This is a genomic window from Paenibacillus gorillae, from assembly GCF_000513275.1.
Lineage (GTDB): Bacteria > Bacillota > Bacilli > Paenibacillales > Paenibacillaceae > Pristimantibacillus > Pristimantibacillus gorillae.
The window spans coordinates 1-57,338 of the sequence record NZ_CBVJ010000093.1 but is presented as its reverse complement, the minus strand read 5'-3'; the positions used below and the strand labels follow the sequence as shown (position 1 = coordinate 57,338).

General features: G+C 48.6%; 57 protein-coding genes, 2 pseudogenes and 1 other annotated feature (1 of these 60 running past the window's edge). Of the genes and pseudogenes, 43 read left to right on the top strand and 16 right to left on the bottom strand.

All coding sequences use genetic code 11. From position 1 onward, the window contains the following. The 8 genes in view from TY10_RS28930 to TY10_RS16000 are tightly spaced (at most 60 nt apart) and all read left to right on the top strand, a layout consistent with a single transcriptional unit that may run on beyond the window. Positions 1–52, top strand: partial view of a hypothetical protein gene (locus TY10_RS28930; RefSeq protein ID WP_052350574.1) — the final stretch only. It extends 416 nt beyond the left edge of the window; 52 of the gene's 468 nt are visible here — the last part of the coding sequence; its start codon lies beyond the left edge, outside the window; it ends in the stop codon at positions 50–52. A 29-nt stretch (positions 53–81) separates the two neighbouring features. After that, complete coding sequence (locus TY10_RS31625; protein ID WP_052350573.1) at positions 82–1,986, top strand: glucosaminidase domain-containing protein; 1,905 nt, start codon at positions 82–84, stop codon at positions 1,984–1,986. Positions 1,987–1,997: 11 nt separating this feature from the next. After that, on the top strand, positions 1,998–6,620 hold the full coding sequence (locus tag TY10_RS16025) for an LPD38 domain-containing protein (RefSeq protein WP_052350572.1): 4,623 nt from the start codon (positions 1,998–2,000) through the stop codon (positions 6,618–6,620). Between the two features lie 60 nt (positions 6,621–6,680). Next, positions 6,681–6,911 (top strand): hemolysin XhlA family protein, encoded by a 231-nt coding sequence (locus TY10_RS16020; protein ID WP_042165512.1) that lies wholly within the window; start codon positions 6,681–6,683, stop codon positions 6,909–6,911. A gap of 12 nt (positions 6,912–6,923) precedes the next feature. After that, positions 6,924–7,145 (top strand): hypothetical protein, encoded by a 222-nt coding sequence (locus TY10_RS16015; RefSeq protein ID WP_042165508.1) that lies wholly within the window; start codon positions 6,924–6,926, stop codon positions 7,143–7,145. Continuing rightward, positions 7,135–7,842: an N-acetylmuramoyl-L-alanine amidase gene (locus TY10_RS16010; protein WP_081735312.1), complete on the top strand. Its 708-nt coding sequence runs from the start codon at positions 7,135–7,137 to the stop codon at positions 7,840–7,842. Before TY10_RS16015 ends, TY10_RS16010 begins: the two co-directional genes overlap by 11 nt. Before the next feature lie 53 nt (positions 7,843–7,895). After that, the gene (locus TY10_RS16005; RefSeq protein ID WP_042165506.1) at positions 7,896–8,258 is read left to right on the top strand and encodes a YhjD family protein; all 363 of its coding nucleotides are present in this window, start codon (positions 7,896–7,898) and stop codon (positions 8,256–8,258) included. Then, complete coding sequence (locus TY10_RS16000) at positions 8,258–8,476, top strand: helix-turn-helix domain-containing protein (protein WP_042165504.1); 219 nt, start codon at positions 8,258–8,260, stop codon at positions 8,474–8,476. The genes TY10_RS16005 and TY10_RS16000 overlap by 1 nt, the downstream gene beginning before the upstream one ends. Positions 8,477–9,065: 589 nt before the next feature. On the opposite strand, the gene TY10_RS15995 is transcribed toward TY10_RS16000, so the two are convergent. Continuing rightward, the gene (locus TY10_RS15995) at positions 9,066–9,512 is read right to left on the bottom strand and encodes a DUF1980 domain-containing protein (RefSeq protein ID WP_042165501.1); all 447 of its coding nucleotides are present in this window, start codon (positions 9,510–9,512) and stop codon (positions 9,066–9,068) included. After that, positions 9,509–10,537, bottom strand: a complete 1,029-nt coding sequence (locus tag TY10_RS15990) for a permease (RefSeq protein ID WP_042165497.1) — start codon at positions 10,535–10,537, stop codon at positions 9,509–9,511. The genes TY10_RS15995 and TY10_RS15990 overlap by 4 nt, the downstream gene beginning before the upstream one ends. Positions 10,538–10,680: 143 nt before the next feature. Then, positions 10,681–10,943, top strand: a binding site (T-box leader). A gap of 69 nt (positions 10,944–11,012) precedes the next feature. On the opposite strand from TY10_RS15990, the gene trpS reads away from it, so the two are divergent. After that, positions 11,013–11,999, top strand: a complete 987-nt coding sequence (trpS, locus tag TY10_RS15985; RefSeq protein ID WP_042165494.1) for a tryptophan--tRNA ligase — start codon at positions 11,013–11,015, stop codon at positions 11,997–11,999. Between the two features lie 55 nt (positions 12,000–12,054). Here trpS and TY10_RS30785 read toward each other — a convergent pair whose 3' ends face one another. After that, positions 12,055–12,225 carry a DUF5325 family protein gene (locus TY10_RS30785; protein WP_162160621.1) on the bottom strand — a complete coding sequence of 57 codons (171 nt, stop codon included), beginning with the start codon at positions 12,223–12,225 and terminating at the stop codon, positions 12,055–12,057. Positions 12,226–12,357: 132 nt separating this feature from the next. Between TY10_RS30785 and TY10_RS15980 the strand changes: the two genes are divergently transcribed. Continuing rightward, positions 12,358–12,585, top strand: coding sequence for an alpha/beta-type small acid-soluble spore protein (locus tag TY10_RS15980; RefSeq protein WP_042165491.1), 228 nt, complete (start codon positions 12,358–12,360; stop codon positions 12,583–12,585). A 152-nt stretch (positions 12,586–12,737) separates the two neighbouring features. On the opposite strand, the gene TY10_RS15975 is transcribed toward TY10_RS15980, so the two are convergent. After that, entirely contained in the window at positions 12,738–13,724 is a 987-nt protein-coding gene (locus TY10_RS15975; RefSeq protein WP_042165489.1) for a metal-dependent hydrolase, read from the bottom strand. Positions 13,725–13,852: 128 nt separating this feature from the next. Between TY10_RS15975 and TY10_RS15970 the strand changes: the two genes are divergently transcribed. After that, positions 13,853–14,149 (top strand): hypothetical protein, encoded by a 297-nt coding sequence (locus tag TY10_RS15970; protein ID WP_042165486.1) that lies wholly within the window; start codon positions 13,853–13,855, stop codon positions 14,147–14,149. Here TY10_RS15970 and gerQ read toward each other — a convergent pair. Beyond that, positions 14,146–14,622, bottom strand: a complete 477-nt coding sequence (gerQ, locus tag TY10_RS15965; protein WP_052350592.1) for a spore coat protein GerQ — start codon at positions 14,620–14,622, stop codon at positions 14,146–14,148. The genes TY10_RS15970 and gerQ overlap by 4 nt on opposite strands. Before the next feature lie 425 nt (positions 14,623–15,047). After that, positions 15,048–15,236 (bottom strand): annotated as a pseudogene (locus TY10_RS31620) (cell wall hydrolase); the annotation flags it as partial. Positions 15,237–15,513: 277 nt separating this feature from the next. Here TY10_RS31620 and cyoE point away from each other — a divergent pair. From cyoE to TY10_RS15945, 3 genes are read left to right on the top strand one after another with little or no spacing between them, the layout of a single operon-like run. Then, positions 15,514–16,368, top strand: a complete 855-nt coding sequence (gene cyoE / locus TY10_RS15955) for a heme o synthase (RefSeq protein WP_042165481.1) — start codon at positions 15,514–15,516, stop codon at positions 16,366–16,368. 30 nt (positions 16,369–16,398) lie between these two features. Continuing rightward, positions 16,399–17,016 carry an SCO family protein gene (locus tag TY10_RS15950; protein WP_042165479.1) on the top strand — a complete coding sequence of 206 codons (618 nt, stop codon included), beginning with the start codon at positions 16,399–16,401 and terminating at the stop codon, positions 17,014–17,016. A gap of 3 nt (positions 17,017–17,019) precedes the next feature. Next, on the top strand, positions 17,020–17,958 hold the full coding sequence (locus TY10_RS15945; protein ID WP_042165477.1) for an AEC family transporter: 939 nt from the start codon (positions 17,020–17,022) through the stop codon (positions 17,956–17,958). Here the strand turns inward: TY10_RS15945 and TY10_RS15940 are convergent. Both TY10_RS15940 and TY10_RS15935 read right to left on the bottom strand, forming a co-directional pair. Further along, the gene (locus tag TY10_RS15940; RefSeq protein ID WP_042165474.1) at positions 17,949–18,317 is read right to left on the bottom strand and encodes a toprim domain-containing protein; all 369 of its coding nucleotides are present in this window, start codon (positions 18,315–18,317) and stop codon (positions 17,949–17,951) included. The genes TY10_RS15945 and TY10_RS15940 overlap by 10 nt on opposite strands. Positions 18,318–18,692: 375 nt before the next feature. Continuing rightward, positions 18,693–19,856: an MFS transporter gene (locus TY10_RS15935; RefSeq protein ID WP_042165472.1), complete on the bottom strand. Its 1,164-nt coding sequence runs from the start codon at positions 19,854–19,856 to the stop codon at positions 18,693–18,695. 161 nt (positions 19,857–20,017) lie between these two features. Between TY10_RS15935 and TY10_RS15930 the strand changes: the two genes are divergently transcribed. The 8 genes and pseudogenes from TY10_RS15930 (at position 20,018) to TY10_RS15890 (ending at position 29,357) form a co-directional block, all read left to right on the top strand. After that, complete coding sequence (locus TY10_RS15930; protein ID WP_052350570.1) at positions 20,018–20,473, top strand: hypothetical protein; 456 nt, start codon at positions 20,018–20,020, stop codon at positions 20,471–20,473. A gap of 45 nt (positions 20,474–20,518) precedes the next feature. After that, a complete protein-coding gene (locus TY10_RS15925) occupies positions 20,519–21,679 on the top strand; it encodes a transglutaminase domain-containing protein (protein WP_052350569.1) in 1,161 nt (386 codons plus the stop codon). A gap of 33 nt (positions 21,680–21,712) precedes the next feature. Continuing rightward, a complete protein-coding gene (locus TY10_RS15920) occupies positions 21,713–23,770 on the top strand; it encodes a peptidoglycan D,D-transpeptidase FtsI family protein (RefSeq protein ID WP_081735311.1) in 2,058 nt (685 codons plus the stop codon). A 748-nt stretch (positions 23,771–24,518) separates the two neighbouring features. After that, complete coding sequence (locus TY10_RS15915; RefSeq protein ID WP_042165464.1) at positions 24,519–25,211, top strand: hypothetical protein; 693 nt, start codon at positions 24,519–24,521, stop codon at positions 25,209–25,211. 520 nt (positions 25,212–25,731) lie between these two features. After that, positions 25,732–26,709, top strand: a complete 978-nt coding sequence (locus TY10_RS15905; protein ID WP_063510444.1) for a metal ABC transporter solute-binding protein, Zn/Mn family — start codon at positions 25,732–25,734, stop codon at positions 26,707–26,709. Between the two features lie 17 nt (positions 26,710–26,726). Beyond that, entirely contained in the window at positions 26,727–27,515 is a 789-nt protein-coding gene (locus TY10_RS15900; protein WP_081735310.1) for a metal ABC transporter ATP-binding protein, read from the top strand. A 6-nt stretch (positions 27,516–27,521) separates the two neighbouring features. Then, positions 27,522–28,481 (top strand): metal ABC transporter permease, encoded by a 960-nt coding sequence (locus TY10_RS15895; RefSeq protein ID WP_042165454.1) that lies wholly within the window; start codon positions 27,522–27,524, stop codon positions 28,479–28,481. Continuing rightward, positions 28,478–29,357 (top strand): annotated as a pseudogene (locus tag TY10_RS15890) (metal ABC transporter permease). Before TY10_RS15895 ends, TY10_RS15890 begins: the two are co-directional and overlap by 4 nt. An 83-nt stretch (positions 29,358–29,440) precedes the next feature. On the opposite strand, the gene TY10_RS15885 reads toward TY10_RS15890, so the two are convergent. Both TY10_RS15885 and TY10_RS15880 read right to left on the bottom strand, forming a co-directional pair. Continuing rightward, a complete protein-coding gene (locus tag TY10_RS15885; RefSeq protein WP_042165451.1) occupies positions 29,441–30,040 on the bottom strand; it encodes an acyl-CoA-like ligand-binding transcription factor in 600 nt (199 codons plus the stop codon). 61 nt (positions 30,041–30,101) lie between these two features. Then, positions 30,102–31,613 (bottom strand): MFS transporter, encoded by a 1,512-nt coding sequence (locus TY10_RS15880; RefSeq protein ID WP_042165448.1) that lies wholly within the window; start codon positions 31,611–31,613, stop codon positions 30,102–30,104. Between the two features lie 238 nt (positions 31,614–31,851). Between TY10_RS15880 and TY10_RS15875 the strand changes: the two genes are divergently transcribed. The 10 genes from TY10_RS15875 (at position 31,852) to TY10_RS15830 (ending at position 42,834) form a co-directional block, all read left to right on the top strand. Continuing rightward, positions 31,852–33,300, top strand: coding sequence for an ABC transporter substrate-binding protein (locus TY10_RS15875; RefSeq protein ID WP_042165446.1), 1,449 nt, complete (start codon positions 31,852–31,854; stop codon positions 33,298–33,300). A 97-nt stretch (positions 33,301–33,397) separates the two neighbouring features. Beyond that, complete coding sequence (locus tag TY10_RS15870; protein ID WP_042165443.1) at positions 33,398–34,144, top strand: Cof-type HAD-IIB family hydrolase; 747 nt, start codon at positions 33,398–33,400, stop codon at positions 34,142–34,144. 15 nt (positions 34,145–34,159) lie between these two features. Then, positions 34,160–34,639 (top strand): DUF456 domain-containing protein, encoded by a 480-nt coding sequence (locus TY10_RS15865; protein ID WP_042165439.1) that lies wholly within the window; start codon positions 34,160–34,162, stop codon positions 34,637–34,639. Positions 34,640–34,669: 30 nt separating this feature from the next. Further along, positions 34,670–36,325: a putative polysaccharide biosynthesis protein gene (locus TY10_RS15860; RefSeq protein WP_042165436.1), complete on the top strand. Its 1,656-nt coding sequence runs from the start codon at positions 34,670–34,672 to the stop codon at positions 36,323–36,325. A 121-nt stretch (positions 36,326–36,446) separates the two neighbouring features. Further along, the gene (locus TY10_RS15855; protein ID WP_155985896.1) at positions 36,447–38,033 is read left to right on the top strand and encodes a copper amine oxidase N-terminal domain-containing protein; all 1,587 of its coding nucleotides are present in this window, start codon (positions 36,447–36,449) and stop codon (positions 38,031–38,033) included. Between the two features lie 20 nt (positions 38,034–38,053). Further along, positions 38,054–38,401, top strand: coding sequence for a thioredoxin family protein (locus TY10_RS15850; protein WP_042165430.1), 348 nt, complete (start codon positions 38,054–38,056; stop codon positions 38,399–38,401). 194 nt (positions 38,402–38,595) lie between these two features. Then, entirely contained in the window at positions 38,596–39,528 is a 933-nt protein-coding gene (locus tag TY10_RS15845; protein ID WP_042165429.1) for a COX15/CtaA family protein, read from the top strand. Then, positions 39,525–41,291, top strand: coding sequence for a UbiD family decarboxylase (locus TY10_RS15840; protein WP_042165426.1), 1,767 nt, complete (start codon positions 39,525–39,527; stop codon positions 41,289–41,291). The genes TY10_RS15845 and TY10_RS15840 overlap by 4 nt, the downstream gene beginning before the upstream one ends. 33 nt (positions 41,292–41,324) lie before the next feature. Further along, positions 41,325–42,038 (top strand): Cthe_2314 family HEPN domain-containing protein, encoded by a 714-nt coding sequence (locus tag TY10_RS15835; RefSeq protein WP_042165424.1) that lies wholly within the window; start codon positions 41,325–41,327, stop codon positions 42,036–42,038. 25 nt (positions 42,039–42,063) lie between these two features. Continuing rightward, a complete protein-coding gene (locus tag TY10_RS15830) occupies positions 42,064–42,834 on the top strand; it encodes an SDR family oxidoreductase (RefSeq protein ID WP_042165766.1) in 771 nt (256 codons plus the stop codon). A gap of 59 nt (positions 42,835–42,893) precedes the next feature. On the opposite strand, the gene TY10_RS15825 is transcribed toward TY10_RS15830, so the two are convergent. Then, positions 42,894–43,139 (bottom strand): NifU family protein, encoded by a 246-nt coding sequence (locus TY10_RS15825; protein WP_042165422.1) that lies wholly within the window; start codon positions 43,137–43,139, stop codon positions 42,894–42,896. Between the two features lie 86 nt (positions 43,140–43,225). Between TY10_RS15825 and TY10_RS15820 the strand changes: the two genes are divergently transcribed. Beyond that, a complete protein-coding gene (locus TY10_RS15820; RefSeq protein WP_081735309.1) occupies positions 43,226–43,489 on the top strand; it encodes a DUF1450 domain-containing protein in 264 nt (87 codons plus the stop codon). A gap of 6 nt (positions 43,490–43,495) precedes the next feature. Here TY10_RS15820 and TY10_RS15815 read toward each other — a convergent pair whose 3' ends face one another. Beyond that, positions 43,496–44,566, bottom strand: a complete 1,071-nt coding sequence (locus tag TY10_RS15815) for an NAD(P)/FAD-dependent oxidoreductase (protein ID WP_042165420.1) — start codon at positions 44,564–44,566, stop codon at positions 43,496–43,498. 75 nt (positions 44,567–44,641) lie between these two features. Next, complete coding sequence (mqnE, locus tag TY10_RS15810) at positions 44,642–45,745, bottom strand: aminofutalosine synthase MqnE (protein ID WP_042165418.1); 1,104 nt, start codon at positions 45,743–45,745, stop codon at positions 44,642–44,644. A 403-nt stretch (positions 45,746–46,148) separates the two neighbouring features. On the opposite strand from mqnE, the gene TY10_RS15805 reads away from it, so the two are divergent. Together TY10_RS15805 and argC are read left to right on the top strand one after the other, a co-directional pair. Beyond that, a complete protein-coding gene (locus TY10_RS15805; RefSeq protein WP_042165415.1) occupies positions 46,149–46,508 on the top strand; it encodes a HesB/IscA family protein in 360 nt (119 codons plus the stop codon). A 532-nt stretch (positions 46,509–47,040) separates the two neighbouring features. Continuing rightward, positions 47,041–47,988, top strand: coding sequence for an N-acetyl-gamma-glutamyl-phosphate reductase (gene argC / locus TY10_RS15795; RefSeq protein WP_042165410.1), 948 nt, complete (start codon positions 47,041–47,043; stop codon positions 47,986–47,988). 95 nt (positions 47,989–48,083) lie between these two features. On the opposite strand, the gene TY10_RS15790 is transcribed toward argC, so the two are convergent. Then, a complete protein-coding gene (locus tag TY10_RS15790; RefSeq protein ID WP_042165408.1) occupies positions 48,084–48,461 on the bottom strand; it encodes a winged helix-turn-helix transcriptional regulator in 378 nt (125 codons plus the stop codon). Between the two features lie 191 nt (positions 48,462–48,652). On the opposite strand from TY10_RS15790, the gene hxlA reads away from it, so the two are divergent. The 4 genes from hxlA (at position 48,653) to TY10_RS30480 (ending at position 50,763) form a co-directional block, all read left to right on the top strand. Next, the gene (gene hxlA / locus TY10_RS15785; protein ID WP_042165407.1) at positions 48,653–49,285 is read left to right on the top strand and encodes a 3-hexulose-6-phosphate synthase; all 633 of its coding nucleotides are present in this window, start codon (positions 48,653–48,655) and stop codon (positions 49,283–49,285) included. Between the two features lie 7 nt (positions 49,286–49,292). Further along, positions 49,293–49,850 carry a 6-phospho-3-hexuloisomerase gene (gene hxlB / locus TY10_RS15780; RefSeq protein ID WP_042165405.1) on the top strand — a complete coding sequence of 186 codons (558 nt, stop codon included), beginning with the start codon at positions 49,293–49,295 and terminating at the stop codon, positions 49,848–49,850. Positions 49,851–50,200: 350 nt separating this feature from the next. Beyond that, positions 50,201–50,461 carry an S-layer homology domain-containing protein gene (locus TY10_RS15775; RefSeq protein WP_155985894.1) on the top strand — a complete coding sequence of 87 codons (261 nt, stop codon included), beginning with the start codon at positions 50,201–50,203 and terminating at the stop codon, positions 50,459–50,461. A 128-nt stretch (positions 50,462–50,589) separates the two neighbouring features. After that, entirely contained in the window at positions 50,590–50,763 is a 174-nt protein-coding gene (locus TY10_RS30480) for a hypothetical protein (RefSeq protein ID WP_155985892.1), read from the top strand. A gap of 662 nt (positions 50,764–51,425) precedes the next feature. On the opposite strand, the gene TY10_RS15765 is transcribed toward TY10_RS30480, so the two are convergent. Continuing rightward, the gene (locus TY10_RS15765) at positions 51,426–52,382 is read right to left on the bottom strand and encodes an alpha/beta hydrolase (protein WP_042165397.1); all 957 of its coding nucleotides are present in this window, start codon (positions 52,380–52,382) and stop codon (positions 51,426–51,428) included. 400 nt (positions 52,383–52,782) lie between these two features. Here TY10_RS15765 and TY10_RS15760 point away from each other — a divergent pair, with 400 nt between their 5' ends. Then, positions 52,783–53,619 (top strand): alpha/beta hydrolase, encoded by an 837-nt coding sequence (locus TY10_RS15760; RefSeq protein WP_042165393.1) that lies wholly within the window; start codon positions 52,783–52,785, stop codon positions 53,617–53,619. A gap of 51 nt (positions 53,620–53,670) precedes the next feature. Beyond that, on the top strand, positions 53,671–54,180 hold the full coding sequence (locus tag TY10_RS15755; RefSeq protein WP_042165391.1) for a PCYCGC motif-containing (lipo)protein: 510 nt from the start codon (positions 53,671–53,673) through the stop codon (positions 54,178–54,180). Positions 54,181–54,252: 72 nt separating this feature from the next. On the opposite strand, the gene TY10_RS15750 is transcribed toward TY10_RS15755, so the two are convergent. Beyond that, positions 54,253–55,476 carry a YhgE/Pip domain-containing protein gene (locus tag TY10_RS15750; RefSeq protein ID WP_042165389.1) on the bottom strand — a complete coding sequence of 408 codons (1,224 nt, stop codon included), beginning with the start codon at positions 55,474–55,476 and terminating at the stop codon, positions 54,253–54,255. A 178-nt stretch (positions 55,477–55,654) separates the two neighbouring features. Here TY10_RS15750 and TY10_RS29890 point away from each other — a divergent pair, with 178 nt between their 5' ends. Next, complete coding sequence (locus TY10_RS29890; RefSeq protein ID WP_052350567.1) at positions 55,655–56,002, top strand: TetR/AcrR family transcriptional regulator; 348 nt, start codon at positions 55,655–55,657, stop codon at positions 56,000–56,002. Between the two features lie 19 nt (positions 56,003–56,021). After that, positions 56,022–56,261, top strand: coding sequence for a TetR-like C-terminal domain-containing protein (locus tag TY10_RS29885; RefSeq protein ID WP_052350566.1), 240 nt, complete (start codon positions 56,022–56,024; stop codon positions 56,259–56,261). The last annotated feature ends 1,077 nt before the right edge of the window (positions 56,262–57,338 follow it).

Below are 57,338 nucleotides of genomic sequence, written 5' to 3'. Positions count from 1 at the left end.
TGATCTTGTAGAACTGTACAAGAAAAAAGCAGAATTAGAGTCCGCTAAATAGCGGGCTCTTTTATTTTGGAGGTGAGAACCTTGGCAACAGTAACAGATAAGAATAAAAACGGTTCAGTTGTTCCAGCTCCGCTGGCGAAAACGCCGGTCGGCCAACAAGCAAGTACTCCTGCACCATTGGCAAAGCCACCTGTACCAGCTCCGACAAAAGTTGTTGCGCCCAAGCCATTGCCTACTCCTGCTTCGAAAGGGGTATTGGCCCCGCCTACACCAGCTACGTCAAAGGTTACAGCGACCACGAATGCCCCGGCAGGCGTATCCGCTCCACCAACAGCGAGTGTTCCGCCGCCACCTAAGCCGGCAGCGCCAACGTTTAATACACCGCAATATCAGGACTGGCAGGCTAAGCAGTCGGAACATTTCGCCAATCTGGAGAAGATCATTGGTTCGAAGTTCGAGTATGACCCTGAAAGCGATCCGGCATATCAAGCGCAACGGCAGCTGGCACAACTGCGGGCAGGCGATGCGACCAAGAATGCACTGGAGACAGCCAATGATAAAGGTATTCTCGGAAGTTCGATGAATATCAGCCAGCTTGGGCAGATTCAACAGCGGGCAGAACAGGAAGCGGCAGCATACATTCCTGAATATCGCCAGCAGGCTTATGGTCAATATCAAGATAGCGTGTCCAATGCTTCAAACCTTCTTAACGCAGCTCGCGGACTACGCGGTGACCAGTTTAATGAGGCAGTCACAGAAGGTCAACTGACGGGCAACTACCTACCGTCCGGAGCAAAGGAACTTATGAATAACCTGTATGCTCTAAAGCAGCAGGCAGAGACGCGTGGAATTACTGCTGAGGACCGCGCTGGATTGAGTGGTCAAGCTGACGCGATTCGTTCCCAACTGCAAAACATGGGTGTCGATATCTCCCGCCTTGGTGCTGATACGTCTCTTGCGAATGCGAGAGGTAATGCTCCAATAGGAACTCGGACGCTGGCCGGTCAAGATCAGGACTATAGGCAGCAAGCAGATCAACGCGACTTCAACGAAGGTGTTCGCCAGTCCGATCGTAATTTTAATTACGGTGTGGAAAGAGACAAGATTGGCGATCAAAGGTATGACAAAGAATTTGAGTACACTCAAGGCCGAGACAAAGTAAAAGATCAACAGTGGCAAGATGAATTTGACCGTATTAAAGAACAAAGTGGACTCGATAATGCACTTAGATGGGCCAGTCAATCGCTAAATGAACGTGAATTTAACGACCGTAGTGCGCAAAGTTGGGCGGGGTTAGATTGGGATATGCAACAGGGTGCAGGAGGGAAGGCGCCAGGCTCTACGTTCACCCCTAATCAAGTTTATGGAGCTATTGAACAGCGATTCCCGCAGTTCTTCAAGCCGAGCGAGGATATGAAGGGTAATCCTGTCGCGCCGACTAAGCCGTCAGCAAGTGATCTTGAAGCGATGTATCAAGCTGTTATTGGATATGGGCTATCTGAAGCACAGGAAAATGATGTACTGCGAAGTATCGGCATGACAGACAAGCAAATCGCTGATTTTGATAGCAAATACCTGTCCGCTTCGGGAAAGGGTAATGGTTCCTACAAGCAGTTAGGCGGGGTATTGTCAGGAACCGGAGATTTATTTGCGAAGTACGGTAAACAGTACGGTGTAGACCCTGCCTTGCTAGCGGCAATTGCGATGCACGAGACTGGAAACGGAACGTCCAGTGCGGCTAAGAACAAGAACAATGTTGGTGGTATGATGCGATCTAAAGGCGGACTCCAGGAATTCGGGTCAATTGAAGAAGGTATTGCCGCCATGGCAAGTAATCTGAGACGTCTTTATCTTGACCAGGGTTTAACCACCATTGAGCAGATACAACGCAAATATGCACCAGTTGGGGCTGCAAACGACCCTACTGGACTCAATAAGAACTGGGTTAACGGCGTGAGTAAATACTATCAGCAGTTAACGGGATAGGAGGCAGACACATGTCGAGACGAGACCGATTAAAACAAGGTTTAGAGGCAAGGGAGCGCGTTATGGCTCGGCTGTCCGAAGGTCCTGCAGCACAGTCTGCTCCATCCAGACGAATTGACCGGTTAAAGTCTGAGGAACAGCGCGCACAAGAGACGAGAAGTCTGGCGCCGGAGCTATTCGACCCAATGAAGCAACTCCAAGCGGCCAAGGATACTATCCAACCGCCATCGAGTCGGACGTACACCGGACCGATACCGGATGCGCCTTCATTTCAGCAGCAAGTGGAGTCAGCAAAGCGATTCGAGGGAACCGCTGACCGGCAGCGCGAGGAACGCCAACAACGGGTAAAGGACGCCCCCTTAACGAGACTGGCGCGGCTAAGTCAAGATGTGGCTGCTGCTTTGATGCCTGAAGGTCTTGCTGAACGATTCCCTGCGCCACGTGAAGGGTCAATCGCAGATAAAGCTGTGAAAGGTACGCCAATCATCGAACAGATTGGTCAGGGCATTAAAGCAACAGATATCCCGGGTGTAACTGACTCCAATCCGGTTACCAACTTTATCCGAGGTGCAGGCGATACAGCTTCTCTTGGGTTGTCGACATATGGAGATCGAGTAATGGGATTGCCTGAACGAGCTGAAGGAGCAACAGAAACTGGAGCAGGTCGAGCTGGACAGTTTGCAGGTGGAGTTGCGCTCCCCGCAGGCAAGTTTGTTAAAGGGGCTTCCTTACTCAGTAACGTTGGCCGCGGTGTTCAAGCAGGTGTAGGACTTGGTGGCGGTATTGAAATAGGGGAGCAATTAACGAACCGTAATGACCAGACTCCGCTAGAACGCGGGGTTGACATTGGGTTGTCCGGACTGTTGGGCGGTGGCGGCGTTGCTGCTCTTTCTGGTCTGGGGAAAGTCGGCACAGCACTGGCTAATCGAATGCGAAAGGCAGGTATACCGGAATCTGAGGTGCAGAATCTCTTAGCTTTACCAGCGCCGCGAGAACGCGGGAATCCAAATGGCGCTCAAACTCCAGATATTATTACACCGGAATACACATTTGCACTTCCGGAGCCGCAACCACAGGCAGCTACTGCAGCAAGAGTTTCACAGCAAAGCAACCCATATCGGACACAATTTGAATCTCTCATGGAGCAGGCTAAGCGCCTACAGGACGAGGGCAGGTTGACTCCAGGTCGTGAGGATCTAGAGGTCGAGTCATTGTGGAGGCAAATGGCCGGTCCTAACGGAGTGAGTCTTGACGAGTTGATTCAGAGGGCTTACCCACAAAGGGTGAACCGGATTACACCTGATTTAATGGACCGCGCCCGAGCCAATCAGACTGCTCGTGAGGTAGCAGGAGCGCCGTTCCCTGTCCGGTCTAATGCCGAACGGAATATACAAGGTCAGATTGCTCCCGCAGCAGCCCCTCAAACCATACCTGGGAGGGCTCCAGGAGTTGCGCCAACCAAGAGAATTGACATCACAGAAGAAGCCCAAGCTTTAAATGAAAGCCCAGAGACGACACCGAATAAATACACAGGTTTTAAAACGTCAAAAGGTAGTACTTACACTTTAGGTGAAAATGGCTCAACACAGAGAACGAAAACTTTACATGAAGGGCACAACCCTAATGACGTTGGGTTAAAAACTCCTTCTCAGCTAACTGTTTACGTGGATAAGGACGTTGCTAAGTTGATCGGCAGTCACGGTTCTTTAAATAAAGAAGCAGATCCAAGAGTAGTGCTTGGCCCAGATGGTATGTATCTAGTATCTAAAAATTCCAGCACAGGAAGATGGGGATGGCATGGTGATAAGATACCATACACTTCGGAGCCTGAAGTTGGTAAATCCCCGATCGAGTTTTGGAACATAACTCAAGATGCCGAAGTAGGTGCCTATTCCAAAAAATATCATGCAGGTAATGATATCGTAGAAATTAACGGGAAGTCAGACTTACAGCCGATGCAATTGCCGACCGAACCGAGTTCATCAAAACTCGGTTTTTCTGCATTCGGAAGCAAGGTAAAACCATATGACAACCTGTCGACGGATACGAAGTCTCAACTTGTAACTCGTGCTGATCGAGAAAAATTACCGCTTAACGTGATGTCTGATAAGGCATATACGAAACTGGTTGATAATCTTCACCCGTTAAATATCTTTGATAAAGAAGTTGAACGAGTGGTTGGCTCGCCTTTAAAAGCTGCTGATCGTTCTCATACATTGGCCTTGAACACAAGAGGCGCAGATGTTATTGCACATCAAATTCTTACTACTGGTCAACTCGACAACAAAGGGCATGTAATCGGAAAATCACTGAAAGAAATTCTATCAGGACTTCCAAATAAGCGTCACTCTTATGTGGATTTCGAGGATTACCTTTTGAATAAGCATGCTATAACGAGGGCTGGACGTGGCGAAAAAGTGTTCCGGGATAGTCTGAATTGGACACCTGATGCCGGAGCTTCGAAAGTTGCAGCGTATGAGGCTCGTTATCCGCAGTTTAAAGAGATGTCCGAGGAAATATATCAATTCCAGCAGAACATGGTGGATCGCTGGCTTGTTGACTCTGGTCTATTGAATAGCGAACAAGCTCAGGCTTTCATGGCAGCTAACCCAACTTACGTTCCGAATAAGCGGTTTTTCTCGGAATTGGAACGTGCGGGAACGAATATTAGCGGGCGGTCACCTAGTAGTTTTGGAGGACAGAAAGCGCCTGTCAAAGGGTATCAGAAGGGCGGGTCACAGAGAAAGATCATAAGCCCTATCGAGTCTATGATCGAGAACGTCGACGCTTTCGTTAAAGCGGCAAAACGTAACGAGGTCATGCAAACGGTTGTCCAAAACCTGCGACGCGATCCTGAGGCGCTGGAGGGCTTTATAGAGCTTGTTCCAGAACATCAAGCGATGTCAGCGCAATCATTGAAGCAGATTAACGAAGCACTTAAAAGTGATGGCATTGACGGATTGGTTGCTAATCTGACAAACGACTTTGATGCTAGCTTCCGCCAAGCGACTCAGACAGGGCTGGATAAGGATAACGTTGTACGCGTCATGATGGACGGGGAACCTGTTTATATTAAGGTGAATGATAAACCGATGCTTGAGGCAATCATGGCGATGGGTCCGAATCAAAGTAACTGGTTCATTCAGATGGTTGGGAAAGCAACGCAAGTATTTAAGACGCTCACGACCGGCGCTAACCCCGTGTTTGGGCTCACTCGAAACTTATGGCGCGATATTCCTTCAGCGTATACCGCGTCGAAAACGACCAATAACCCGATACTTTTCATGTCTGACTTGCTGCATTCTGCTTATGAAATCGCAACGGACGGAAAACTATACAGAGAATTTAAAAACTTTGGTGGTGGGCATTCATCCCCGATCGCATCGGACAGAAACATGCTCGCGCAGAGTAAGCGTCAAATTATTCCATCTCGAAACAAACTGCAAGGAATTATACCGAAGGCGTACGATGGATTGCAGAACCTCATGAATGCGGTTGAAAACGCGCCGCGGCTTGCTGAATATAAACGTGCATCTGCTGGCGGTGCTCCAGAAGATAAGATTCGCGGACTTTTTGAGGCGCAGGACCTGACTGTTAACTTTAAGCGTCGCGGCTCTGCAGTCAGGGAACTTGACGCCTTTTTCCCGTACTTTAATGCAGCTGTTCAAGGCTTGGACAAGTTCGCAAGAACATACAAAGACAACAAGGGATTAGCCATAGCGAAGTCAGCTCTGGCTGTTGGTGTACCTGCTATGGTTGCGTATGCGATGAATTACAACAATCCAGATTACGAAAAGGTCAGTCGCCGAACAAAGGACAACTTCTACCTGTTTCCAAACCCCGCGAAAGAAGGCTCTTTCATCAAGATTGCGAAGCCGAAGGAGATCGGAACAGTATTCGCCGATATTCCTGAACGTCTAATGGACCGGTTCATGAAACAGGATCCTGAAGCATTCCGCGACTTTGCAGACCAGATCCGAACGACATTTCTTGTGCCGGGTATTCAAGGTGCAGCAAAAAGCGGAGGAATCACAGACCGGCTGGCGGGCGTCGTGGGTGACACAATAGCAGGACCGATTGCGGATGTTGCAGCTAATCGCAACTTTGCTGATTCTCCGATTGTTCCTGCATACTTGGAACGGCTGTCACCTGAGTTGCAGTCGGATGCGCGGACAAGTTCACTAGCCAAGGCTATCGGCGAGCATACAGGCACGTCTCCCAAATCGCTGGATTACCTTATGAAACAATACTCTGGTGTAATCGGGCAACTTGGTCTCCCGATGATGACGCCAGGAGCTGGGGACAACCCGCTGCAGGCTGCTGGCAGCGCACTAGCTGCTCAGATGACTGTAGATCCGGTATTCTCCAATGACATCATGACAAAATTCTATGACCGTAAATCCAAGTTAGATCAAGCAAGGACGGATTATGGTGTAACAGGCGAGCTGCCTAAGGACTACAACAACAAAGAGCGGAAGTACCTAGGAAAAGTTTCGGACAAGATTAGTGATATTCGCAAGGAAATGCGGGTGATCGAAACAGATCAAACTATGCCTGCAAAAGAAAAGCGCGAGACACTTCGACAGATGCAAGACCAAATGAATCAATTGGCCCAAGCGGCCATATCTAACTAAGCTCCGCTACTGCGGGGCTTTTATTATGGGGAGGCGGCTACACTGATTGAATTGAATGAGATGTTACAGCGGATTACCAGGGTAGAGACAAAGGTAGATAACATGGACTCCAAACTGGACCGGGCAATTAACGCAAATGAAAATGCAGTCGCAGCTCGTGAGTCTGCGGCATCTGCGCATAAGCGAATTGACAAGATCGAAGACAATCAAAAATGGCTTTGGCGGACAATCGGCGGAACAGTATTGGTGGCTATTGTTGGATTCATATTAGCCGGCGGGCTTAAACCGTAAGGAGGGTAAACCATGAAAATTAACTGGAGACGTAAATTCGCAAGTCGTAAACTTTGGGCGCTCGTAGCTGCTGTAGCTACGAGCGTTATTGTTTTGGTAGGTGCGGGGGAAGACGTGGCTGTCAAGATAACAAGTTTGATCACAACTGTTGGCGGTGTAGCAGTATACATTTTAGCCGAGGCGCACGTAGACGCAAAGAGTGGGGCGAAGGAGGAGGATCAGGATGTCAATTAACTATATCGTTGATCATATCCCAAAGACGACGCCGTGCAATCGGCGTCCGGGGCCGGCTATGACGGCTACAACCATTACAATCCACAATACCGGGAACCCGTCCAGCAGTTCCCGAAACGAACGGGCATGGCTAACAAATTCGGCTAACGATCGTACAGCTTCCTATCATATCGTTATCGACGAACGCGACGCCATCGAATGCTTGCCGCTTAACGAAGCAGCTTGGCATGCAGGTGACGGCAGCGGCACTAAGTCCGGCAACCGGACTTCTATTGGTATAGAGATTTGCGAGAGTGGTAACTACGCAAAGACGCTCGACAATGCCGCTGACTTGGTTGCTGGCATGCTGCGGGCGCGGGGCTGGGGCGTTGACAGGCTTCGCCGGCATTATGATTGGAGCGGAAAGATTTGCCCGCGGCTGATGTACGATGGCGGCAAGTGGACGGGATGGGAAGCATTCAAAGCTATGGTGTCCTCGAAGATGAAAAAGGCGGAGGAAACGGAGATGAAACCCAAGGGGGAACAGAAGATGGAGACAGTAGAGGTCCGTGTCGACGGAAAGAAGCTGGCTGACGGTTTGTACGACGATAAGGCGGGCGTAACGTATGTTCCGGTGCGGGCGGTCGCTGAGGCGCTGGGAGCCGACGTCAAATGGGACGGAAAGGCCAAGAAGGTCGACATCGACAAGAAAAAGTAATGCTCTTGATTAAGAACTTATGTTCGTAATATAATCATCGTGAGGTGAACGATGTGAGCGGACAAATATCTGATGACGAGTACCGGCTAATCAGGGATTACTGCATACTGCCTTTTGTGCGAGATGCAGTGGCTAACAACATGAAAAAGATGCAGGAAGAAAAATACGCCATGAAGACGCTGTATATAAAGAGTAGCCAAATGGTGCTTGATATAATCGATAAGGATATACGCGAGGTTCGGCAGCATGTGAGAAAGCTCGAAATGCAGATCGTAGAGATCAAACGTAACGACGACGGAATACTGTATGAGGTCATCCTGCGTGGCTACAAGTCCGAGTACGCGCTTGTAAGACATGTCGTCCGCAATGAGATGGCTGAAAGGCTGCAGCGGTATATAGGAGGTATGTTTAATTAATGCTGAACGACACAGAAAGAAAACTGCTGCAGATCCTTCACAATCGAAACCGTACCGTTAATACCCGCATATCTATTCCAGACCTTGCACGTATGGCCCAGCGTGAGCCGGGGCAGATCCGGAAGGCGCTAGAGAAGTTGAAGGAGGAACGGCTTATCGAATGGGAGGATGCGCTTAATTTTGTTAGGGTTGTCGAGGGATGGTACCTGTTTAAATAAAAAGAGCTGGTCTGGGGAACTGAATCCCTTTGACCAGCTCTTTTTTTAGTACGGGGACCAATATCCCATCATAACCAACTCAACATCGTATTCAGGGTCAGGCGGATCAGAACAATCCCCGCAACAATGCAGTCTGGGGTCATATCCGTTTAATGGTGTCTTGCATTGGAGATTGCATTTAGGACAACGCAAAAGAATAAATTGCATATTTATCAACAGCCCTTCTTCATTTAAATTTAACTCAATATTTTTATTAAATTTGGCTTACGACAAAACCCGATTGAGAGTAAGAATGGGAGTTTCGAGAAGCTGGAGCGGGGGATGACGCCGCTGCAAGTACAGGCTTTTCGCAAAATGGCCATCGATGCTTTACAGTTCAGGCGCAATTGGACTCACGGGGAAATTATGTATGATTTCGCTGTCAGACCAAGCTCGGGGACTTGGTCGGCTAGCATCTGTTACGAGTCCAATTACAATTCGTCGAATTGGAGCTATCGTTACCAGCCCAAAGCCCCATCTATGCGAGAGAGTTACCGGGATAATATGGAGTCTTAGTGGAAGAGAAGGCAAAAAGGGCCGCTGATCAGGATCAGCGGTCCTTTTTGCTGTCATTTGTTTCTCTTATATGGTCTTGACTGTGATCATGCGTATGCGGGTGAAAGGCGTGACCGGCGGCAGAACTGGAACCCGGCAGAAGAAAGCCCAAAAGCAAAGGCAGCAGAAACAGTCCGTAGATGAGCAGGCTTTTGACTGCACCGCTTGAATGGGAATGCCCTTCATGCCCATGAACAGAATGGTGATCGTAATGATGATGGGTGTGTCCGCATTCGCAATCGTTGGAGGATTGCGAATGCGCCGGTTTGAGCGCTTCATAGGCCTGGTGCATGGCAGCGGCTAGCAAGCCAAGCGAGGAAAGCTTTACGTAAACTTCCATATTGGGCTCGACGAATGAGGAAAGCTGTCCGGTATGGTTAAAGTAGGCAATCAACATTGCAAATCCTAATAATAAAGCGGCTCTAATCCAGCGGTCATTCATAGGAACGCCTCCATAAGCCAGGCTCCAGCCAGCACCAAAGCAAAGGTTAAGGCAATGAGCGCGGCTACGATTTTCAGCTTAAAGGCCGACAGCAGCATCATCGTATTTTTCAAATCGATCATTGGTCCAAAGACAAGGAACGCTAGCAGCGGACCTGTACCGAATATGCCATTAAAGGAAGCGGCGATAAAGGCATCGGATGTAGAGCATAGGGATAACAGGAAGGCGAGGCCCATCATGAACAGGTAGGAGAATAGGGGCTGATCGGCAACGGCGGTCAGGACGCTTTTATCAATGAAGGTCTGAATGACTGCCGTCAGCATGGCACCGAAGATTAAATATTTGCCCATCTCGAAAAATTCGTCGGAGGCGTGTCCAAGTGTTGCTGACAATCGGTAGCCCCAGCCCGGACGGATTGAAGATGATGTTTGCGCTGCACCGTGATGATGTGCTTCTTCATGGATAAATACCGTCTTATGCTCTTCTTTAAGCGGGCTGGAACGCATAAAGCGATAGAACAACATCCCGATGATAACAGATATGACCAAAGCTAGTCCGATTCGAGAGTAGGCAATGATGGGAGCTGAACGAAAGGCCGAATAGGTGGAAGTAAATACGATGGGATTGACGATCGGTCCAGCAACTAAGTACACAATTCCGATATAGGCCGGCATTCCTTTCCGGATCAGGCGGCGGACGACAGGAATCATGCCGCATTCGCATAACGGAAACAATAGGCCGAGCAGGGCGCCAAACAGAACACCAGTCACAGGACCCTTCGGTGTAAATCGCCGAATCGTATCATCGGTTACAAATACTTGCAGCAGAGCAGAGAACAGAACACCCAGGAGAATGAAAGGGAAAGTTTCTAATAAAAGGGATAAAAACAAGGTTTTAAACGTTTGCAGGTTAGGATTGTGAAATAGCGCCCCTGACCAAGGCTGGTCGGTAATCAAGAGCGACAGGATAATGAGACAGCCTGCGCCAAGCAGCGGAGGCCCGAATTTTAAAATGAACTTTGTCATAGAACGACTCCTCTGAACCGCTGCGAATTTATTATTAAACAGTCTATGCGCAAGGAGTTGAGATAGGACAACTTTATCGCTTGTCTTTAATTGGATAATTTTTCATATCCCTTGACTTTCAATTTTAGGAAGGTATAATCGTGATAAATGCGATGATGGGAACAAGTAAGCTTAGGTGATGATGCATCCAGAGAGCCGGTGGTTGGTGCGAACCGGTGCAAGCCTAACGTCTGAATGGATCCCGGAGCGGAGAGCGGAAAGCGGTATGATCGGTACCGTCTATGCTTATCCGGCTGTTCTCCGTTACGGAACAAATGAAGGCTCTTGCTGACTGACGCTGACCACCGATTAGGCGGCGTTACGGCATTAGCGAATTAGGGTGGCACCACGGTCCCTCGTCCCTTGCGGCGGGGGATTTTCTGCGTTTATAAACAGGTATGAACAGTGAACAGTCATTAAAAAGGAGTCGATAACGATGGGCAGAGTATTGTCAGGCATTCAGCCAAGCGGCCAGCTTACGCTGGGGAACTATATCGGAGCGATGCAAAATTTCGTCAAGCTTCAGCATACAGAGGAATGCTTTTTCATGGTCGTGGATCTTCACGCGATTACGGTGCCGCAGGAGCCGGCTAATTTGCGGGAGCAGACAGAGGCGGTAGCTGCATTGTTTATTGCAGCAGGAATCGACCCGTCCAAAGCAAATGTATTCGTACAATCACATGTTCCCGCACATGCGGAGCTGGGATGGTTGTTGACGACGCTTACGAATATGGGCGAGCTTGAGCGGATGACGCAGTTCAAGGACAAATCCGAAGGCAAAGATTCCGTTGGTGCCGGGCTATTCGTCTATCCGTCTCTTATGGCGGCTGATATTCTAATTTACAATTCGAATCTTGTGCCGGTTGGCGAGGACCAAAAGCAGCATCTGGAGCTGACTCGCGATTTGGCGCAACGGTTTAACTTCCGATTTGGCGAATATTTCACAATGCCAGAGCCCTACATGCCGAAAATAGGCGCCCGCATTATGTCTTTGGACGATGCGAGCAAGAAGATGAGCAAAAGCAGCCCGAACGCGGGAAGCTTCATTGCACTACTGGACCCGCCGGATGTTGTTCGCAAGAAGATTAGCCGTGCAACGACAGATTCGGGACGTGAGGTTAAATACGATCCTGCAAATAAACCGGAGATCAGCAATCTGATGAGCATCTATTCGCATTGCGCAAACCTGTCGATGGAGGAGATCGAAGCCCGTTATGAAGGGCAAGGCTATGGTCCGTTCAAAAAAGATTTGGCGGAACATGTCGTTGCGGTGCTGGAGCCTCTGCAAGCGAGATACAATGAAATTCGGAGCTCTGGGGAAATCCATAACATTCTGAAGCAAGGTGCTGAACGGGCAGCGGTTATCGCAAACCGTACGGTAGCTGAAGTGAAAGAAAGAATGGGCTTCATCGCTCCAAGATAGCTAAGTTAGCAGAGAAAAAGGGCCGGTGCGAATATCGCATCGGCCCTTTTTCCCGTTATCCGCGCCGCCGCAATCTCGCTTTGACGATAAAGCCGCTCCCGATCATAAACAGCGTTAGAACGCCCATTAACAGAGCCAGCCACCCGTTGATGGAAATGGATACGGCGGTTGCCAGCATGAATAGGACGGACAGGACGGCAAACAACAGAGACATCGGTTTGGACATGTTCAAACTCTCCTTCATAGCGATAAATAAAATAATTTTAGAATGTAGCATAGTTTCTGAATGGGTGAGCATAATAAGTTTGCAAGCTTGCAAAACACACAAAAGTTCCTATACTGAAAGGAGAAATTCCGCATGGCTAGCAACAAAAGCAGCAATCAATTGGTGGTACCTCAAGCTCAACAAGCTCTCAATCAAATGAAACTTGAAGCAGCGCAAGAGCTTGGTGTGCAAATTCCAGCGGACGGTTACTATGGTAACGTTTCGACACGCGATGCAGGTTCTTTGGGCGGATACATTACTAAAAAGCTTGTACAAATTGCCGAGCAACAACTGTCCGGCGGTTCCAGCAACCTTCGCTAAACTTTTCTATACACAATGAGTTTTACCTAAAGCTCAAGGGAAACCTTGAGCTTTTTTCGTTTTACCCAAGGACGCAACAAACAACACAATAAGAAAGCCCCTTTTATTGTCCATCAGGGGCTTTCCTAAAGTCAATACCAATCGTTTCTTCATTAATAAGAGTTCATCCGAAGCCGCTTCATCAGCCGCTCATCGCTTAGCCAGCCTACATAGGAGCCGACCGTTTGATAATCCCGGTCCATGAGAAGAACGCCAACGAACGGATATTGCTTGCGATGCCGGTAACGTACATCAGACCAGCGCACCTCATATCCCCAATTATGCTCCTTAACTTCGGCACATGCAAATTTGGTAAAGTAAAGGAAGGAGCGAATCGCCGGGTCGTTTCTCGATTTGGATACAGCAGGGTGGTCAGAGCATTTTACTTGGTCCACCCACGTTAAATTTCCGCCTCTGAGCTCGCCTATCTTGTAGCTGCCGTCTTGGATATGCTTCACGACGTTCCAGCCGGTTAGAGAAATGGTCGGGATGACGATATGGAAATCGGAATCAAGTTTTTGCGTATCAAGCTTTTGCACCGTTCGAAGTGTGGACCGCTGCGCAAACGTTCGCCAAATGAAATAAACGGCCGTAAGGGCATAGAGTGAAGTGAAAATCGCTGCAGCACTCCATAATCCGATTGCCCAAAGTGCGATAGCGATGATATGGGTGATAAAAATAAACGGATCGAAAATATGGATGATATTCCATGAGATCCATTTATCCGTGAAGGGACGCATCGCCTGTGTGCCATAGGCATTGAACAGGTCGGTGAATACGTGAACGCATACCGCAAGCAATACCCACGAACCGATATGAAGCCATGGGAGGCTTCCCCGGTAAACCAGTTGAAGAATGGCTGTAATAAGCACAGTCCAGATTGCGATAGCGGGCAAGGAATGAGAGACGCCCCGATGGTTGCGGATGTAGCTGGCATTGCCTTTGAGACGCAGTATGGTATCGAAGTCAGGCGCTTGCGAACCAACTACGGTGCCGATTAAGACGGCAGTATGAATTGAGGGATTGGAAGCAATAACCGGGTCGACTGTTGCCAAGCCAGCCAAACCGATCCCCATGACAAGATGCGTGCCTGTATCCACGGTGTGATCCTCCTTCTTAGGTTGCGCTGCGATGAATATGCGAATTACCTGTAGTATCAACGGAGAGAAGCGACTTTATCAATGGAACGACAGCCAGTATAATTTGGAAGGGAAGGAGTTGATTCAAGATGCAAGCGATATGTTTTGCAGAATATAAAATTGCAGAAGCCAGCCGGGCAGATTATTTAGCTTATACCAGACAATTGCTTCAGGAGCAGAAAAAGGTACATTTATATGAAGGAACAGATCAAATCAATCTATTCGTGGAAATCTGGTATGCCGATAATGAGGCGGAAGCCGAGCAAATAAAAAAAGAACGCTGCAGCGAGCGTTCTCCTTGGTATCGCGTATCCGATTGGATTATCGGCGGAGCGGACAAGATGCATGTGTGGAGCTTCAAGCCCGCTCTTCCGAATAACGGCTAGATTTCCTCTTCGCGCGTTGTCATTGGCGTTGTGTTCGTGACGACGCCTCCTTGGAACGGATACTCGTATTGGATAGGTCCGTCAAAGGTTACATAATCCAAATTCAGCATCAGAAGCAAATAGCGCATTCCTGTCGATGGATCGCTGATGACGATATGATCACGTCCGGCAGCTTCAATAATGCCGCGGAAAATTTTAGCGTTCCATTCCCGGTTGTTCTCGTATGTCATGTAGAAGCTTGCCATTTTGCCGCGGTTCAGGCGCAAAATATTTTCTACATAAGATTCTTCTGCAACAGGAACCGCAACGATATTCCCCCCCTGAGGAGTAATGACGGAGCCGCTAGGCACCATAGGCGGAGAAACTTGAGCCCCAGCCATTGGAGCATTTTTGGCCATCATCATTGGCATCATGTTCGGCATAGCATTAGGCCCCATAGCGTTCGGCATCATGTTTGGCATCATGTTCGGCATGACATTAGGTCCCATGGCGTTCGGCATCATGTTCGGCATGACATTAGGCCCCATGGCATTCGGCATCATGTTTGGCATGACATTAGGTCCCATGGCGTTCGGCATCATGTTCGGCATTACGTTTGGACCCATGGCGCTAGGCATCATGTTTGGACCCCAGGAAGCGGGTAGGGTCGTTGGTGCATTCGGATTTTTGGATGCCGGCAGAACCGCGGAGGCGTTTGCTTCTTTGGATGCTGGCAGTGTAGCGGTCTGACCGCTTGGATAGCCATAGCCCTGAGTTGTTCCTCCGACATTTCCGTAAACGCCGTATCCGTCTGTGTGAACTGGACTTACTCCGCCTTTGTAATCATAACCTTTAGACATTCTGTTGTTCCTCGCTTTCGATCGTGGAAATAAAGATTGCTGGTAAACGTTCGGATTGGTGTTGGGATAAAGAAGCAGTGCGCTTTATAGCGTCCACTGTTCGCTTGGTCATGCCATGTACCCGGGCAGCCTCCGGCCGGACGGAAAAACCAAAGCGCATTCGATGCCGGATGTTGGCGCTCGCCGTTATGAGCCGTTAGGCCAAACGGATATCGCTTTCTCTCGCTTTTTTGATGAAAATATCCTTTCTAAGTCGCTTCGAAATCTTCGCCCTCCACTTCGCGCGCATGAGACGGGAGCGCCGCTTCAAGCTGGTTTTATAGGCGTTAAACTACATACACAGTGTATTGAGCGCCCAGCAAAAGGGTTCCAAATTATTTGTCACAATTTGAGTGGCGAATTGATGAACAATAAGTATGAACGTTGTCATTACCATCTTTTTTCGGTATGATTAAGAACGATTCATCAATGAAATGTTTAGGCGCAAAACTTGCGTCTTGCGGCATACCTTAGGAGGCTCGCTTCGTGTTTAAAGACTTGATTGCATTAACCAAACCGCGGCTGCTCAGAATGAATGTTTTCGCCGCCATCGGCGGTTTTTGGGTAGCATCGAAATGGAATATCGACTGGCTGGCGCTGTTGTGGGTCGTGATCGGATCGACGATTACAATCGCTTCCGCATGCGTCATTAATAATTATTGGGACCGGGAACTGGATCAGAAGATGGAACGGACGAAAAACCGTGCGCTTCCAACAGGGCGATTAACGCCAGGATTCGTACTCTCCTACGGCATCGCGCTTGGTGTTATTGGACTAGCCGTATTGTTTCTGCTCGTTAATCCTTTAACCGGCTGGTTAGGTTTCCTTGGCTGGTTCGTTTATATTTTCATCTACACCGTTTGGCTCAAAAGATCGTCGACTTGGAGCACCTCGATCGGCGGCATTTCCGGAGCAATGCCTCCGGTACTAGGCTATTGCGCCGTAACTTCGGAAGTGGATGCAGGAGCTTGGCTGCTGTTTGCCTTCCTGTTTCTGTGGCAGCCGCCGCACTTTTGGTCGCTTGGGATTCGCCGGGTGGAGGAGTATCGGGCGGCACAATACCCGCTTCTTCCGGTTGTTAAAGGCATCAAGCGGACAAAGCTGCAAATGATTCCGTACACGGTTTTGCTCATTCCAACTTGCGTTTTACTTTACACTTATGGTTACGCAGGTATCGTGTTCCTCATTATTTCCGTATTGGCGAGCGTAATCTGGGCTGCACATACGATTATGGGCTTGAAAGCCGCTAATGATGAGAAATGGGCGAAAGTCAATTTTCTAATTTCGGTCAACTACTTAATGGTCGTATTTATCGTCATGATTGCCAATACGATTAAATAATGGTTTAACTGTGGGGAGGATTAACGAGGCATGTTGTTTTTGAAAAAGCACAGCTTCAAAATCGCCGTGTTGGCGCTATGCGCGGCTATGGGTATTTATTTGTTAGTAACTTATTTCGGAAATCAGAAAGAATCAATGCCTGTTCTTCAAGCAGCGCCTGCATTTACGTTGAATGATATCGACGGCAATGAGGTGTCTCTAGAATCGACAAACGGCAAGGCAAGACTGGTTTATTTCTATTTCGCCAACTGTCCGGACGTTTGTCCGCCTACTACATTCCTTCTGTCTGAGACGCAGGACTTGCTTCAAAAGGACGGCGTGCTGGGCAAGTCGGCAGAGATGATGTCGATAACATTTGACCCTGAGCGGGATACACCGGAAGTGATTCGTGCGTTCGCTGAACGTAATTTCGCGGAGCCGGGCGCAGGCTGGCTGTTTTTGCGGGGGGAAGAAGCATCAACGATGAAGCTTGCAACAGATTTTGGTGTTGGGGTCAAAAAGGATGAGGCGAACAACTCCTTTATTCATTTCAATGTCATTACGCTCGTTGACAAGAAAGGCCAAATTCGCAAATGGATTAGCGGCAATGATGAAGAGTTGACGCCGGAGCAGTTGGCGGCTGATCTGAAGCAGCTGGCCAAGGAATAAGTAATGGACATATTGCTTCATATTTTATGGACAAATGTATTGCCGCTCACATTGATGATAGCTATAGGCTTCACGATGCAGCGGCTTTTTTCTTTGGATATCAAGACATTGTCAAAGCTTAATTTCTATGTATTTTCACCGGCTGTAATATTTAATTTGCTTTATACGACCAAAATCTCTGCTCAACTGATCGGCAAGGTGCTGCTGTTCGCCGTTATTTTTCTCGTGCTGCAAGGAGCCGTTGTTGAGCTGGCTGTTAGGCTTCGAGGCTTGAAAGACGGGATGAGAGGGGCGATGCGCAACAGCGTTCTGTTCTATAACAGCGCCAACTATGGCATACCGCTCAATCAATTGGCTTTTGCAGCCAATCCGTATACATTGTCCGTCCAGATTATCGTCATGGTCACACAATCCTTGCTTCCGAATACATACGGGATATACAGTGTCAACGCTCATAAGCTTGACCTGCGTTCCACGATGCGGACGATTTTGTCCCAGCCGATCATCTATGTCATTCCGCTTGCCTTCCTATTCAATGGCTTTGGCATCAAGCTTCCGCAGCCTGTAGAAACGCCGATCGTTTATTTGGCCAATGCCTTTATTGGAACGGCGCTCCTCACGCTGGGTGTACAGCTCGGCAGTATGAAGTGGAGATGGGACCGAAGGTTATTCTCCAACGTCATTCTTTCCAATTTCCTAAGGCTGATCATTGGTCCGGCTTTGGCAGCCCTCATTATTTGGGGATTAAATGCCTTTATCGAGATTGATAAAATGATGGCTGCTGCATTAATCGTGTCCTCAGCAGTTCCGACTTCCTTAAGCAGCGTGCTGCTTGCAGTCGAGTTCGACAATGAGGCAGAATTTGCTTCTCAAGCTGTCTTTCTATCGACTGTGCTAAGTATTGTGACGGTAGCCTTTGTCATCTATATTCTTCATATCTGATCTTCTTTGGTCCATCCAGGGGCAGGCTCGGGGTACATAATATGTTCCTCCAGGCCTGCCTTTTCTAATTGCTCGATCAAATAATCTTCCGGCGTATGCTCGACGCCCGGATAGCCGCGGCGGGTATAGATATGTTCGGCATCGGGAAACAGATCGCGAAGCATGCCTCGGATTCGTTTGCCGGAGCTGTCATTATCGGTGAACAGGTATACCTGTTTATTGCCAACCTGTTTGCGAAGACGTTCTAATTGGTCGGGTCCTGGCGTTCCAAATGTGCAATAGATCGGGACGTCTTCATGCAGCACTCTGCGTACCCGGCTTTTATCGTTTTTCCCTTCCACAATAATCGCAATTTCCATGACGCGTGCACTCCTTTGCTCGGGAAATTCATTGCTTTTATAGTTTACCATTTTCACTCGAAAAAAAAGCGTCCCTGCCGCTCCAATGAATGGAGCAGCCTGGGACGCTTCTTTTAGTCAACGCGTGTCGAATTAGCAGAATGTGCAGATGATGATGACCAGCAGGATGAACAATACGAGAATAAATCCGATGTTCGACCCATGATGATGGTGGCCGCCGCGATCGCCACTACGATCTTGATGATGGTTTGAAACGCCAGCTTGAGACATTAAACACGTCACCCCTCTTTCGCATAATCAGGGTCATTAGGCATTAGCTGCCGTTTGACATACCTCATTGTATGTAGGGGAGTGACATTAGCCGTGTGCGTTTACCTAGTTTTGAGAAAAATGGGTGCGGGACGTGTAATGGCGTCTGCTGTGGAACGGCAATACCATTACGGCGATCATTAGAGCAAGGAAGGCGATGTAGTAGGGGGACAGATTGTCTCGAAGCTGTCCCGCTAGCATAGGGCCAATGAAGGCACCGATAGAATAGGCGATGGCGAGTACCGAGAACGTACGGCCATAGCGGGCTCCGCCGCTTAGTTCAATGAGCAGCATAGGGATTGCCGGAATGATAATTCCTTTAGCCATGCCGACGAACAACAGCATCAGGGCAAAAGGAAGCGGTGTGCCTGCCGCAATAAGAAAATAGATGAGTGCCAGGATGAGCGAGCCCCACAACGTTCGATGAAAGGCTGGAATCCGGTTCAGGAACAGCATGCTTAGCGTAATGAGCGCCCCGATGCTAACGACGGAGAATAGTAATCCCGTCGTCATCATGCCTTCCTTCGTGCTGGCCATTAACGGCAGCTCGAAGGACAGGATGCCTTGCGCGCAGCTGGTTGCGATAGGCAGGATGAAGACGAGCCACGGAATGGGGGCAGCTTCAATACGTGTAACAATTTTGGATTTGCTGCTGCTGTCAGGCTGTAATTCCTCCGCTGCCGCTTTAATGTCCCGGATGAAAATAAGGGCGCATATGGAGGTGGCGATCAACACCCAGCCGAGCAGATAGAAAGCTGTCGTGAAGCCGATCTTGGCGACCATGTAAGCTCCTGCGGCTGGAGAGACGACGGTAGCCAGCGTATGAACGAAGCCGTTGCCGGCCATCAGCTTACTTTGCTCAGCCCGGTTGGTTGTGAGCTTAGCAAGAAGCGCAAGGCAGGCCGGAGATAGAAAGGCGAGTACAAAGCCGCTGATGGAACGAAGCAGCAGCAGCTGCCAAGGGTCGGTTACTTGCGCTTGAAACAACAGGATAACGCCTGCTCCCATAAGGCTGAACACGATAAACAGCCGGCTGCCAAGCCGGTCGACGCCATAGCCTGCGATAATGTTGCCGGGAAGATGGGTAATCGAATACATGCCCATCATCAATCCGATAAAGGACGGGGCGGCCCCAAGCGAGATCGCAAAAGGGGTAAGAATCGGATATTGCGCATGCAGATCGAAAAAGGCGACGAACAGAAACAAATAGAGCCAGACAGCGGTTTTCACGGGGCGGATCCTCCTTGCGCTAACGTTCATAATCTACTTGTACGTTAAAGCTGGACAGGATATGTCTGCTAGATCAATGTGCTGGCGTTTACGGTAGATTCTGGGTGGGGTATAATGTTTGATAATGGGGGTTCGCCCGCGTTATAATAGGGGGGATAAGGTTGGATTTTTTGAATTTCTCAAGCTATGATTGGAATACTTGGAGCACATTTCTGAAAGAGCACTGGCTATTGCTTGCCGTTGCGCTCGTCGTACTCCTGCTTATCGTCCGCATTGTCAAAACCGTCGTCAAATGGGCGCTCGTTGCCGTCATCGTTGTCGGCATCGTCATTTACAGCGGATACAGCATGGACGATTTGAAGGCAATCGGCACGAAGGTTGCCGATAGTGTGAAGCAGGAAGCCGTTACGGCTATGGTCGGAGAAGTGGAGAAAGCGACCTTCACGACCAATTCAGATGGAAGCTTCACCGTAAAAACAGACAATTTAGTACTGACAGGCGAACCGGGAAGCGGTGAAGTAACGGTATCCTTCCGCAACACACCGCTAGGCACCTGGAAAATTGACAATACGGTTCAAACCTTGATTGACCAAGCGAAACAAAACAGCAAAGCGTAGCCTGACGGAAGAGCCGTCTGCTTAAGCAAGGAGGATGTAATTAGAATGGATTGGGTTCGTACGCTATGGTCCTGGGAACCGGTCTCTCTTATCGTCCTCCTGCTGCTTGTTGTTTCTCTTGCGCAAGGGATGAGGAGGGGCGCATCGGGTTCTGCGAGGCGTCTTTTCTATTTTGTATGGGATGGAATATGGGTGATTGTCTGCTTGCTGGCAGCTGCCAAGCTTGCAGAAAGCCTCTCTCCGCTTCTTGCAGATTGGTTGGCCGGCCGCGTCGAAGTGCCGAAGCAGGAGCTTAGCTCTTTATCGCGGATTTGGTATACATGGCTGACAAGCTTGAAAGACTTTGCGCTGCTCCGGTTTGGAGTATTGTTCCTGACGGGATATTTGCTTCTCAGGTTGATCGTATCCTTCCTGCTTACTCCTATTGTGGGCATGCTGCTCTCGGGAACGGAACGGAAGGAACGCGGACGTCATGCAGCTTCGGGAATTCCTGGGGGAAGAGCGGCCAGCAGAACGGCAGGTGCATTAATTGGCGCACTGCACGGTGCAGGCCGGGCTTTCGTATTTATTGCCGCATTATTTATTTATGTATCTCTTGTGCCAAACGGCGTATTGACCGATGAGATTAAGCGGTCGCCGCTTTACAATGAAGCCGCCGCTGTATTGGAGCCGGTAGCCGGCGATATGCTGGCAGGTCAAGGGCCAGTGCTCGCGAAAGCGGTGCAAGCTGAATTTCAGAACATTTTACAACGTAAATATGAAATCATTGATTACGCAATTCCGGCTGATATCGAACAGGCAGCGCTTCAAGTTACGAAGTCTGCCGACGGCGATGAAGCGAAGGCACGAGCCCTGTATGAATGGCTTGGCACGCGGATTGCGTATGATTGGGATAAAGCCCGGAATTATGAAGAGAAGGGCATTTGGAAGGAGCAGACGCCGCAAAACACGTTCGATACAAGAACGGGCGTCTGTATTGATGTCGCGAGATTATATGCCGTTATGGCGCGCGCTTCAGGGTTGGAGGTCAGAGTAGTAACGGGACTCGGTGCCGACGGGCGGGGCGGTTTCGGGCCGCATGCCTGGAACGAGGTCCGGATTGGCGGAGAGCAGGGCAAATGGATTCCGCTCGATGCGACATGGGCATCATCCGGTGATTGGTTTAATTCGCCGGGCTTCGAACAGACACATATTCGCGAAGCATAACAAAAAATTGGTTAAAGGCAAGAGGTGAGCGCTTTGCACGACGATCCGCAAAAGCGGGAGATTACGAATCGCCGTCATTTTTCTTTTCGGTTAAACTTTTTTTTCTTTGTTGTTTTTGCTCTTTTTAGCGTACTTATTATTCAACTAGCCATTCTTCAATTCGTAGACGGTCCGAAGCTTAGTGCTGAGGGCAGCAGGAAAAGTACGCGAAGTAATCCAATCGCTCCGATTCGCGGCAACATTTATGCCTCTGATGGAACACCGATCGCTTATTCGACGTCTACGCAATCGTTATACTTCTCGATTTCGCCGGATTTCAAAACGAAAAACAATACCGAGGCATTGGAAATTGCCAATAAACTTGTTAAGGTTTTTGATGAAAAAGGCGACCCGGAAAAGGCCATGACTGTCGACGATGTCATTCGCCAAATGGACCTTGATTTCCGGCGTAACACGATTTCGACGCCTCGCAGGATTAAGTCGGGCTTAACCTTGAAGGAAATTGCTTATTTTATGGAGCATCGCAGTGAATTTAAAGGCATCGATATAATAGAGGAAAGCGTGCGTAACTACAGCAAGGATTCTGTAGCCGTGCAGTTGGTCGGTTATTTGAAAAAATACAAGGGTGTACGGGAAACACTCTCCTTTTACAAAGAAAAGAGTGAAGAAAAAGATCCGCTTTATCAGTACACGGAGGATGAGGATGTCGGCTTCGATGGCCTGGAATATATGTACCAGGATGTCCTTCGCGGCACGAATGGCTTAAAGCAGTATCCAGTCAACAATGCCGAGCGTATTATTGGTCCGATGGAAATTACGAACCCGACGAAAGGTTCGGATATCTATTTGACCATTAACCAGCAGGTTCAAATGAAGACCGAGGAAGCTATTGTGAATCAAATCAAAAAAATCAGTACCTCGGGATCTAGAAGCGAACGGGCGGAGTTTGCCAAAATCGGCTATGCTGTAGCTATGGAAGTTGATACCGGCAAAGTTGTAGCGATGGCGAGTATGCCGGATTATGATCCGAATATTTGGTCGGGCGGCCGTATTAGTCCTGAGGATTACGATAACTTCAAAACCGTACTAAGCAACGGAACCATCCGGGAGGTATATGCGAAGTACGAAACGGAGAAGGAGCGGAATAGGCACCCTTCCTCGCTCGTTCCGCCGGGATCGACACTGAAGCCGCTCTCGGTTCTGATCGGGTTGAATGAGAAGCTGTTTACAACTTCAACCGTATATAACGATACCGGATTATTTACATTTGGTAAGGAAGGCCATAAGGTGCCGATTAAAAATGCCGGCAATCATGCCTACGGTCTTCTCGATCCAGCGAAGGCGATTACAAAATCGTCTAACCCGTTTATGGCCGCCATGGTCGGCAACAAAATGTATGAGAAGTACAAAGGCAAAGCTGGCGTGGATATTTGGGACAATTACATGAAGCAGTTTGGTCTCGGTGTATTGACAGGCAGCGGTTTGCCGGGCGAGATTACCGGTACAGTCGATTACTATCATGAAGCTGAAACTGCGAGCTCGCAATCGGCCCTTGTACGTGCAGCCTTCGGTCAACAGGCTCGCTACACACCGTTGCAGCTGGCACAATATACAGCGATGCTGGCAAACCACGGAAAACGGATGAAGCCTCAGTTTGTCAGTGAGATTAAAACGTCTGACGGTAAGCTTGTGCAAGGATTTAAACCGGAAGTGCTCAATACAGTAGATTTACCGGATGCGTACTGGAAGGAAATAGAGACCGGCATGTCGCAGGTTAGTGTGCAGGGTTTCAACGGCGTTTCTTATACGTTTAACCGGAAGACTGGTACAGCACAGTCGAGTGTTGCGGGACGGACAGCAGATAACGCTGTATTTATCGCTTACGCACCTGCCGACAAACCGAAGCTTGCGGTTGCGGTCGTTATTCCGGACGGCGGATTTGGCGGCTGGGGTGCAGCCCCGATTGCCCGTCAAATTTTCGATGCATATGATTATGAAATTGGCTTGAAAGGTGTACCGGGCAAAGGCAAGGACACTGCGAACAATTCAGATGCTGGTGCTAACGGCACTGACGGCAACGCTGCGCAATAAAGTAAGCGCAGGTGTAAGATGAATAGTGCAGAGCCCGTCGATCGCTCCACGCGACCGACGGGCTTTTTTGTGCGAAATTGTTGTGGTCCAGTCGGCACGTGCCTACGGTGTATTCTATGCTGAATCGTCGGTGTTCTCGTATGTGTTATATGTTCTTTAGGTGGAATCACGGCTCCATTGGTACCTCTGTACGTCCAACGGACTTTTTTAGGATGAATGTAGTCCGATAAGTGTCCTCATGTGTCCGCAGTGTTAAATCGCTGCTCATCGGGCTTTCAATATACTCTTTATGTTACTGCGCACCGAATGCGCGTTCGTGACTTGAGTTCAGGGGGCTGTTTTTTTACCCGTGGTATACCCGTCAGCTGATCAAAATGTAAAAGTACATTTTGTTTGGCCTGAAATGGTCCAAAATCCTCTTCAAAATGCAAAAATACATTTGAAATCGGTCATTTTGGCTCAAATGGGGCTTTTTTGGCGTATCAACCTGCACTTTTACATTTTGAAGCGATAAATCACCGGAATCACGGCAAACAAAATGCAGATTTGCATTTTGATTAGCTGCTACGAGGTGTTGGATGCCTAATTGGTTCAGATTATTTGTAAATATAGGTTGTGGAGCAAGTATGGAAATGAGATAATGCAGGTAGTTGAGCAAAATAGGCAAAACTAGGACGAAGAACGTCCCTTTTCATCTATGGATGAATGGGGGCGTTTTTTTATTTTAAAAATGTTGGAGGGGAAGCGGATGGCAGTAAATTTTGAGGAATCACATACAGAATGGATGAACGATCATTTGAATGGAAGAAGCGGTGAGCGAAGAGGAAGGCTGGAGCGAGGGCACCAGCATGCGGAGCAGCTTTTTTTACGGCAGGTATGGTGGCCGGTAATTGGGACATTAGATCAGCTGCATCCGGAGTACGAAATCATCGACTGGAGAGGGAAGTCTTATTTTGCGGATTTTGTGTGGGTGTCTGGCCATATCAAGCTGGCGATTGAGATTAAAGGTTTTGGTCCTCATGTGGCGGAGACAGATCGAAGGAAATATGCCGAGGAGTTGAACCGTGAAGTTTTTTTCCAGGGGCTTGGCTACCATGTGGTTTCATTCTCGTACGATGACGTGGCGGGCCGGGCAGAAATCTGCGCAACACTGCTTAGATTGCTGATGAGCCGCTATCAGGCTTTAGAATCTCCGATTAAACTGGATGATCTGATCCAAAAAGAAATAATTAGATTCGCTTGCAAACAAGGCGGATGGCTGCGCCCGCTGGATGCGAGCCGTCATCTGATGCTTAATCACCGGACAACGGTACGTCAGCTCCAGGCACTATGCGATCAGGGATATCTTCGGCCAGAGGTCACAGTGAGCAAAGCAGATAAAGAAGGCAAGGTACTTCGATACGAGCTGGTGCGCCATAAGCTGGAAAAGTATCAATGGTAGTGTGGTTTCGTACTTATTACGGGATAATTGCGTGTTCTCGCTATTGGCTAGAATTTCGTCGCAGTTGAATATCGGTTAGTAATAAGTGCTAGTGAAGAGGTCTGATTCTCCTTGCTAGTACTTTTTCAGTTGTCGACCTATGTTTATATAATCAGCGTCTTATACCTACAACATATGGGTTGTAAAAACAAACTACGTAACAGCAGACAGCAGTTCAATAATTTTCTGTACCGCCAAGGCCATTACTTGAAAACGAAGCATGCAGGTTTATTATCTGGTAAAAAAAGAGAAAGCTTTGCTCTCAAGCCAGTCTCACGTAAGGATCTCAGGTCTGCTGATCTCTTATTCAAAAGCGTTAAGACGCATAGTTTTACCGCATCGGATGCAGCCTTTTCAAAAAATCCAGCCTATTTTTGCGAAAAATGTTGCATTAGAGAAACTTTTTTGTATAATATAAACAAAGAGTCTCTGAGTAAACTAATGTTCGTCCATGCAAAATATTTGGGAGAGGGAGAGTTTGATGAATAAAAAGCCAGTACGTATGAACTCCGCCTTTCGGCGATTTATTATGACGATTTTATTTTTGACCGTGTTTGTAATGATAACGACAGCTTGCGGGGGAAATACAGAAGAGAAGCAAACAGCTGCTGAAAATGAAGGGAAGCTAAAGGTAACGACGACGATCGGCATGATTGCGGATGTGGTGAGAGAGGTTGGCGGCGATGAGGTTGCCGTAACCGGACTCATGGGATCGGGAATCGATCCCCACTTGTACAAAGCGTCGCATGGAGATATTGAGAAGCTGGATAAAGCAGACATCATCTTTTATAACGGACTACATTTAGAGGGTAAAATGGCGGAAATGTTCGAGAAGCTGGAGAAAACGAAGCCAACGGTTGCCGTCTCCTCCAATTTGAAAGAAGAGCAGCTTCGTGCTAATCCGCAAGGCGGCAGCGGCTCGCATGACCCGCATATCTGGTTTAACGTCAAGCTGTGGATGTCCGCGACGGAGGTCATTCGCGACACGCTGTCGGAGAAGGACCCTGCTCATGCAGAAGGCTACAAAGAAAGAGCGGCTGCGTACTTGATGAAGCTGGAGGAGCTTGACCAATACGCTCGGGATCAAGTTGCCAAACTGCCGGAGGCGAGCCGGATTCTTGTTACAGCACATGATGCATTCGGCTACTTTGGAGACGAATATGGCGTGGAAGTAACAGGGCTTCAAGGAATGAATACGATGTCAGAATACGGCTCCAAGGATGTGAGCGAGCTGCGTGATTTTCTAGTGGAAAAACAAATCAAGGCAGTGTTCATCGAATCCAGCGTTCCCCGCAAATCGATTGAGTCTGTTATCGAAGGCGCTAAAAAGCTCGGGCATGAGGTCGTTATCGGCGGGGAGCTGTACTCTGACGCGATGGGGGACGAAGGCACTGTAGAAGGTACTTACATCGGCATGGTGAAGCATAACGTAGATACCATCGTTAATGCTCTGAAGTGAAGAGGGAGATGATCGGAATGGAACAGAAGCAACGTGTAGAAGCGAAAGCTCCGCTCACAATACAAGGTTTAAGCGCGGCCTATCAGAAAAAGCCGGTACTGCGCAACGTATCGTTTTCCGTACAGGAGGGTGAGCTTGTGGGCGTTATCGGCCCAAATGGTGCAGGCAAATCGACGATGATGAAAGCGGCGCTTGGTCTCATACCAAGATTAAGCGGCGAGGTGCTCGTCTACGGCAAGCCCTACAAACAGCAGCGTAAGCTGGTAGGTTACGTGCCGCAGCGTGAATCGGTCGATTGGGATTTTCCGACGAATGCGCTGGATGTCGTGACTATGGGCCGTTATGGTCATCTCGGCTGGTTTGGCCGGCCGGGTGCCAAGGAGCGGGCTATCGCGATGGAAAGTCTGGCAAAGGTCGGCATGGCGGATTTCGCAACCAGACAAATTAGCCAGCTGTCAGGCGGTCAGCAGCAGCGTGTCTTCCTTGCCAGAGCGCTTGCTCAGGACGCAAGCCTTTACTTCATGGATGAGCCGTTTGCCGGCGTAGACGCTGCGACGGAGAAAGCGATCATTACACTGCTGCAGGAACTGAAACGTCAGGGGAAGACGGTTATCGTTGTTCATCATGACCTTGCAACGGTTCAAGAATACTTCGATTCTGTGCTGTTATTAAATGTTGAGCTGCAGGCATACGGGCCGACCGATGAGGTTTTTACACAGGAGCTGCTGCAGCAAACCTATGGCGGCAGACTTGCTTTTCTCGATCGCAGCCGCAATCATTCCGATATCTTTGCAACGAAAGGGTGACCCGGCATGCAGAGCTTATGGACCCTTCTGAATGATCCCAACATGCAATGGATTTTTATCAGCTGCACTTTATTAGGCTTAAGCAGCGGCATAATTGGTTGTTTCTCATACTTAAGAAAACAGAGCCTCATGGGTGATACGCTTGCCCATGCGGCGTTGCCCGGAATCTGTATCGCGTTCATGCTGACCGGAACGAAGTCGCTGCTGATCTTTCTCATCGGAGCGGCAATAGCCGGTGTTATCGCTACCTTCGGCATTGGCTTCGTCACCCGTCACTCCCGTATTAAGCATGATGCGGCAATGGGAATTGTACTGTCCGGATTTTTCGGATTAGGCATTGTATTGCTGACGGTCATCCAGCATGGCAGTTACGGCAATCAGGCCGGGTTGGACAAATTTCTATTCGGGCAAGCGGCAGCAATGATTGGCTCCGACGTGCTCACGATGTCCATAGTAAGCGTTCTTCTCATTGCAGTGTGTTTCTTACTTTTCAAACAGTTCAAGCTAATTTCCTTCGACCCTGGATTTGCCCGTGGCATTGGCTATCCTGTCGCTTTTCTGGAGCAGCTCTTGATGCTGCTTATGGTTGTCTCGGTTGTAGTGGGTATTCAAGCGGTAGGTGTCGTGCTCGTGGCGGCATTATTAATTACTCCGGCCGTGTCGGCCAGATACTGGACACATCGGCTAGGCGCTATGGTTATTTTATCCGGCCTGTTTGGAGCCATTAGCGGAGCGGCAGGCACCTTGATCAGCTCAACAGCGGCGAATCTTCCGACAGGACCGCTGACTGTGCTGGCGGCTACTGCATTATTTTTCTTATCGATATTATTCGGTCCGCAAAAAGGCTTGCTCGCCAAGCAATTTATCCGCTTGCGTGTGAAGCGGAAGCTGGAGCAATCGCAAATCCGTGGGAATGTGAAGGCGAGAGTTGCGGCGGCTGAGACGGAGAAGGGGGCGGCGTTATGACCGTATTTTGGATTTTGCTGACGGGATCACTGGTTGCAAGCTGCTGCGGCATACTAGGGGCTTTCCTCGTTCTCCGTAAAATGGCGATGATCGGCGATGCGATCAGCCACTCCGTCATGCCCGGCATCGTTATCGCTTTTCTGCTCAGCGGCTCGCGAGATTCGATGCTGATGCTGTTCGCAGCAATGATCTGCGGCTTGCTTGCGGTCTTTCTTATTCAGACGTTCCAGCAAAGCGGCATTCAGTCCGATGCTTCTATCGGCGTTGTTTTCACGGCTTTGTTCGCCTTAGGGGTTCTGCTCGTCAGTCTATTTGCCCGTCAAGTGCATCTGGATCAGGATGCTATTCTGTACGGTGAAATTGCCTATGTTCATTGGAACGTCTGGGAAGTAAATGGCGTCAATTTGGGGCCGAAGGCGGTTTGGCTGCTAGGTGTGACTTTCATTGTCATTGTGGCGGTTATAGGCCTGTTCTACAAGCAGTTCAAGCATTTGCGCTTTCGATCCGGCGCTGGCCGCCGCGTGCGGCATACCGGTCGCACTCTTTCACTACTTGCTGATGGGTCTCGTGTCTATGGCGACTGTCAGTTCATTCGAAAGCGTAGGGGCCATTCTTGTTGTAGGCTTGCTTATTATCCCGGCGGCCACTGCTTATCTGCTCACCGATCGGTTAGGCCGTATGATTGTGCTCAGTGCGTTAGTGGGCATTTCCAGCACTTTCCTGGGGTACGGCGCGGCGGTCGTTCTTGATGCCTCGATCGCGGGCTGTATCGTATGCGCCGCTGGGGTGCTGTTCATCCTAGCCTTTTTATTCTCACCATCCCATGGGTACGTTGCAAAAAAGCTTCGTATGCGCAAACTTATTGGAACACACTAGCTTTAAAGCAGCGAATAACCATCAAATAAACGGCCTGCTCCAATTGGGAGCAGGCCGTTTTTCAAGAGTAGGGTAAACCCGCGCTACAATGGAAAACCATCCTTCAGCCGATTCAAGGCATCAAACTGCAATTGCCTGAAGTCTGCTTCCGGGTGTTCGGAATAGTACAGCATTACTGAAATACTCACTCCGATTATCGCTCCGGCAAACGTCTGCACCGCCAAGTCATCTGCCTGCCGGCCTAGACGCTCAGCGGCAAGCTCGACGATTAATTGCAGTGTCATCATTTGGTTGTTCAATGTTGCCGCGCGAAGCTCAGGGACAGACATAATGAGCTGAATCCGCTGCCTCACGGTTTCCATTTCTTCTACTGACATTTTATCGATACCTTCTGTCATTGCATTGCGTGTAGCCTCCAGCAAACTAAGCTCGGAGGGTTGTGCACGGAAAGCCTGTATGAGCAGGGGGTCGTAGTTATCGATGATCAAGACATCCTCTTTGGTGGGGAAGTAGCGAAAAAAAGTGCTAGGCGAGATTTCTGCTGCTGCTGCAATTTGATCCACCGTTGTTTCATGGTAGCCATGCTCGTGGAATAGCCGTAAGGCATGCGCCTGCACCGCAGCAATCGTTTTTGCTTTTTTCCGCTCCCGTAAGCCTGTTGCCTGTTTTTTGTCTGAGGACATGCTGTTCACTCACTCCCAACCTTTTTCTTCACCCTGCTTCACAACGCTTTTGTGTACAGAGTTATATTTCAATCCCTTTATCGGAACGCGTATGTTGCTGTTTCAGCCTCATAAAGACGATAGCCAGCACAATACCAATCATCGCTACAATCGTGCAAATCCACAATAAATGGTTCATTCCATATACAAATGCTGCTTGAACGGTATGCAGCAGCTCTGTTGAATGCTGCTGTACAGCGGCAGCGGCGCCTGCTGATGCGCTGCGCGAAACGGTATCCATCATCCCGTCCGGCACACCGGACAACTCTAGTTTACCACGATAAGCCGTGCCAAGAACAGTTCCTAGCAGAGCGACTCCAAGCGTTCCCCCTACATTGCGCAAAGCCATAATTAAGGCCGAGCCTACACCGCTTTGCTCCGCTGTCAGGGCAGCCATTGAAATGTCCATGGCAGTAGGCAGAACGAAGCCAATTCCTAGTCCTGCTGCGACAACCCAAATGACGGTCCACGAATAACTGTCCCCCACAGCTGAAAAAGCGCCAATAGCCAAGCCTGCTGCTAAAAGTGCAAATCCAATCGCGAATATGGACGAAGCGCCTAAGTGCCGAAGCAGCTTTTCGGTTATTTGCGAGCCGATCAGCAAGCCGCCGATGAGAGGCAGCAACCTTAAACCTGCTCCTAACGCATCTGTGCCCTCCACAATTTGAAAGTATTGGGGCAGGACAAACAGCAGTCCAAACATGGCGAAGGAAATGAGAGTAGCCATTATCGTTCCCCAAGTAAAGCCGCGAGAGCGGAATAAAGCGGAAGAAACTAAAGGATACGCAATGCGGCGCTCCCAATAGATGAATCCGGCGAGCAGAACAACCCCTGTAAAGATCGTCGTGAGAGCAAGGAGATCCCCCCACCCGTTCTCTCCGGCTTTAATGACGCCGTAAGTCAGACTAATCAAGCCCAGGCTGGAGAGTAGAATACCGGCGTAATCGATTGGGGATTCGCTCTTATTTCTTGATTCCTCCAGCATAATCGAGACGGCAATGAGTGCGATTGCAATAAGAGGGATGTTAATTAGAAAAATCGATCCCCAAGCAAAATGATTGAGCAGCCAGCCGCCTGCGATGGGTCCAAGCGGGATGCCTATCGCATTGGACAGTACCCACACTCCAATGGCTTTGGAGCGCTCCTCTTCCTCAAACAACACGGGAATGATGGCCATAGACATTGGCACGATAAGCGCAGCGCCGAAGCCAAGCAACGCTCTCCCCGCAATGAGCATCTCCGATGAGGGCGCATAAGCGCAAATCAGGGAAGCTGCGCCGAATAATAACAGTCCAGCCAGAAGCAGCTTTTTCCGTCCCCAGCGATCACCGAAAAGGCCAGCCGGAAGCAAGGCAGCAGCAAACACGAGCGTATAGGCGTCGGCATACCATTGCAATTCACTGCTTGTCGAATGTAAATCTGCAGCTAGTGTGGGAAGGGCAAGATTCAAAATCGTTAAATCGAGCCCAACCGCCAGCAGTCCAATTGCCAGTGCGATGAGTACCCACCATCTGTAGCTTCTTTTATTCTGCATAATCAAAACCGCCTCTCATGTCTATAAAGTTTTCAATTTCAATGTATACGATATAATATTATGAAAGTTAATGTCAAATAAAAGTCACTGCCAAAAATTCGATTGAGAAAATAAGAGTTAAAGAATATGTATTTATTTGTCTTGTTTTGTCGAAAGTGAAACATCTGCAACTCTTGTTCCGTCTTAACTTTGGGACTTATTGTATTTATAAAAGAATTTTGGGGAGTGTTGTAAAGAAATGAAAAAGTGGATGAAGCAATTTGTATTAGTAATGGCGGTGCTTACGGTGCTGTCAGGCTGCAGCTTTGGCGGCGATAAAGGCAAAGCCAACGAACAGCAAACGTTAAGAGTGATGTATTACGAGGAGTCTTCCTTCTATCAACAGTACGGCATGCTGTTCACGGCTTTATTCCCGAATATTAATATCGAAGTCATAAGCACATCGAAAGTCCGTCCTGAAGAGGGACAAGAACAAGACTATATGAAGCTGATGAATGAGTTTATAGAGAAGGAACAGCCGGACATTCTCATGATTGACTCCAGCCAATATGAGAAAATGGCGACGGACGGCAAATTGTATGAGCTCGACGGTTTTATTGAGAAGGACAAGTATGATACAGAAGGGCTAGTGCCCGGCATGGTTGATTACTTGAAGGAAATAGGCGGAGGCAAGCTATATGGCATGTCTACTAGCTATTCCAGCCAAGCCTTGTACTATAACAAGGATTTGTTTGATAAATACGGAATCGAGTATCCGAAAGATAAAATGAGCTTCAGTGAGCTCATTCAGTTAGCCAAACGGTTCCCGACAGACGGAAGCGACAAGGAACGGGTATACGGTTTGAAAATGGGATACAGCGACAACTTGTTCGATATCGCATCTACTATTGCAGGAGCGCAAAACCTGGCATTCTTCAATGCGGGTAAAAAAGAAATGACGATCAATACACCGGCATGGAAAGGCGTATTTGAAATGGCGCTTGACGCGGTTAATTCAAAGGCGCTCTATTTCGAGAGCGACAACCGTATGAACGGCGGCTCCTATGAGGAGTATTTGCTTAGCAATCCTTTCATATCGGGAAGGGCGGCTATGACGCTTGACGGATCCTATGTAATGGATCAGCTTAAACAAGCGAAAGATTATTTGAAGGAAAAGGATCAGGAAAAACTGATTAAAAACTGGGACTTGGTATCTGTTCCAGTAGATCCGGCTAATCCGGATTATAGTACGATGACTAACTTTTACAATATTTTTGCAATTAATAATTTGGCAGCAAATAAGGAATCGGCATGGACGTTCATTAAATATGTGACAGGCGACGATTTCGCAAGAGTAACCTCAAAATCGAATAGCTTTGGCGGTTTTCCGATTCGGACCAAGTATGTGAATAATGAAGAAAACCGTAATTTAGCAGCGTTTTATGCGCTGAAGCCAAGCATAAACAATATGTTCAAAGACTTTGATAAACTGCCGAAAAATTTCTATGGTGAATTCAATGGAACAGCGCAAGCGGAGCTGCAGAAGGTGAAGGAAAGCAAAGCGTCGCTGGATGAGACGCTTGTCAAGCTGCAGACAGTCGGTCAAGGGCTGCTTGACAAAGGCGATAGCGAACAGTCGCCTAGCAATGCGGAAACACAGGAAGGGATCACCGACGGTTCAATAAGCTCTGAGCCCATAGCGAAGTAGAATTGTTTTACGATATCGTTTCGTCCAAAGCGTTTGGAAACTCCCCGGTTTGTGCTAAAATGGCTGTAGTACAGCTATGCACGACAGGAGGAGCAAAATGGGAGATTACAAGCTGGTAGCGCTCGATATGGATGGAACGCTGCTGAATGAACAAAGCGAGATCAGCAAGGAGAATGCCGAATGGATTCAGCGTGCGCTGGATGCCGGCATTACGGTCAGCTTCTCGACGGGCAGAGGCTTCCGCAGCGCGCTTCCGTTTGCGGAGCAGTTAAAGCTGGAGACGCCGATGATTACTGTCAACGGGAGCGAGGTATGGAGCCGTCCTCATGTTCTACATAAGCGTACCTTGCTTGGTCCGGGCTATGTCAGACGCCTTCATGAGCTGGCGATGAAGCATACGGGAACATGGTTTTGGGCTTATACAACCGACGAAGTATATAATTTGGAGAAATGGATCGAAGCGGGGACAGAGATCGAAGATTACCATTGGCTGAAATTTGGCTATTATACGGAAGATGCGCCTGTCCGTCAGCGCATTTATGACGAGGTAGCCGAATGGGGAGCTCTGGAAATTACAAACTCATCACCATGCAACTGGGAGATGAATGCGCAAGGCATAACCAAGGCAAGCGCGATTCGCGAGCTTTGCAAGGTGATGGGCATTGACATGTCGCAGGTTGTTGCCGTTGGCGACAGCCTGAACGACATCGCCGCCATAAGGGAAGCCGGGCTTGGCGTCGCTATGGGCAATGCGCAGGATGCTGTCAAAGAAGCGGCTGATGCGGTAACCTTGTCGAATAATGAGCATGGCATTGCGGAAGTTCTTAAACGATACGTCCTGTAGGAGAGCTGATAGACAGTGGATATTTTAGGCTGGTCGCTGGTCGTTATTTTATTCGTTGTCGGGATGGCTGGCGCTATCTATCCGATATTGCCGGGTGCACTCGCGATTTACGGCGCTTTTTTCGTTTATGGCTTCTTCTTTTCCTTTTCACCCTTCAATTGGGTGTTCTGGACGATTCAGACGCTTATAGTCGTTGTCTTGTTTATAGCCGATTATGCGGTTAGCGCATGGGGGGTCAAACGATTCGGCGGCTCAAGGGCATCCGTTGTCGGAAGTACGATCGGCCTCATTATCGGGCCGTTCGTCATTCCTGCATTCGGCCTCATTATCGGCCCTTTCGCAGGAGCCGTCATCGGGGAACTTTTTGTCGGCACGGGTTTCGTTCAATCGCTTAAGGTCGGATTCGGCTCGTTGGTCGGCCTGTTAACTAGCGTCGTTGTGAAAGTCATTTTACAAGCCGCGATGATCGTATTGTTTATTTTTTGGATTTTATAGATCGGGCACAGAAAGAAGAGACGGACTGTTATGAAAAAAGATTCGCTTATTAAAGGCACGCTTATATTAGCCGCAGCCGCGCTTGTAGCGCGGTTTCTTGGCATTTTCCAGCGGATTCCTCTGGAGCATATCCTGCTGGAGGAGGGAATGGCGCATTTTGCCGTTGCCAATACGCTCTATTTAACACTGCTTGTTGTCGCTACGGGAGGCATTCCGAGCGCGATCAGCAAGCTCGTATCAGAACGTTACGCGCTCCAGCGCCCGGAAGAGGCGCACCGCATTTATCAGGCCGCGCTTTTATTCGGCGTGGTAACCGGCGTTATACTGACAGGATTGCTTTATGCAGCGGCTCCATTCTATGCTGTGCATATTGCCAAGACGCCAGGCGCCGAGCTTGCGATTCGTGCTGTCGCGCCAACACTGCTTATTTTTCCTGTCATCGCGATGATGCGGGGCTACTTCCAAGGCAGACAACTGATGTCGGCCGGTGGTCTCTCGCAAATCGTAGAGCAAATTTTAAGGGTTATCGTCGGGGTTGGTTTGGCCATTCTCGTTTTGGCATGGGGTTGGGGAGACCGCTGGGCGGCAGCCTCCGCTACGTTTGGCAACGTGCTTGGCGGCGTAGGGGCGTTTCTCGTTATGCTCTGGTTCGCACGCAAGCTAAAGCGGATGGATGCGAAAGATCCTGTCGCTCAGAGATCGGAAGCAGAACGGGCGGAAGCAAAAGCGGCTGCAAGCAAGCTGCCTTACCGTTCGATCTACCGGGAAATTTTTAAAATGTCCATTCCGGTCGTCATTACTGCCATGACGGTTCAACTCATCTACATGTTCGATACTTCGCTTCTTATCCGATTAACGGAGGGCTGGTATTACAAGGATTATAGAGAGGCATTGAGCGCGCTGACGGAATTCAGCTTTAAAGCGCAGTCGATTGCAGGCATTCCGCCGATTCTGGCAATCGCGCTCAGCACGTCGATCATACCGGTTATTTCGTCGGCCTATTCACTTCGTAATATGGGGGAAGTACAGCGGCAAACCTCGCTTGTGATGCGTATTGTTTTGTTTACTGGAGTACCGATTGCCTTAACATTGACGGCAGCTGCCTATTCCGTTACGGGCTTCCTGTTCAGCGGGCCTTCCGGCAGCGGCATTGTAGCCGCGCTTACAGCCGGCACTGTATTCCAGATTACGATGATGACCAGCAACTCGATTCTGTTCGGGCTCGGCAAGCCGCGTCAGCCGATGAAGCATACATTTGCCGGTATCGGGCTGAAGCTTGTGCTTAGTGTAGCACTGGCACCGCTTCTCGGCGTCTATGGACTTATTCTGGCCTCAACCGTCTGCTTTATCGTCATTACATGGCTTAATATGGATTCCATCCGCGAGGATGTGAAAATTACAGTGCTTGGCCGTCGCTGGCTGCCGTATCTGGCAACCATCCTAATCGCTATTGCCGGTGGCTGGGGAACAGAAGCTGGCGTACGCAAGCTGGTGCACAGTTTGCCGGACAAGCTGGAATATCTGGTGTCAGCCGCAGCTGCGGGCATCGTGATTGTCGTGCTTTATCTGGCGCTTCTGATTGTATTGCGCGTTGTGACGATGGAAGATGCCAAGTCATTCCCGGGGCCGCTGCGCAAGCTGTTCATGAAGCTGCTGAAGCCTTTTACCAAATCTGCGCAGGCGTAAGACTAAAAAAGTGAGTATTCGACGTTTTCCATACATTTACAAGATATTCATCTCATTGTACAATAATTAATGCTCGTTCTTTTTTTATTATTATCTTTGTGCGAGAGAGGGGAAAATTATTTTGAAAAGATTTCTTACATGGAGAACAGGGCTAGCTCTGATGCTTGCTCTCGTTCTTGTTATTGCCGCAGGCTGTCAGGCGGTAAACGGCCTTAATTTGAACACCGTTTTGAAGAATACACTGAAAGTGACTTCGATGGAGGGCAAGCAGACTTTAGAGCTGAATTTGCTCGTTAACGAAGAGGCCTATGAAGGCTTGCCAGAAGAGGAATTAGCACTTATTCAATTATTCTCGAAACTGAAAGTACAGCTGGACGATATTAAAGTACAGGATGCATCCAATGCTTCGTATAAAGGGAAGCTTATTCTGGGTGAGAAAGCTAGCGTAGCCTTCTCTGCTAAAATTTCGCCTAAAGCGATGCTGCTTGAGATCGAAGGAGCGAAAGCGCCAATTGCCATCGATCTTACAGAGGCGGGTCTTGCAGAGCTGACAGGCTTGCCGATTGATGCTGCAGGAGCTCCTTCGGCTGAGGCGCAAGCTTCGCTGACTGAACTGGGACACAAACTGATCGACAGTGCAGGCGATTTCTTGATCAACAACTTGCCGAATCCGCAGAAGCTGTCTGTTGAGACTGTGAATGAGCCGATTAATGGCGTATCCACTTCTCTCGTACATGTGAAAGCTGAGCTTGACGGTCAAGCGATCTGGGCTTGGATCAAATCGTATGTAGACGCACTTGCTGCTGATAAACAAGGTCTCGAGACTTTCGTGACAACTATCGTTACGATCATGTCGGAGAATCAAGACGTCTGGGCTGCGCTTGGCGAAGTTAATCCGTTCGAGGATGTGAACCTTGACGCGGCAACGAAGCAAGAAACGATTAAGGAAGCCGTCAAAGAAATTACAGATCTGCTCCTTAGCCTGCAAGAGGAACTGAAAGCATTCGAGAAGGAAGATAAAGAAACGCTTGATACAATCTTCAATAAAGACAGCTCGGTAAAGGCGGAACTTTTCGTTGACAGCAAGCTGGATATCCGTAAGCAAATTGTAGAAGCAACCTTCAAGCCTTCAGACGATTTTCTGTACCCGATCCAAGGCATCGTGCTTCGCACAGTTAGCGAGCAATGGAATGTGAATGGTACGGTAAAATCGGATGAAGTCGTTATTCCGGCAGGGGCGATTACGAGCGAGCAATTGTTTAATATGCACGCGTATGAAACGCTTCAACTGTTCGACAATAAATCGGTCGTTTATGATCTGCTCAAAAACAAGCTGCAGTTAGGTCATCAATCTGTAGTGATCTATTCCGACTATGACTATCGACCGGCAATCGTTACCCCGCAATATGTAACGATTATTCCCCTTCGCGACGTCGCTGAGCAATTGGGCGGAGCAGTAAGCTACGATTCCAAGACGAAGCAAGTGAAAGTAGTCGATAAAGCGACGAACACAACGCTTGCGTTTAAGGAAGGCAGCGATATTGTGAACGTAAACGGGAAAACTGTAAAAATGCCATTCCCGGCTACGGTAGTCAACGGTACGCTTTATGTACCAGCCCGCAGCTTCGCTACAGCGGTCAAAGCTAAAATCCACTGGGAATCCTATGGGGACGGGCAAGTATTTGTACTTGAGCGCGAAGTTGGCTAACATCAAGGAGGTTGCAGGCGATGAATAAACTAAATACGGAAAACGCGTTCCGCGAAGCGATTCAAAGCGATGCGGTTACGGTAGCGGTATTCAAGACGACCTGGTGTCCGGATTGTCATTACATCGAGCCGTTTATGCCCGATCTGGAGGAGAAGTACAGCGGCAAGATCTCGTTCTTCGAGATAGACCGCGACGAGCTGCCGGATATCTGCTCGGAGCTGAACATCCTGGGCATTCCAAGCTTTGTCGCATTCCGCGGCGGGCAGGAGCTTATCCGCTTCGTAAGCAAGCTGCGTAAAACACGAGAAGAAATTGAACAATTTCTGGATCGTGCCGTACAAGTTGCGGAGTCACTGCCAAAGGCGTAACCCAAGCAAATCCGTGCAGCGATGCACGGATTTTTTTATCGCCTGGTGATGAGCATAAGGCTAAGCCGAAGAGCAAAAAATAAGGCTTATCTTCGCTTCTCCTTGCGAATCGTCACATTTTCAACATGGCTTTTGCCGATTGTTACCGATATAATGTGAGGTGTAAAGAAAACCCGAAAAAAGGTGATTTTATTATGGTAACCGGCCGTTTTCGCACGCTTGCTATCGCATCGTGCATCGGAATGCTTCTCGTACTGCTTGCCGGAGCATTAGTCACGAACACCGGATCGGGGCGGGGCTGTGGAGATGACTGGCCGCTCTGTAACGGCAAATTTATTCCTTCTTACACGCTGGAATCATTAATTGAGTATTCGCACCGTCTGGTCACAGGCTTCGAGGGACTGCTTGTATTAGCTGCTTTCCTGGCCACTTACCGGCTGTTCCGCTCCAATAAGGCCGACTTTAAAGAGCCGCTTTATTACGCAGGAGGCGCATTGCTTTTCACAATTGTACAGGCATTAATGGGTGCTGCTGCCGTACTATGGCCGCAATCTCCGCCAATCATGGCCATTCATTTCGGGATCTCACTGCTTGCATTTGCAGCTACGCTGCTGCTTGTCGTATGGTCCTATCGGGTCAAGAACGGACGCCAAGCGGTCTTTACGGTTCCGCGGTCCGTATATCCAAGAGTGCTGGCTGTATGTATTTTTTGTTATGTAGTCGTCTATCTGGGGGCATTTATCCGCCACACCGAATCAGCAGGCGGGTGTCTTGGCTGGCCGCTTTGTAACGGACAGGTAATTCCCGAATTCGAAGGGGCGACAACGATCGTCTTTATTCACCGCGTTGCCGGCATGCTGCTTGGCCTTTCGATACTGGGCTTGTACACGCATATCCGCCGGGTGACGAATGGCAAAGCAGGTCTGTTGATTCCTGCAGGCTGGACCGTACTGCTCGTCGTTTGCCAAGTACTAAGCGGCGCATGGCTGACAGCTACACTTACAAATGAAAACTGGTTTATATTCACAAGCTTGCTTCATAACTTAATAATTACCGGTTTGTTCGGCATTTTAATCGATATGCTGATACGTTCCAGACGGTTGCAGGAGAGGACGGATAACGGTTGATTTTTAACAATTTGCGTGAATTTATTGAGGTTTTGAAAAAAGACAATGATTTGGCCATTATCGACGCACCGGTCGATCCTTATTTGGAGCTGGCTGAAATTCATCGTCGCGTTATTGAATCGGAAGGACCAGCGCTGCTGTTCACAAATGTGAAGGGCAGCTCTTTTCCTGTCGTGACCAATCTTTTTGGTACAAGCCGGCGCGTGGATCTTGCATTTGGCCCTCGGCCAGAAGCACTTATGAAACAAATTGTCGGCGCAACAGACCGGATTATGCCGCCTACGCTGAAGGCGATCTGGGGAGAAAAGAATTTGATTTGGGACATGCTGAAGGTAGGGATGAAGGAAACACCTCCGGCGAATGCACCGATTCTGCAGACGCTCCGCAAGGAACGTCCGCTTGCAGGATTGCCTAAGCTGACAAGCTGGCAGGAAGATGGCGGACCGTTCGTTACGCTTCCGCTCGTCTATACCGAAAGCTTGCAAGCCCGTAAAAAACATAATTTGGGCATGTACCGGATGCAAATCTTCGATGATTCGACAACGGGCATGCATTGGCAAATACATAAAGGCGGCGGCTTCCACTACTACGAAGCTGAGCAGCGTAACGAAGCGCTGCCGGTATCTGTGTTCCTGGGCGGTCCTCCAGCGTTGATCGCATCGGCGATTGCACCGCTTCCAGAGCATCTGCCTGAGCTGTTGATGGCTTCGCTGATCTTGGGAGACAAGCTTCCCGTCGTACAAAATCCGCAAGGCGGACATCGTATTCCGTCACAAGCGGAATTCGTAATTAGCGGTAAAGTGCCGCCGCATCTCCGCCGTCCGGAAGGGCCGTTTGGCGACCATTTCGGCTACTATTCGTTAACGCATGATTTTCCGGTGTTTGAAGTCGACCATGTATGGCACCGGAAAGATGCGATCTATCCGGCAACGATTGTCGGCAAACCGCGCCAAGAGGATTACTACTTGGGCGAATATTTGCAGCGACTGCTTTCACCGGCCTTCAATATGGTGATGCCGGGTGTGAAAGAGCTGTGGGCCTACGCTGAAGCTGGCGTTCATGCGCTTGCAGCAGCAGTCGTAAGGGAATCCTATTCGCGTGAGGCATTGTCGACGGCGTTTAGCATTTTGGGTCAAGGCCAGCTGACGCTGACCAAGTTCTTAATGATTACCGATCAGCCTATCGATTTGTCTAAATTCGATGTCTTGCTGGAGACGGTTCTGGAGCGATTCCAGCCGCATTCCGATCTGTTCGTATTTGACGAAACGTCGCATGACACACTAGATTATACGAGCGGCAAGCTGAATCACGGCAGCAAGGCCGTTATGCTTGGCGTCGGCGAGCCGGTTCGCAAGCTGCCTGCTATTTATGAAGAAGGCGCGATTGAAGAAATTACGAACGCCCAAGTGTATTGCCGCGGATGTCTCGTTGTATCCGGAGCTTCTTATGAAGCCGAGCCGAAGCTGGCGGAGCGTTTATTAGAACGTCTGTCGCAGCGCGGCACGGAATGGCCGCTCATTATTTTGGCTGATGATGCTGAAATTGCGCATGCGCAGACTCCATTCCTGTGGACGGTGTTTACGCGCTTTAACCCGGCAGACGATATTTATGCCTATGCGGAGGTCCGTCGTCACCACTTTGGCTACAAGCTGCCGATTGTCATTGATGCGCGTATGAAGCCGGGCTATCCGGATGAATTGTTCCCGCGTGAAGATATTTCTTCGCTCGTTGACAATCGCTGGAAGGAATATTTCAACAAATAACGAAATGGCTAATAGAGAAGGGTGCTGATCCGTATGCTGCGATTCATGTTTGGGGAGTCTGAACGGAAAGCCGAGGGCTCTTTGGCGAATGCCATTCACTTGATGGAGAACTTTATTTCCATGCTGCAAAGCCGGGTGGAGGCAGGCAAAGATACTGATCACAAACTTCGAACTTATGAAATATGGACTAAAGGCTTGATTGCTTCCTTGAATGAGCTTGAGCAGAGTTGCTATGCAGCTCAAGCCTTTCGCGGGCGGATTAAAGCCAATACCGTAAGCGATATGTCGGCTGAGGAGCTGCTGGATTACCGCCGTTATGTCTATTTTGACAAAAACGCGTTTATCCGGGTGTTCTCGCTCATGGACAAATTAAGCATTTTTCTAAACGATTTCCTGGGAATGAAGACGGAGCGGATAAAGGCACATTTTTCTTATTTTACCGTGCTGCGCAATATGCGTGAGAAAAACGCTCATCCGAATCTGACCTGGAAGCTGAATGACGTGAAAGAAAAGCTAAAGGAGTCCACTGGCAGGCTGCGTAAACGGCGCAACGTAGAAATTCATTATATGAATTCAGAAATGCAGGATGACCTGGCGCAAAGCCACAAAGAGTACGGCGAAGAGGTGCAATTGGAAAACATCGCTTCGCAATCGGCGGATCTGGCGCAAGGATTGGAGCTGGTGACGGAATCACTCCGGCTCACCTTCCAATATGCTTGTGACAAGCTGCGAACCAAGCAAGGTTAATTGCGAGGGGGGAATACTCGTGGTGCTGAGTGGCCGGACGGCACTGGTTACAGGTAGCGCAAAGGGTCTTGGCAAACGGACGGCAATTCAGCTTGCTGAGCTGGGCTGTCACATCGTACTGAATTACGTCGATAGCGAGGAAGAAGCGCTGCAGACGAAGAGGGAAATTGAAGGGCTGAAAGTTAAAGCGACAGTCGTTCAGGCCGATATTGCAACTGTAGAGGGAGCTGACAAGCTCGCCGCTGAAGCAGCAGCTTGGAATGGCGGCATCGATATTCTGGTTAACAATGCAGGCCCTTTCATCCGGGAACGGGTGTTGTTTGCCGATTATGACCCGCAGATGATTATCCGATTGATGAACGGCAATCTGCTTGGAGCTATGCTGCTCGATCATCATTTGCTCCCAGGGATGCGGGAGAGAGGCTGGGGACGAGTCATCCATCTGGGATTCGGCCATGCAGGTGAAGCCCGGGCATGGCCGCACAGGGCGGTCTACGCCGCTGCGAAGACCGGCCTCGTCTCCTTCACAAAGACGCTTGCTGTCGAGGAGGCACCATATGGCATTACGGTCAATATGGTTGGGCCAGGCGATATAAAAGGAGCGAACAAAGAGCGTTCCATCTCGGAAGTAAAAGGTGAGCAGGATTGTGAGTCGCCGGTTGGCCGTCCCGGTACGGGCGAGGATGTGGCTCGCGTTATCAGCTTTCTCTGTCATCCCCAATCGGATTATTTAACGGGCAATATTATGAATGTGACGGGCGGCTTTGATCCGATCCGCAACAATATTTTGTCTTAGACAATCCGAAGATAAAAAAATAGCGGCGTCAGGGATAATCCTGACGCCGCTATTTTCAATTAGAATACTTGAACGACTTCTTGAACGCCTTCTACCTCTTCGAGCAGTGCCCGTTCGATACCGGCTTTCAGTGTGATCGTTGAGCTTGGGCAGCTGCCGCAAGCACCCATCAAGCGGAGTTTAACGATGCCGTCCTCCACATCCACGAGTTCAACGTCGCCTCCGTCACGCTGCAGGAACGGACGCAATTTATCGAGTACGTCCAATACTTCGTCGTACATAGTGTCTTGTACTTGTTCACTCATTGCAATCATCTCCTTTCTCCCCTATTATAGTACAAAGTGAAGCGAATGAAAATGGATATCAAACCTTTAAGGCGTGGTGAGCAAAATTGAGTAAGACAACAATCGAATTTTGCGCCGGCAATATGCACCATGATGGCACCGAAGCCTTCATGAAGGAGCTTACGAAGAATACCTCTCTTCAAGTGATCGAATACGGCTGCCTGGGCAATTGCGGCGAATGTTATCTGCTTCCGTTCGCGCTTGTCGACGGCTTAATCGTCTCGGCTGCCAATATATCGCTGCTTAAGGAACGGGTTATGAAGCAGGCTTGCAGCGATAACGAACGAGAAACGAGCGGAGGACGCTCCTGATTAGCATTACCCGAAATGCCGTTTCGACTTCCAGAGCACGCCGCTTTTCACGAGACGCGGAATTTTACCGACGAGCGGCGTGCCGCCCATAAGCCCAAATCCGCTTTTTTTGCCAAGTGATCCGAGAACGCCCTTGAGCTTGAGCTTGCCAAGCTTAGGAGGCGTTTTGTCTTGCCATACCGCATGCATCACTTCCGCAATCTGCTTGCCTTGTGCGCCTGCGGCTTGACCGCTTGGAGAAAGCGGAAGGGAAGCGCAGTCGCCGACAACAAACACATCGGTGTGATCCGGCAGCTGATGCCATTCATTAATTATAAGACGACCTTGGTTGTCCTTCGGAAGGTTCAGCTGTTGAACGAGCTCAACAGGCTGGATGCCCGCTGTCCAGACGGTCACGTCCGTTAGAATTGTTTCGCCGGCATTGTTATCATACAATGCGCCTTGCTCGACACGGGAAAGTGAAACGTGGCTCCGCATCTCCACTTGATGCTCTTTGAACCATACGGCTACAAACTTTTGAAGCTGGTTGGGAAAAGCCGACAGAACGCTTGGCCCGCGATCGATAATCCGGATATTTAGATCCGGACGGCTTTCTCTAAGCTCAGCTGCAACTTCAACCCCGCTCAAGCCCCCGCCAATAATGGATACTTGTCCGTATGGTTTTACGTCATTGAGCAATTGATAAGTACGTCTGGCAGCTGAAAACGTCTGGATGCTCGTTGAGAACTGCTCGGCGCCTTCAATGCCGTGATAGTTGTCCGTGCAGCCAAGTCCGATGACCAGCCATTCATAAGCGATGGAATCATGTCCTTCAATATGCACCATTTTTTCATCCAAATCGAGCCCGGTTACTTCACCGTATTTCGTCGTTATTCTTGGATCGTGAGGAAACTTTACGCGCAGCTCAAGATCGGATACCGTGCCAGCGGCAAGCGCGTAATACTCCGTTTTTAACCCCTGATGCGGCATACGGTCGATCAGTATAATCTCGACGTCAAGCGGGAGCTGCTTATCCAGCAAATCTGCTGCAATAGCTTGACCTCCGTATCCGCCGCCTAAAATCACAAATTTTCTCATTCCGGTTCCCTACCCTATCAAATGTCTGTAATGATGCCGATTTTATGATACTAATATGTGCGTCCGTATGGTCAATTACTCGTATACTTTAATTTCGTTATAGAAAGTGTCCCGTTCTACAGGTATGCGTCCAGCACCTTTAATGAGCCAGATCAGATCCTCGCGTGTAATACCTTCCGGGGTTAATGCGCCAGCTGCGTGGCTGATTCTTTCCTTCACAATCGTGCCGTGCGCGTCGGAGGCGCCCATTGTCAGCGAGACCTGCGTCAATTGCGTACCGATATTAATGAAGTAAGCTTTAATATGCTGAATATTATCAAGCATGAGACGGCTGATCGCGATCGTCTTCAAGTCCTCGAAGGCCGAGTTCCGGCGGCGTATGCCTGCTTTCGGGTTGATCGGCTGCATCGACAGCGGAATGAACACTTGGAAGCCGTTTGTTTCGTCTTGGAGATCCCGTATTTGCAGCATATGCTTGATGCGGTCTTCATGGGATTCGATGGAACCGTAGAGCATCGTCGTATGCGTGCGCAGTCCGAGCTCGTGTGCCGTACGGTGAACCTCCAGATACTGACTCACATCGGCTTTGTCGACGCGCATTTTTTTGCGGTATTGATCGGATAAAATCTCTGCGCCGCCGCCGGTCAGCGATTTCAGGCCAACCTTCATCAACTCCTGCAGCACCTCTTTATAGCTCAATCCGCTGATGCGCGAGAAGAAATCAATCTCGGCTGCAGTATATGCTTTTAGAGTGACATCCGGATATTTTTCATGCAACGCTTTGATGGAGTCGACGTAATATTGGAAAGGCACATGCGGATTGTGGCCGCCTACGATATGAAACTCGCGTACGCCCGGGTGAATATGCTTCTCGACGTATTCAATCATCTGTTCGCCGCTAAGCGTATAGGCGCCTTCCTGGCCTTCATCCTTGCGGAAATTGCAGAATGCGCAATGCGCTTCGCATACGTTCGTGAAGTAGAGGCTCATATTTTCGATAAAATAAACCCTTTTACCGTTCTTTTGCAAATTGGCTTCGTTTGCCAACTGTCCGATTGTGAGCAGATCGTCGGATTTGTACAGAAACACACCGTCTTCCAGCGTGAGCCTTTCGCCCCGGCGAACCTTCTCAACGATTTCCTGCATTTGCTTATTCTCGCTTTGTACAGCTATGTTCATGCTGACAGCCTCCTTTGTCTAAATACAGTCCGTATAGACATCATCTAACTACATACGCTTCTATATAACTGGCGTAACGAAAAGCTTGCCGCGTCTCGAGTAGGAGGCGCAGCTTTTGTGCGAAGGGAATCCTATAGCGATTCGATTCGTTTGTCGAATACGATTGTGAAAAAAAGAACTTGCTATAACGATTAAGAAGCTGTCATTATTATAAACCTGTTCCGAAACAGGGGCAACCATTAAAGTGAATTCACTGCGCTTACATGATTGTTACACTTTATGCCCGATGAGACAGGCGTTATTCTCTTGAGGAAGCGGCGGAAGAGGAGTATACTACAGGTAGGTAACGGCTGTTCTACAGCGGCCTGAAGGATGCAATTAGTGAAAATTGGAGGGATGAGGCATGATCACAATTAGTGATTCGGCAACAGATAAAATAAAAGAAATGCTGGAAGAGGAAGGCACGCCGGGCTTGTTTCTACGGATTGGCGTTAAGGAAGGCGGCTGCAGCGGCTTCTCCTACGGCATGGGCTTCGATGACGAGGAAAGCGACAGCGATAAATCGCTTGAATTGTCCGGTATGAAGGTCGTCGTGGACGAGGAAAGCATGAAATATTTGAATGGCCTTCTGATCGATTGGAAGGACTCCGCGATGGGCGGGGGCTTTACGATTGACAATCCGAATGCAACTGCTACCTGTGGTTGTGGGTCGTCGTTCCGTACAGCTACGGCAGCGGGCAATCCGGCTGCTGATCCTTGCTAAGAGCTTAGCGGCGCATTAACATTTCCATATAAATAGCTACAGCATAAACCTCTCTAACGATCGTCGTTAGGGAGGTTTTTACGTCTGTCTGTTTGTAAAATGTAATAAAAAAACCGCTCATTGAGCGGCCGCTGGTTTACTTTTCGCTCGGCTTTCACGAGCTCATCAGTAGATTAGTCTATAAGTAGGATCGGCAGAAATTCCTAATACAACAGCTAATACGAAAGCGGGGTAAGCAAGTTTTTTCATTGTTTTCTTCACCTCTTTTGTAATTTTCTTCACGGCTTTCATTACTTTCTTCGTGAACTTATACAGAAGCGGTAAAATTGCATAAAGGCTTGTCATCATCAGCGTTAGGAGGCCGACCCCAGCGGACGCAAAATTCGCGTTTCGACTTCCATAGTATACCTCATACAGCATCCATGAGCTACAAGTTTTCTGTTGATCCTATAAGCTCTCGATTGAATAAATTAAACTCGGAATGTATAATTAATCATTATCAAGAATAATTATTCATTTGAGGGTGATGATCATGCCGTATAAAGTGTTTGTTGACGGGCAAGAAGGTACGACGGGTTTGAAGATTTTTGAGTATTTATCCAAACAATCGAATATCGAGATTCTAAGAATAGACTCTGATAAAAGAAAAGATATCGAGGCACGAAGCCGGTTATTGAATGCAGCGGATCTTGTCTTTCTATGTCTTCCGGATTCGGCTGCACAAGAGTCCGTTGCGCTTGTGACGAATGAAAAAACGAAAATTATTAACGCCAGTACCGCTTTTAGAACGGATCGTAACTGGGTTTATGGGCTGCCTGAGCTGAAAAATCATCGTGAATTGATCCGCAGGGCAACCAGAGTTTCTGTTCCGGGCTGTCATGCTACTGGTCTTATTTTGTCCATTCGGCCATTGATTGAGGCTGGCATTCTTCCGCAGGATTACCCGGTTACGTGTAGCTCTGTGACAGGCTATTCAGGGGCTGGCAGAAGCGGGATAGAGGAATACGAGAATGCAACCATCGCGGCTGAGAAAAAGCTGGATGTGCCCCGGCATTATTCCATGCAGCTCAATCATAAGCACCTTCCTGAGATGAAGCTGTATTCCGGACTTGCATTTGAGCCGATATTTACACCTGTCAAAGCGAATTATGCTCAAGGTATAGCGATGTCGATTCCGTTAACTGGCAGGTATATGAAGGACGCTTCTGCAAAAGATGTTCATGAAGCATTGTCCGCATACTATGAAGGAGAGCGCTTCGTTCATGTCATGCCGTACGATTCAGAGGCTTACCTCGATGAAGGCCATTTTATGCTGTCCGAGTGTAATGATACGAACCAGCTCGAAATTTTTGTCTTTGGGAAAGGAGACAAAATCAATATTATTTCAAGATACGATAATTTAGGCAAAGGGGCCTCAGGAGCCGCTGTACAAAATATGAATCTCATGCTCGGATTCGATGAAAGTAATGGTTTGTTATAACGGTTAATGAGCCCTCATTAAAAGCTAAATACAAAACGGACTTGCCTTTTTTAAGGCGAGTCCGTTTTTTTGTGCCAGCACATCTATCCATATTGTTATAAAGGCTGTTCCTGCATTTGTTTGATATCCGTTATTCGGTTTCTGCCCCATGTGTACATCATCTCCAGAATCGGCAGCAGCGTCATGCCAAGCCCTGTCATCGAATATTCGACTCTTGGAGGCACTTCCGGAAATACTTCTCGATGAATAATGCCATCATCCATTAATTCTTTCAGCTGGCTGGTTAACATTTTATGTGTAATTTTCGGCAGCAGCCTCTGAAGCTCACTGAAGCGCTGGGGACCTTGTTTTCCGAGATGCCACAAAATGATTAATTTCCACTTGCCGCCGATAACGGACAGCGTTAATTCTTTTTCACAGTTGAAATCCCCGTTGCTGACCTTATCCATAATTTCTTTTCTTAGATCGGACATCTGACTTTCCCCTCCCCGCACAAAGGTTACTTTTTTGTAACTACCGCACATTAAAGTGCATTCTTCTTTTTTGTGAAGACATCCTTTAGTATTTGAACAGCCGGCAATTCGCAAGATTTTGAAATGAGACAGTCGCATCATTATACCAAAGAATCATTCCATAAATAAAATGCATAAGGAGAGGATTATAGATGGAACTGCAACTAGCATTAGACCTTGTCAATATCCCGGAAGCGAAGGAACTGATCAAAGAAGTGGCGCCTTATATCGATATCGTTGAGATCGGTACGCCAGTCGTTATTAATGAGGGACTGAGAGCGGTGAAGGAAATTAAAGAGGCATTCCCTGATTTGAAAGTGCTGGCTGACCTCAAAGTGATGGATGCGGCAGGTTATGAAGTGATGAAGGCATCTGAAGCCGGTGCTGACATTATTACGATCCTTGGCGTAGCTGAAGATATGACGATCAAGGGGGCAGTGGAAGAGGCTAAGAATCAACAGAAGCAAATTCTGGTGGATATGATTGGCGTTCATGACATTGAAGGACGGGCGAAGGAGCTTGATGCGTTTGGGGTCGATTACATCTGTGTGCATACGGGCTACGATCTTCAAGCGATCGGTAAAAACTCTTTTGAAGATCTGATGACGATCAAGCGCGTCGTGAAGCATGCTAAGGTAGCAGTCGCAGGCGGTATTAAGCTAAGCACCCTGCCGGAGGTCATTAAGGCGAAGCCGGACCTTATTATTGTAGGCGGCGGAATTACCGGTTCGGAAGATAAGCCGGCTACAGCTGCTGAAATGCAAAAATTAATCAAGCAAGGATAATGCCCCTATGCAAACGATTGAGTATGCAGCTGTAATTGTAAAAGAGCTGAATCAGACGACAGCTCTCATTGCAGAGGAAGAAGCCGACCAACTGGTAGATCATATCCTTCGAGCGGGCAAAGTTTTTGTAGCCGGTGCGGGAAGATCAGGGCTGATGATGCGTGCTTTTGCCATGCGCATGATGCAAATGGGGATCGAAGTGTATGTGGTAGGCGAGACGGTAACCCCAAGCTTAGGAAAAGATAATCTACTTATTATTGGATCCGGCTCGGGCGGGACCAGCAGTCTGGTCTCCATGGTAGACAAAGCGAAAAGCTTGGGCGGAACGGTTGCGCTTATAACGATTTCCCCTGAATCCACCATAGGAAAAATGGCAGATATCATCATCAAATTGCCAGGCTCTCCGAAAGACCAATCAGGCGATGGATACAAGACCATCCAGCCTATGGGAGCCTTGTTCGAGCAAACCCTGCTATTGTATTGCGACGCGGTTGTTTTGAAATTAATGGAGAGCCGGCATTTGGATTCCGCGACAATGTATGCCAGACATGCTAATTTGGAGTAAAAGAAATGCTGGAACTGCTCGCCTGATAGTTATTGAGTTAAGCCGTTTTCCTATTTTGGAGAACGGCTTATTTTTTTGTTGGAGGAACGGTGGCTGGAAATACGAGTAATAGCGAACCTGTATCGTAAAAGAATGAGTCAAATTTTGCTCTATACGAGGAAACTCTAATTTTCAATAGCCTACTTCACGTTGGTGATGGTAAAATAAGTTAGTGTGCTGTAGAAGATTTTTTCAATGACGAATGGGATGAAATCGTGAAAATACGGGTTGTTTGAATCAGCTTGGCCCTCTATTAGTTGTATGGCCAGCTGATTTGAAAAGAATGGCATGGGCGTATGTGGGCCCGGTAATTGAAGGTAAGATCCGAACGGCCCTTGACGCGGGAGGAGATGGCGGGTATGCTGGCGACAGCTGTAGCACCGCTGCAAATTGACGATACCAGTGCAAATATTCGTTCGCCTCATTTTACGGATTCTAAAGCAATGGATCAAAAATACGCGGAAGCCGTACAACGGCTGGCCGAATTGAATATTATGACGGGAACGGGTGAGAATTTGTTTCACCCTAAAAGAGCAGACGACGCGAGCTCAAGCGATTACGGCAATTATTAGGGCGCTGGTTTAACAGGTCGGATCGACGATTTATCTTGAGCCTCCGGCGTGATGAATAGTTGGAATTTAAAGTAGGCGATTTTCCGGCATCTATGTAAAGAATTAGCGTCAGGAGGGTACGGGGATCGATGGCAAGCGATAAAATTACCGGTTATAGAGTCATGTTCCGCATGGGCAGATTCGATATGAATGTCTATATGAAGCAAGAGTATTATGAGAACTGGAAAGATGTTCGCGATAAGAAAATAAAAGATGTGAGCATCGAGGAAGTTACGATGCATGCTAACCAATTTATCGGATAAGAAGAATTATCGTTCCGCAACATTTGATGAAGGCTGTGAAACGATAAAAGCACAAGAGGCTGCCTGCGAAGGCAGTCTCTTGTGCTTTATAGAGTAATTTCCGCAAGCTGTATGCTTTGCAGGTTGCTTTTAGGGCCGTTCTGCTTTGTTTTTCTCAGGGCTGTACCTCTTTAAGGAGGACACTGGCACTGTTTATGACAGTGACTAGGTCTGCTGAGCAATATAGCGAAGCTGCTTCGCAAAAGAACGAATCAAAGTTCGTTCTTACTGAGCCGAATGGCATTTGCAGCGGCTGCAGCGAACTAAATTTCGCTTTTCAAGAACGCAGCTTCGCCAATAGCGAAAATCTCTTTGCTAATGCTGAGGAGCAGCTTCAAATCCATGATTTACAGTCAAATCAGCGAATCAGCCTTCGCTAATTAACGAACCCGGTTCGTTGTCGGGTAAGGGTGAGCGAACCGAAACGCGTAGAGACCCGGACTGATGCAGCAAGGGTGAGCGTAATGATTCGAGTTCAGGACGATTTTTTGCAGATTCAATCCATTTAATCATCGTGAAAGCGATGGAACAATGGAATCAAGAATAGCGGCATGAACCGAATCACGCAGCGACCCCGGAAGTATGCTATCAGGGTGAGCTTAGCGATTCGAGTTCAAGCTGAGCTACTTCACATATGCCCCGATAAACTCCGACACCTCACGGTCATAGGTGACCGGGTCGGTCTTCCTAGCCTGGCCGTGACCGGCTCCCGGCACGACATAAAGCTTCTTCTTATGCTCCGGGCCGTTCTCGTACAGCTCGTAGACCATGTCAGTCGGTACGAACAAGTCCGCATCGCCGTGGATGAACAGCATCGGCGTATCCGTTTTTTTCACTTGCTTTAAAGCTGAAGCTTCATTAAAAGCGTAGCCGGCTCGTATTTTGGTCAACAGGCTGGTTGAATGCAGCAGCGGAAAGGACGGCAGGCGATACATCCGTTTTAACTGATAAGATAATTCATCTTGTACGGAAGTATAGCCGCAATCTTCTATAATGGCTTTCACTTGAGACGGAAGCTCCTCGCCGCTGGTCATCATTACGGTCGCACCGCCCATGGAGATGCCATGCAGCACAATTTGAGAGTTGCTTCCACTGCGATCAAGCACATTTGCAATCCATCCGAGGTAATCTCTGCGCTCCGGCCAGCCAAAGCCGATATAGCGCCCTTCGCTTCTTCCATGGCCACGGGCGTCAGGCAACAGAACGTTGTAGCCCAGCTTCTCGCTATACATTTGCGCCAACTTGCCCATGGTTACGGCTTGGCCGGAATAACCGTGCGCAATAATGACGGTTTTATCGGTAGGAGCAGGTGCAGTGAGATAATAAGCATGCAGGTTCAGGCCATCCTCGGAGTGTAGCTTCCAATCTTCGAAAAGCTGTCTCTCCCACCAATGCTCGTCCCCGTCGATAACATCTGCCTCTGCAGCCGCTGTAGTAACAGCGAGATCGGGATTGCCGTTAAGGAAGCTTTTATCATCCCTTGCAATCGCGACATTGTAGAAATAAAAGCTCGCTCCTGTAATAACGATGAATAAAATAGCCGCAATGGAAAGTACCAACTTCAACATCCTTTTTAACATACATAACCTCCCTTGTCGGTGAATGGATGCTGCACGTAGGCATGCAAGGCAGGCGAACGCGAGATCCATTCCGTAGCTTCCGGGAGACTGTGGCTAATGATAGCTAATTCTAATGATAGCAAGAAGCACCCTCCATGATCAAATGGAAAGGTGCTTGTGTCCATTTTTACCGAATTGCTCTAATGCACATACCGACAGTCAAAAATGCTTGCTGATATAGGCGATAATACCGATTACAGCAAAGGCCGTTAAGCTGATCAGAAGTCTTTTCTCCCAATAGGTAAGTTTTTTCAAGGGAATCTCTCCTTCAAGAATGATTATGAAATGCAATAGCTCCACCGATTCAATCCTATCTGTAAAAAGATCCAGCAACCTGTTATCATAAGATGACAACGCTTTAATGGAGGTGCCCAAAGAATTGGAGAAATTTGCGATTTGGCCAGAGGGTGCGATTGATGAGGCTAGTGAAATTCCGTTTTTGACCCCATACTTGAAGGCATCGGACAAGCCGCTCGCGGCTATTGTCGTGCTGCCAGGCGGGGGTTATGCTTACCGAGCGGAACATGAAGGAAGACCTATAGCAGAATGGTTGAACGATATTGGTTTGCATGCTTTTGTATTGGATTACCGGGTTGCTCCTAATCAGCATCCGCATCCGCTAAATGATGCGAAGCGGGCTCTCCGCCTTGTACGCAGCCGGGCTGCGGAATTCGGTGTAGATCCGGATCGCATCGGCATATTAGGGTTCTCGGCGGGTGGTCATCTTGCATCCACTGCAGGTACGCATTATGATGCCGGCGACTCATCGAGTGCCGATCCTGTGGAACGGGTCAGCAGCAGGCCGGATCTCATGGTATTGTGCTATCCCGTTATTTCATTAGGGAAGCACACCCATGCGGGGTCATTGCTGAATCTGCTTGGCGAGGATTCGTCCCAGCAGCAGCGTGACTTACTGTCAGGCGAGCTGCACGTAACGTCCGATACACCGCCAGCTTTTCTGTGGCATACTGCTGACGACAGCGGTGTTTCTGTACAAAATAGCTTAATGTTCTCGCAAGCGCTAAGCGAACATGGCGTGCCATTCGATCTGCATGTCTATGAGAGCGGACATCATGGTCTTGGACTTGCCTATGATCATCCAGAGGCGCATACTTGGACGCTTAATTGTGCGAACTGGCTCAAACGGAGAGGGTTTGTGGACGAGCAGCCAATCGTAGAGCGGCAGCTGCAGGAATAATTTAAATCAATCGGTACTAGCGATTTACAATAGGGGATGGGGTAGGAAACGATGAAAAAGCTTGCGATTTTGGCTTTGCTGTCGCTTGTTTTGTTATCCGCCTGCGGCGGAAACAACGGAGGCAGTCCAAACAACGAGCACGCTGGTCATGGAAATGACGGGCATGGCAGTCACGCTGTAAATGGCGATTTACAGGAGGAGACGGCATCTGCTGCTGTGCTCCCGAAATTTTTGGACGGTCAAAGCGAGGATATGCGAATTGTGTATCAGGCGGCGGGACAAGCTGCTGACTTGCTGGAGTGGATTCCTTGCTTCTGCGGATGCGGCGAGAGCGCTAATCATAAGAGCAATTTGAATTGTTTTATCGCGGAATTGAAAGACAATGGTTCAGTAGTATGGGATGATCATGGAACGCGCTGCGGCGTCTGCTTGAAAATTGCTGCACAGGCGGTAACGATGAAGCAAGCGGGCAAAACGACGCTTGAAATCCGCGAGTGGATCGATGAGGCTTATGGGAAAGGCTTTGCCAAGCCAACCGATACGAAAATGCCAACGGCCTAATACAGACGAAGCAAAGAAGGGCAGGAAACCAGACAAAACGGTTCCTGCCTTCTTTTTATTTAGTGAGTCCGTTTAAACAGCAAGTTTACTTTCCGTTGCTGCTCCACTCTTCTCCTTGTTTTTATAAGGCTTGAACACTGCGGCCAACAGCGACAGGCATAGGGAGATAGCTCCAATAATAATTAGAGTAACTGCAGACGTAGAGGAGAACGAGCTGCCGCCGAAGTAAAGCACTTCGCGTATAATTTCAGTACCGAAGCGAAGGGGAATCCATGAGTACAGCCAATCCTGCGAAATGGCAGGCAGCATTTGAGAAGGTAATCCAAGTATCGGTGAGCCAAAGAAGAAGATTAGAATCATAACCGGCATTCCGCCCATGCCGAGCCAGTTCAACAGACAGGATTGCATCAGAAAGAAGCAATAGCTAATGAACGTAAAGTAAATATTGAATTGCCAGCTGTCCGCAATCGTCATTCCTAAGGTTGTTTTGGCTAGCAATAGTGTTGCGCCCAGTGACACCAGTGCATAAAGCAGGCCGATAACGGCTTGCGAGACAGCAACGCCTGCATTGTTTAGCCTGCTGAAGGAACGGGCTTTGGCGGAAGCCTGAAAGGTGAGTACGGATGCGATGATCGCACCAAACCATGCGAGAACGGTAAACGCTACTGGTGCGTTTCCATTGGCGCTGTGTGACGGTACGGGATTTACGGTCTCTGTCTGCAGTATGACAGGTGAAGCAAGTGCGGCAGCTTGAGCACTGTTCAACACATCACCTTGGACTTTTATGCCCTCCAGTATTTGTTTGCGCAATTGGCTATTCATACCTTCGCCGATTTTGCCGATGATTTGGGAGACGAGGTTAGCACCGGTCACGTTCATGCCCTGATTGAGATAAACCTCAATCGTTGCAGCTTTTGGCTGTGGACTGAACAACGTAGCAATGTTGGCGCTGAGCGATTCCGGCAGAATCAGCACACTGTAATATTTTTTCTCGTCGAGACCTTGTATTGCGCTAGCTTTACTGTCAACCCGTTCCCACTTAAGCGGAGGTTCTGTACCTTGGGCAGGTGCAGCAGTCATGAGCTGTTGTTCAATCATTTTTCCAATAGCCAGCGTCTGACCGTTAGGCAGCTGCACATCCCTATCAAGCGAGACGAGAGCTACCGGCATGTTTTTTGGCACTGGATTGGAGGAGGAACCTAACTGAGCCAAACCGATAATAAAAATAACGCCGATCACTAAAACTAATCCGAGCCATACCCATTTATTGCGCAGCATGTTTTTCGAAGCATTCATCGTTCATTTCTCTCCTTTTTCTCTTTCGTTAAATAATAGACAAACTGTTTATTAAAGATCACAATGTTAATTATAAGGATGTTAAGTATCCATTCAATAATCAATCTTGCTCCATTTGTCGAGTATTCGGCACTTTGAGTTTCCTCTGTTTATTAATTTGAAAAAAGGAGTTCGGCTGATGGGAGAAAAAACGGATTTGCGCAAAAAAAGAACGAGGCGTCTGCTTCGGACAGCCTTGCTTGAGCTTGTCGATGAAAGAGGACTTGAACGGGTTACTGTAATTGATTTGACCGAGAAGGCGGAAATTAACCGGGGGACCTTTTATTTGCATTACCGGGATGTGCCGGATCTGATGGAACAGATCAAACAGGAGGTTTTTGTAGGTCTTACAGAGACTATGAGTCATTTGAATCCGTTGGATATGATCCGCTACGCCGAGAAGGATCAAATTTATCCAGTTAGTTTGAACGTGCTTAATTATTTTGCCGAGCATGCTGATTTTTTGCCGTGTCATATTGGGACCTAATGGGGATGCCCGGTTTCCGATGCAGATCAGGGAATTTATGACCGAGCGCTTGTACAACCAGACGTTTATGAAACTAGTAGGCGAACGCGATCCGAGTTTTCCAAAAGAATATTTGATTGCTTTTATGACCTCAGCCAACATCGGCATGTTAACGCACTGGATTCACAGTGGCATGAGCCTCCCGGTCGAGGAGCTTGCTTTACTGCTTACCCGAATTATGTACCGTGGACCTCTGGCCGTTACTCGTATCATTGAATAACGAACCAGCATGGCGATGGTAAGGAAGGAGCCGGATATTGTGAGTAGAGAGAAACTGACATTTAGTGAACTTCTCAACTGCGGCTCCTAAAATGAAGGTATTACTAATGCTCCAATCTGTCAGAACCACGCACGTATGGCGTTTGCCCTAACAAACACTTCTTATCAGGCGCAGCTCCCAGAGCCCGGTGTAGCGTTGTATTAGGGTGTTCTGCCGTATATTAGCGAACCTGCTTCGCAAAAGAACGAATCAAGATTCGCTATATAAGTACCAAATCGTGTTTACATAAGCTGCAGCGAAGCAAACTTCGCAACTGGTGAACGTAGCTTCTCCAAAAGCGAAATTCTCTTCGCTAATACTGGAGAGTCGCCCCAGATGGGGTTCTATACCGCATAATTTGCGAACCGACCTGCGTTAAATAGCGAAGCTTCTTCGTTCTCTGGCAACCGGCTTGATGGTATTGTGAATTTCCGGGGGAAACCTCGGGTATGGCTAGTCAAACGGAATAAAACCGTGTGATTAGTAAGTATTTACTCTATAGCGAACCTGGTTCGCAAAAGAATGAATCAAAGTTCGCTATATAAGTACCAAATCGTGTTTACATAAGCTACAGCGAAGCAAACTTCGCAACTGGTGAACGTAGCTTCTCTAAAAGCGAAATTCTCTTCGTTAATACTGGAGAGTGGCCCCAGATAGGGTTCTATACCGCATAATTAGCGAACCGGCCTGCGTTAAATAGCGAAGCTGCTTCGTTTTTTGGTAACCGGCTTGATGATATTGTGAATTTCCGGGGGAAACCTCGGGATATGGCTAGTCAAACGGAATTGAACCGTTTGATTAGTAAGTATTTACCCTATAGCGAACCTGGTTCGCAAAAGAGCGAATCAAAGTTCGCTGTATGAGAGCAAAATAGTGGCAATATAAGCTGCAGCGAAGCAAACTTCGCAACTGGTGAACGCAGCTTCTCCAAAAGCGAAATTTTCTTCGCAAATACTGGAGAGTCGCCCCAGATGGGGTTCTATACCGCATAATTTGCGAACCGACCTGCGTTAAATAGCGAAGCTAGCTTCGTTCTTT

Excerpts from the sequence above, each read along its gene's own strand:
- TY10_RS16025 (WP_052350572.1), top strand. The coding sequence starts at position 1,998 with ATGTCGAGACGAGACCGATTAAAACAAGGTTTAGAGGCAAGGGAGCGC.
- TY10_RS16020 (WP_042165512.1), top strand. The coding sequence starts at position 6,681 with ATGTTACAGCGGATTACCAGGGTAGAGACAAAGGTAGATAACATGGAC.
- TY10_RS16015 (WP_042165508.1), top strand. The coding sequence starts at position 6,924 with ATGAAAATTAACTGGAGACGTAAATTCGCAAGTCGTAAACTTTGGGCG.
- TY10_RS16010 (WP_081735312.1), top strand. The coding sequence starts at position 7,135 with ATGTCAATTAACTATATCGTTGATCATATCCCAAAGACGACGCCGTGC.
- TY10_RS16000 (WP_042165504.1), top strand. The coding sequence starts at position 8,258 with ATGCTGAACGACACAGAAAGAAAACTGCTGCAGATCCTTCACAATCGA.
- TY10_RS15995 (WP_042165501.1), bottom strand. The coding sequence starts at position 9,512 with ATGAATGACCGCTGGATTAGAGCCGCTTTATTATTAGGATTTGCAATG.
- TY10_RS15990 (WP_042165497.1), bottom strand. The coding sequence starts at position 10,537 with ATGACAAAGTTCATTTTAAAATTCGGGCCTCCGCTGCTTGGCGCAGGC.
- trpS (WP_042165494.1), top strand. The coding sequence starts at position 11,013 with ATGGGCAGAGTATTGTCAGGCATTCAGCCAAGCGGCCAGCTTACGCTG.
- TY10_RS30785 (WP_162160621.1), bottom strand. The coding sequence starts at position 12,225 with ATGTCCAAACCGATGTCTCTGTTGTTTGCCGTCCTGTCCGTCCTATTC.
- TY10_RS15980 (WP_042165491.1), top strand. The coding sequence starts at position 12,358 with ATGGCTAGCAACAAAAGCAGCAATCAATTGGTGGTACCTCAAGCTCAA.
- TY10_RS15970 (WP_042165486.1), top strand. The coding sequence starts at position 13,853 with ATGCAAGCGATATGTTTTGCAGAATATAAAATTGCAGAAGCCAGCCGG.
- gerQ (WP_052350592.1), bottom strand. The coding sequence starts at position 14,622 with ATGCCGAACATGATGCCAAACATGATGCCGAACGCTATGGGGCCTAAT.
- TY10_RS15950 (WP_042165479.1), top strand. The coding sequence starts at position 16,399 with ATGTTGTTTTTGAAAAAGCACAGCTTCAAAATCGCCGTGTTGGCGCTA.
- TY10_RS15945 (WP_042165477.1), top strand. The coding sequence starts at position 17,020 with ATGGACATATTGCTTCATATTTTATGGACAAATGTATTGCCGCTCACA.
- TY10_RS15940 (WP_042165474.1), bottom strand. The coding sequence starts at position 18,317 with ATGGAAATTGCGATTATTGTGGAAGGGAAAAACGATAAAAGCCGGGTA.
- TY10_RS15925 (WP_052350569.1), top strand. The coding sequence starts at position 20,519 with ATGGATTGGGTTCGTACGCTATGGTCCTGGGAACCGGTCTCTCTTATC.
- TY10_RS15915 (WP_042165464.1), top strand. The coding sequence starts at position 24,519 with ATGGCAGTAAATTTTGAGGAATCACATACAGAATGGATGAACGATCAT.
- TY10_RS15905 (WP_063510444.1), top strand. The coding sequence starts at position 25,732 with ATGAATAAAAAGCCAGTACGTATGAACTCCGCCTTTCGGCGATTTATT.
- TY10_RS15900 (WP_081735310.1), top strand. The coding sequence starts at position 26,727 with ATGGAACAGAAGCAACGTGTAGAAGCGAAAGCTCCGCTCACAATACAA.
- TY10_RS15895 (WP_042165454.1), top strand. The coding sequence starts at position 27,522 with ATGCAGAGCTTATGGACCCTTCTGAATGATCCCAACATGCAATGGATT.
- TY10_RS15885 (WP_042165451.1), bottom strand. The coding sequence starts at position 30,040 with ATGTCCTCAGACAAAAAACAGGCAACAGGCTTACGGGAGCGGAAAAAA.
- TY10_RS15880 (WP_042165448.1), bottom strand. The coding sequence starts at position 31,613 with ATGCAGAATAAAAGAAGCTACAGATGGTGGGTACTCATCGCACTGGCA.
- TY10_RS15875 (WP_042165446.1), top strand. The coding sequence starts at position 31,852 with ATGAAAAAGTGGATGAAGCAATTTGTATTAGTAATGGCGGTGCTTACG.
- TY10_RS15870 (WP_042165443.1), top strand. The coding sequence starts at position 33,398 with ATGGGAGATTACAAGCTGGTAGCGCTCGATATGGATGGAACGCTGCTG.
- TY10_RS15860 (WP_042165436.1), top strand. The coding sequence starts at position 34,670 with ATGAAAAAAGATTCGCTTATTAAAGGCACGCTTATATTAGCCGCAGCC.
- TY10_RS15850 (WP_042165430.1), top strand. The coding sequence starts at position 38,054 with ATGAATAAACTAAATACGGAAAACGCGTTCCGCGAAGCGATTCAAAGC.
- TY10_RS15845 (WP_042165429.1), top strand. The coding sequence starts at position 38,596 with ATGGTAACCGGCCGTTTTCGCACGCTTGCTATCGCATCGTGCATCGGA.
- TY10_RS15835 (WP_042165424.1), top strand. The coding sequence starts at position 41,325 with ATGCTGCGATTCATGTTTGGGGAGTCTGAACGGAAAGCCGAGGGCTCT.
- TY10_RS15825 (WP_042165422.1), bottom strand. The coding sequence starts at position 43,139 with ATGAGTGAACAAGTACAAGACACTATGTACGACGAAGTATTGGACGTA.
- TY10_RS15815 (WP_042165420.1), bottom strand. The coding sequence starts at position 44,566 with ATGAGAAAATTTGTGATTTTAGGCGGCGGATACGGAGGTCAAGCTATT.
- mqnE (WP_042165418.1), bottom strand. The coding sequence starts at position 45,745 with ATGAACATAGCTGTACAAAGCGAGAATAAGCAAATGCAGGAAATCGTT.
- TY10_RS15805 (WP_042165415.1), top strand. The coding sequence starts at position 46,149 with ATGATCACAATTAGTGATTCGGCAACAGATAAAATAAAAGAAATGCTG.
- argC (WP_042165410.1), top strand. The coding sequence starts at position 47,041 with ATGCCGTATAAAGTGTTTGTTGACGGGCAAGAAGGTACGACGGGTTTG.
- TY10_RS15790 (WP_042165408.1), bottom strand. The coding sequence starts at position 48,461 with ATGTCCGATCTAAGAAAAGAAATTATGGATAAGGTCAGCAACGGGGAT.
- hxlA (WP_042165407.1), top strand. The coding sequence starts at position 48,653 with ATGGAACTGCAACTAGCATTAGACCTTGTCAATATCCCGGAAGCGAAG.
- hxlB (WP_042165405.1), top strand. The coding sequence starts at position 49,293 with ATGCAAACGATTGAGTATGCAGCTGTAATTGTAAAAGAGCTGAATCAG.
- TY10_RS30480 (WP_155985892.1), top strand. The coding sequence starts at position 50,590 with ATGGCAAGCGATAAAATTACCGGTTATAGAGTCATGTTCCGCATGGGC.
- TY10_RS15765 (WP_042165397.1), bottom strand. The coding sequence starts at position 52,382 with ATGTTAAAAAGGATGTTGAAGTTGGTACTTTCCATTGCGGCTATTTTA.
- TY10_RS15760 (WP_042165393.1), top strand. The coding sequence starts at position 52,783 with ATGGAGGTGCCCAAAGAATTGGAGAAATTTGCGATTTGGCCAGAGGGT.
- TY10_RS15755 (WP_042165391.1), top strand. The coding sequence starts at position 53,671 with ATGAAAAAGCTTGCGATTTTGGCTTTGCTGTCGCTTGTTTTGTTATCC.
- TY10_RS15750 (WP_042165389.1), bottom strand. The coding sequence starts at position 55,476 with ATGAATGCTTCGAAAAACATGCTGCGCAATAAATGGGTATGGCTCGGA.
- TY10_RS29890 (WP_052350567.1), top strand. The coding sequence starts at position 55,655 with ATGGGAGAAAAAACGGATTTGCGCAAAAAAAGAACGAGGCGTCTGCTT.
- TY10_RS29885 (WP_052350566.1), top strand. The coding sequence starts at position 56,022 with ATGCAGATCAGGGAATTTATGACCGAGCGCTTGTACAACCAGACGTTT.